The sequence below is a fragment of the Cupriavidus sp. 291-E7 genome (assembly GCF_057798835.1).
Window position 1 is genome coordinate 57,672 of sequence record NZ_JBYOJV010000007.1, and the last position, 57,536, is coordinate 115,207.

At 64.9% G+C, this 57,536-nt stretch carries 48 protein-coding genes and 1 tRNA gene (2 of these 49 cut by a window edge); 24 read left to right on the forward strand and 25 right to left on the reverse strand.

Annotated features, from left to right (window positions below; genetic code table 11):
* The 3 genes from AC3FLX_RS14010 to AC3FLX_RS14020 form a co-directional block, all read left to right on the forward strand.
* Window positions 1-1,202 carry the 3' portion of a carbon starvation CstA family protein gene (locus AC3FLX_RS14010; RefSeq protein WP_488697436.1) on the forward strand. 874 nt of this gene lie to the left of the window's left edge, so the window shows 1,202 of its 2,076 coding nt (coding positions 875-2,076); the start codon falls outside the window, past its left edge; the stop codon is at window positions 1,200-1,202.
* A 16-nt stretch (window positions 1,203-1,218) separates the two neighbouring features.
* The gene (locus AC3FLX_RS14015) at window positions 1,219-1,413 is read left to right on the forward strand and encodes a YbdD/YjiX family protein (RefSeq protein ID WP_488697437.1); all 195 of its coding nucleotides are present in this window, start codon (window positions 1,219-1,221) and stop codon (window positions 1,411-1,413) included.
* A gap of 226 nt (window positions 1,414-1,639) precedes the next feature.
* Window positions 1,640-2,074, forward strand: coding sequence for a hypothetical protein (locus AC3FLX_RS14020; RefSeq protein ID WP_488697439.1), 435 nt, complete (start codon window positions 1,640-1,642; stop codon window positions 2,072-2,074).
* A 207-nt stretch (window positions 2,075-2,281) separates the two neighbouring features.
* Here AC3FLX_RS14020 and AC3FLX_RS14025 read toward each other — a convergent pair whose 3' ends face one another.
* Window positions 2,282-2,530, reverse strand: a complete 249-nt coding sequence (locus tag AC3FLX_RS14025; protein ID WP_488697441.1) for a hypothetical protein — start codon at window positions 2,528-2,530, stop codon at window positions 2,282-2,284.
* Between the two features lie 189 nt (window positions 2,531-2,719).
* Between AC3FLX_RS14025 and AC3FLX_RS14030 the strand changes: the two genes are divergently transcribed.
* Complete coding sequence (locus AC3FLX_RS14030) at window positions 2,720-3,643, forward strand: LysR family transcriptional regulator (protein ID WP_488697442.1); 924 nt, start codon at window positions 2,720-2,722, stop codon at window positions 3,641-3,643.
* 59 nt (window positions 3,644-3,702) lie between these two features.
* Here AC3FLX_RS14030 and AC3FLX_RS14035 read toward each other — a convergent pair whose 3' ends face one another.
* From AC3FLX_RS14035 to AC3FLX_RS14050, 4 genes are all read right to left on the reverse strand, one after another.
* Window positions 3,703-6,408, reverse strand: coding sequence for a DNA topoisomerase III (locus AC3FLX_RS14035; RefSeq protein ID WP_488697443.1), 2,706 nt, complete (start codon window positions 6,406-6,408; stop codon window positions 3,703-3,705).
* Between the two features lie 159 nt (window positions 6,409-6,567).
* Window positions 6,568-6,975, reverse strand: a complete 408-nt coding sequence (locus AC3FLX_RS14040) for a thioredoxin family protein (RefSeq protein ID WP_488697444.1) — start codon at window positions 6,973-6,975, stop codon at window positions 6,568-6,570.
* 36 nt (window positions 6,976-7,011) lie between these two features.
* Entirely contained in the window at window positions 7,012-8,118 is a 1,107-nt protein-coding gene (dprA, locus tag AC3FLX_RS14045) for a DNA-processing protein DprA (RefSeq protein WP_488697445.1), read from the reverse strand.
* A gap of 40 nt (window positions 8,119-8,158) precedes the next feature.
* The gene (locus tag AC3FLX_RS14050) at window positions 8,159-9,334 is read right to left on the reverse strand and encodes a LysM peptidoglycan-binding domain-containing protein (protein ID WP_488697447.1); all 1,176 of its coding nucleotides are present in this window, start codon (window positions 9,332-9,334) and stop codon (window positions 8,159-8,161) included.
* Window positions 9,335-9,498: 164 nt separating this feature from the next.
* On the opposite strand from AC3FLX_RS14050, the gene def reads away from it, so the two are divergent.
* The 8 genes from def (at window position 9,499) to AC3FLX_RS14090 (ending at window position 17,903) form a co-directional block, all read left to right on the forward strand.
* Window positions 9,499-10,005, forward strand: coding sequence for a peptide deformylase (gene def, locus AC3FLX_RS14055; protein ID WP_488697449.1), 507 nt, complete (start codon window positions 9,499-9,501; stop codon window positions 10,003-10,005).
* A gap of 116 nt (window positions 10,006-10,121) precedes the next feature.
* Window positions 10,122-11,126 (forward strand): methionyl-tRNA formyltransferase, encoded by a 1,005-nt coding sequence (gene fmt, locus AC3FLX_RS14060; protein ID WP_488697451.1) that lies wholly within the window; start codon window positions 10,122-10,124, stop codon window positions 11,124-11,126.
* 165 nt (window positions 11,127-11,291) lie between these two features.
* The gene (gene htpX, locus AC3FLX_RS14065) at window positions 11,292-12,152 is read left to right on the forward strand and encodes a zinc metalloprotease HtpX (RefSeq protein ID WP_488697453.1); all 861 of its coding nucleotides are present in this window, start codon (window positions 11,292-11,294) and stop codon (window positions 12,150-12,152) included.
* Between the two features lie 168 nt (window positions 12,153-12,320).
* On the forward strand, window positions 12,321-13,694 hold the full coding sequence (gene rsmB / locus AC3FLX_RS14070; RefSeq protein ID WP_488697454.1) for a 16S rRNA (cytosine(967)-C(5))-methyltransferase RsmB: 1,374 nt from the start codon (window positions 12,321-12,323) through the stop codon (window positions 13,692-13,694).
* A gap of 11 nt (window positions 13,695-13,705) precedes the next feature.
* The gene (locus AC3FLX_RS14075; protein WP_488697456.1) at window positions 13,706-14,533 is read left to right on the forward strand and encodes a DUF4390 domain-containing protein; all 828 of its coding nucleotides are present in this window, start codon (window positions 13,706-13,708) and stop codon (window positions 14,531-14,533) included.
* Window positions 14,530-16,995 (forward strand): ATP-binding protein, encoded by a 2,466-nt coding sequence (locus AC3FLX_RS14080; RefSeq protein WP_488697457.1) that lies wholly within the window; start codon window positions 14,530-14,532, stop codon window positions 16,993-16,995. Before AC3FLX_RS14075 ends, AC3FLX_RS14080 begins: the two co-directional genes overlap by 4 nt.
* 56 nt (window positions 16,996-17,051) lie before the next feature.
* Complete coding sequence (locus AC3FLX_RS14085; protein ID WP_488697459.1) at window positions 17,052-17,768, forward strand: response regulator; 717 nt, start codon at window positions 17,052-17,054, stop codon at window positions 17,766-17,768.
* A 59-nt stretch (window positions 17,769-17,827) separates the two neighbouring features.
* Window positions 17,828-17,903: transfer RNA gene (locus AC3FLX_RS14090), tRNA-Phe, on the forward strand.
* 95 nt (window positions 17,904-17,998) lie between these two features.
* On the opposite strand, the gene AC3FLX_RS14095 is transcribed toward AC3FLX_RS14090, so the two are convergent.
* The 6 genes from AC3FLX_RS14095 to AC3FLX_RS14120 all read right to left on the reverse strand — a co-directional run bounded on the left by AC3FLX_RS14095 (window position 17,999) and on the right by AC3FLX_RS14120 (window position 24,271).
* The gene (locus AC3FLX_RS14095; RefSeq protein ID WP_488697461.1) at window positions 17,999-19,480 is read right to left on the reverse strand and encodes a dihydrolipoyl dehydrogenase family protein; all 1,482 of its coding nucleotides are present in this window, start codon (window positions 19,478-19,480) and stop codon (window positions 17,999-18,001) included.
* A 79-nt stretch (window positions 19,481-19,559) separates the two neighbouring features.
* A complete protein-coding gene (locus tag AC3FLX_RS14100) occupies window positions 19,560-20,453 on the reverse strand; it encodes a patatin-like phospholipase family protein (protein WP_488697463.1) in 894 nt (297 codons plus the stop codon).
* A gap of 14 nt (window positions 20,454-20,467) precedes the next feature.
* Window positions 20,468-20,881: a PaaI family thioesterase gene (locus AC3FLX_RS14105; protein ID WP_488697464.1), complete on the reverse strand. Its 414-nt coding sequence runs from the start codon at window positions 20,879-20,881 to the stop codon at window positions 20,468-20,470.
* 208 nt (window positions 20,882-21,089) lie between these two features.
* Window positions 21,090-22,604 (reverse strand): tripartite tricarboxylate transporter permease, encoded by a 1,515-nt coding sequence (locus AC3FLX_RS14110; RefSeq protein ID WP_488697465.1) that lies wholly within the window; start codon window positions 22,602-22,604, stop codon window positions 21,090-21,092.
* A 34-nt stretch (window positions 22,605-22,638) separates the two neighbouring features.
* A complete protein-coding gene (locus tag AC3FLX_RS14115) occupies window positions 22,639-23,112 on the reverse strand; it encodes a tripartite tricarboxylate transporter TctB family protein (protein ID WP_488697466.1) in 474 nt (157 codons plus the stop codon).
* Between the two features lie 190 nt (window positions 23,113-23,302).
* Complete coding sequence (locus tag AC3FLX_RS14120) at window positions 23,303-24,271, reverse strand: Bug family tripartite tricarboxylate transporter substrate binding protein (protein WP_488697468.1); 969 nt, start codon at window positions 24,269-24,271, stop codon at window positions 23,303-23,305.
* A 436-nt stretch (window positions 24,272-24,707) separates the two neighbouring features.
* Between AC3FLX_RS14120 and AC3FLX_RS14125 the strand changes: the two genes are divergently transcribed.
* Window positions 24,708-25,202, forward strand: a complete 495-nt coding sequence (locus tag AC3FLX_RS14125; protein ID WP_488697470.1) for a hypothetical protein — start codon at window positions 24,708-24,710, stop codon at window positions 25,200-25,202.
* Window positions 25,203-25,232: 30 nt separating this feature from the next.
* Here AC3FLX_RS14125 and AC3FLX_RS14130 read toward each other — a convergent pair whose 3' ends face one another.
* Entirely contained in the window at window positions 25,233-26,987 is a 1,755-nt protein-coding gene (locus AC3FLX_RS14130) for a diguanylate cyclase (RefSeq protein ID WP_488697472.1), read from the reverse strand.
* 184 nt (window positions 26,988-27,171) lie between these two features.
* Between AC3FLX_RS14130 and AC3FLX_RS14135 the strand changes: the two genes are divergently transcribed.
* Window positions 27,172-27,864 carry an aspartate/glutamate racemase family protein gene (locus tag AC3FLX_RS14135; RefSeq protein WP_488697474.1) on the forward strand — a complete coding sequence of 231 codons (693 nt, stop codon included), beginning with the start codon at window positions 27,172-27,174 and terminating at the stop codon, window positions 27,862-27,864.
* 60 nt (window positions 27,865-27,924) lie between these two features.
* Here AC3FLX_RS14135 and AC3FLX_RS14140 read toward each other — a convergent pair whose 3' ends face one another.
* The 4 genes from AC3FLX_RS14140 to AC3FLX_RS14155 all read right to left on the reverse strand — a co-directional run bounded on the left by AC3FLX_RS14140 (window position 27,925) and on the right by AC3FLX_RS14155 (window position 32,693).
* Window positions 27,925-29,118 carry an MFS transporter gene (locus AC3FLX_RS14140; RefSeq protein WP_488697476.1) on the reverse strand — a complete coding sequence of 398 codons (1,194 nt, stop codon included), beginning with the start codon at window positions 29,116-29,118 and terminating at the stop codon, window positions 27,925-27,927.
* 120 nt (window positions 29,119-29,238) lie between these two features.
* Complete coding sequence (dinB, locus tag AC3FLX_RS14145; RefSeq protein WP_488697478.1) at window positions 29,239-30,411, reverse strand: DNA polymerase IV; 1,173 nt, start codon at window positions 30,409-30,411, stop codon at window positions 29,239-29,241.
* A 114-nt stretch (window positions 30,412-30,525) separates the two neighbouring features.
* Window positions 30,526-31,431 carry an EamA family transporter RarD gene (gene rarD / locus AC3FLX_RS14150; RefSeq protein ID WP_488697480.1) on the reverse strand — a complete coding sequence of 302 codons (906 nt, stop codon included), beginning with the start codon at window positions 31,429-31,431 and terminating at the stop codon, window positions 30,526-30,528.
* A gap of 125 nt (window positions 31,432-31,556) precedes the next feature.
* Window positions 31,557-32,693, reverse strand: coding sequence for a TRAP transporter substrate-binding protein (locus tag AC3FLX_RS14155; protein ID WP_488697482.1), 1,137 nt, complete (start codon window positions 32,691-32,693; stop codon window positions 31,557-31,559).
* 358 nt (window positions 32,694-33,051) lie between these two features.
* Here AC3FLX_RS14155 and AC3FLX_RS14160 point away from each other — a divergent pair, with 358 nt between their 5' ends.
* Entirely contained in the window at window positions 33,052-34,734 is a 1,683-nt protein-coding gene (locus AC3FLX_RS14160) for a carbohydrate porin (RefSeq protein ID WP_488697484.1), read from the forward strand.
* Here AC3FLX_RS14160 and AC3FLX_RS14165 read toward each other — a convergent pair.
* The 3 genes from AC3FLX_RS14165 to AC3FLX_RS14175 form a co-directional block, all read right to left on the reverse strand.
* Window positions 34,718-35,497, reverse strand: coding sequence for an aquaporin (locus AC3FLX_RS14165; RefSeq protein WP_488697486.1), 780 nt, complete (start codon window positions 35,495-35,497; stop codon window positions 34,718-34,720). The two genes, AC3FLX_RS14160 and AC3FLX_RS14165, sit on opposite strands and share 17 nt — an antisense overlap.
* A gap of 104 nt (window positions 35,498-35,601) precedes the next feature.
* On the reverse strand, window positions 35,602-36,498 hold the full coding sequence (locus AC3FLX_RS14170) for a DUF2272 domain-containing protein (protein WP_488697488.1): 897 nt from the start codon (window positions 36,496-36,498) through the stop codon (window positions 35,602-35,604).
* Between the two features lie 329 nt (window positions 36,499-36,827).
* Window positions 36,828-37,106 carry an HU family DNA-binding protein gene (locus AC3FLX_RS14175; RefSeq protein ID WP_488697490.1) on the reverse strand — a complete coding sequence of 93 codons (279 nt, stop codon included), beginning with the start codon at window positions 37,104-37,106 and terminating at the stop codon, window positions 36,828-36,830.
* A gap of 883 nt (window positions 37,107-37,989) precedes the next feature.
* Between AC3FLX_RS14175 and AC3FLX_RS14180 the strand changes: the two genes are divergently transcribed.
* Window positions 37,990-38,502: an SET domain-containing protein gene (locus AC3FLX_RS14180; RefSeq protein WP_488697492.1), complete on the forward strand. Its 513-nt coding sequence runs from the start codon at window positions 37,990-37,992 to the stop codon at window positions 38,500-38,502.
* A 22-nt stretch (window positions 38,503-38,524) separates the two neighbouring features.
* On the opposite strand, the gene AC3FLX_RS14185 is transcribed toward AC3FLX_RS14180, so the two are convergent.
* The 4 genes from AC3FLX_RS14185 to phhA form a co-directional block, all read right to left on the reverse strand.
* A complete protein-coding gene (locus tag AC3FLX_RS14185; protein ID WP_488697493.1) occupies window positions 38,525-40,207 on the reverse strand; it encodes a sensor histidine kinase in 1,683 nt (560 codons plus the stop codon).
* Window positions 40,208-40,265: 58 nt separating this feature from the next.
* Window positions 40,266-40,970: a response regulator transcription factor gene (locus AC3FLX_RS14190; protein ID WP_066737789.1), complete on the reverse strand. Its 705-nt coding sequence runs from the start codon at window positions 40,968-40,970 to the stop codon at window positions 40,266-40,268.
* A gap of 92 nt (window positions 40,971-41,062) precedes the next feature.
* Window positions 41,063-41,374: a 4a-hydroxytetrahydrobiopterin dehydratase gene (locus tag AC3FLX_RS14195; protein WP_488697858.1), complete on the reverse strand. Its 312-nt coding sequence runs from the start codon at window positions 41,372-41,374 to the stop codon at window positions 41,063-41,065.
* Between the two features lie 125 nt (window positions 41,375-41,499).
* Entirely contained in the window at window positions 41,500-42,429 is a 930-nt protein-coding gene (phhA, locus tag AC3FLX_RS14200; protein WP_488697496.1) for a phenylalanine 4-monooxygenase, read from the reverse strand.
* A gap of 166 nt (window positions 42,430-42,595) precedes the next feature.
* Here phhA and AC3FLX_RS14205 point away from each other — a divergent pair, with 166 nt between their 5' ends.
* From AC3FLX_RS14205 to pbpC, 4 genes are all read left to right on the forward strand, one after another.
* Window positions 42,596-43,075, forward strand: coding sequence for an Lrp/AsnC family transcriptional regulator (locus AC3FLX_RS14205; RefSeq protein WP_488697498.1), 480 nt, complete (start codon window positions 42,596-42,598; stop codon window positions 43,073-43,075).
* A 94-nt stretch (window positions 43,076-43,169) separates the two neighbouring features.
* Complete coding sequence (locus AC3FLX_RS14210) at window positions 43,170-49,145, forward strand: alpha-2-macroglobulin family protein (protein WP_488697499.1); 5,976 nt, start codon at window positions 43,170-43,172, stop codon at window positions 49,143-49,145.
* Window positions 49,146-49,156: 11 nt separating this feature from the next.
* Window positions 49,157-49,843, forward strand: coding sequence for a lysoplasmalogenase (locus AC3FLX_RS14215; RefSeq protein ID WP_488697501.1), 687 nt, complete (start codon window positions 49,157-49,159; stop codon window positions 49,841-49,843).
* An 18-nt stretch (window positions 49,844-49,861) separates the two neighbouring features.
* Window positions 49,862-52,069, forward strand: a complete 2,208-nt coding sequence (pbpC, locus tag AC3FLX_RS14220; RefSeq protein WP_488697503.1) for a penicillin-binding protein 1C — start codon at window positions 49,862-49,864, stop codon at window positions 52,067-52,069.
* On the opposite strand, the gene AC3FLX_RS14225 is transcribed toward pbpC, so the two are convergent.
* Complete coding sequence (locus AC3FLX_RS14225; RefSeq protein WP_488697505.1) at window positions 52,058-52,990, reverse strand: LysR family transcriptional regulator; 933 nt, start codon at window positions 52,988-52,990, stop codon at window positions 52,058-52,060. The genes pbpC and AC3FLX_RS14225 overlap by 12 nt on opposite strands.
* 105 nt (window positions 52,991-53,095) lie before the next feature.
* Here AC3FLX_RS14225 and AC3FLX_RS14230 point away from each other — a divergent pair, with 105 nt between their 5' ends.
* From AC3FLX_RS14230 to AC3FLX_RS14240, 3 genes are all read left to right on the forward strand, one after another.
* Entirely contained in the window at window positions 53,096-54,091 is a 996-nt protein-coding gene (locus AC3FLX_RS14230; RefSeq protein ID WP_488697506.1) for an aldo/keto reductase, read from the forward strand.
* Window positions 54,092-54,170: 79 nt separating this feature from the next.
* Window positions 54,171-55,118, forward strand: a complete 948-nt coding sequence (locus AC3FLX_RS14235) for a delta(1)-pyrroline-2-carboxylate reductase family protein (RefSeq protein WP_488697508.1) — start codon at window positions 54,171-54,173, stop codon at window positions 55,116-55,118.
* A gap of 294 nt (window positions 55,119-55,412) precedes the next feature.
* Window positions 55,413-56,138, forward strand: a complete 726-nt coding sequence (locus AC3FLX_RS14240) for an OmpW/AlkL family protein (RefSeq protein ID WP_488697510.1) — start codon at window positions 55,413-55,415, stop codon at window positions 56,136-56,138.
* Between the two features lie 66 nt (window positions 56,139-56,204).
* Here AC3FLX_RS14240 and AC3FLX_RS14245 read toward each other — a convergent pair whose 3' ends face one another.
* Window positions 56,205-56,405: a heavy-metal-associated domain-containing protein gene (locus AC3FLX_RS14245; RefSeq protein ID WP_488697511.1), complete on the reverse strand. Its 201-nt coding sequence runs from the start codon at window positions 56,403-56,405 to the stop codon at window positions 56,205-56,207.
* Window positions 56,406-56,578: 173 nt separating this feature from the next.
* Here AC3FLX_RS14245 and AC3FLX_RS14250 point away from each other — a divergent pair, with 173 nt between their 5' ends.
* On the forward strand, window positions 56,579-57,536 hold the beginning of the coding sequence (locus AC3FLX_RS14250; RefSeq protein ID WP_488697513.1) for a heavy metal translocating P-type ATPase. The gene runs 1,484 nt beyond the window's last position; only the first 958 of its 2,442 coding nucleotides appear in the window; it begins with the start codon at window positions 56,579-56,581; its stop codon lies off the right edge, out of view.

Below are 57,536 nucleotides of genomic sequence, written 5' to 3' on the forward strand. Positions count from 1 at the left end.
TCGCGCTGGCCATCGGCATCCTGATCGTCGCGCCGGAACTGAAGATGCCGGCCTTCACGCAGTTTGCGCAGGGCAACGGTCCGGTGTGGTCGGGCAACCTGTTCCCGTTCCTCTTCATCACCATCGCCTGCGGTGCGGTGTCGGGTTTCCACGCGCTGATCTCGTCGGGCACCACGCCGAAGCTGCTGGAAAATGAAACGCACGCGCGCTTCATCGGCTATGGCGCCATGCTGGCCGAGTCGTTCGTCGCCATCATGGCCCTGGTGGCCGCGTCGGTGATCGAGCCGGGTGTGTACTTCGCCATGAACAGCCCGGCAGCCGTGATCGGCACCACGCCGGAAGCCGTGGCGCAAGCGGTGTCGAGCTGGGGCTTCGTCATCACCCCTGACGTGCTGATCCAGACCGCCAAGGACGTTGGCGAAAACACGATCATTTCGCGTGCCGGTGGCGCGCCGACGCTGGCCGTTGGCATCGCGCACATCCTGCACCAGGTGGTGGGTGGCCAGGCCATGATGGCGTTCTGGTACCACTTCGCAATCCTGTTCGAAGCGCTGTTCATCCTGACCGCGGTCGACGCCGGCACGCGCGCTGGCCGCTTCATGCTGCAAGACCTGCTGGGCAGCTTCGTCCCGGCCCTGAAGCGTACCGAATCGCTGCCCGCCAACCTGATCGCCACGGCGCTGACCGTCGCGGCCTGGGGTTACTTCCTGTACCAGGGCGTGGTCGATCCGCTGGGCGGCATCAATACGCTGTGGCCGCTGTTCGGTATCTCGAACCAGATGCTGGCCGCCGTGGCGCTGGTGCTGGGCACCTGCGTGCTGGTCAAGATGAAGCGCGGGCAATACGCCTGGGTGACGCTGCTGCCCACCTGCTGGCTGCTGATCTGCACGCTGACCGCCGGCTGGCAGAAGCTGTTCCACGCCGACCCGAAGGTGAGCTTCCTGACGCACGCGGCCAAGTTCAGTGCCGCGATTGCCGAAGGCAAGGTGCTGGCACCGGCCAAGTCGATGGAGCAGATGCACCGCATCGTGTTCAACGACTACCTGGACGCGGGCCTTTGCGCGCTGTTCATGTTCGTGGTGCTGTCGATCGTGTTCTACGGCTTCAAGACGGCCATGTCGGCCCGCACGGCGGCCCGCCGCACGGACAGCGAAACGCCGTTCGAACCGCTGCCGGCCCAGGCATCGGCCGCCGCGAACTGACCGGAAGGAGCCACACATGCTGGAACAGATCGGAAGCATGGGGCGTTACCTGGGCCAATCGCTGCGGCTGATGGTCGGCCTGCCCGACTACCAGACCTATGTGGCCCATATGGAAAGCACGCACCCGGACCGCGAGCCGATGACGTACGAGGAATTCTTCCGCGAGCGTCAGGAAGCCCGATACGGCGGCGGGCAGGGGAAGTGCTGCTGACCCGGCAGTGCTCCCCAGAAAAATGGAAAGGCGGCCTCGCGGGGCCGCCTTTTTCGTTGGGGAGTTTTGTGACGTACCATCGCGCGCTGTTGCGCCGGAACATCGTTTTTTAACGGTTCGATACCGTTTCTGCAGCGGGTTACAGGGCCTCACAACTAGTTACAGCAAGGGCAGGGCTGCTTCTCTACACTCCGCTACCAGATACACACCACATAAGGAAAATACGATGTCTCGCCATCCTCTCCGCAATTTGACTCTGGCTCTTGCCCTCTCGGCGGCTACGCTGCCGGCGTTTGCAGGGGGTGATCTGAACAACGCACTCGGCGGCGGCCTGGGCGGCGTTGCAGGCGCCGCTGTGGGCGGCGCGCTGGGCGGCAGCACCGGCGCCGTGATCGGTGGTGCCGTAGGCGGTGGTGCCGGCGGCGCCATCACGTCGAATCGCCGCGAGCGCACCGGCGCCATCATCGGCGGCGCCCTGGGCGGCGGCGCGGGTACCGCGGCCGGTAACGCCGTGGGCGGCCGTACCGGCGGCCTGGTTGGTGCAGGCCTGGGCGGTGCCGCGGGCGCGGCGCTGGGCGGCAACGTGTCGCGCAGCAATTCGTACGACGACGACCGTCGCTACTACAAGCGCGGCAAGCATCGTCACCATCACCACGATTGATGAAGAAAACGGGCCCTGCGGGGCCCGTTTCTATTTCAGGCTTGGGGATGAAGATCGCGCGGCCGTCCGGATGCGCGCACCGGCTAGCCGCAGGTGCGCAAGTCAGCGCCTATCGGCCAACCATCCGTGTCGTCCGATTCAAGCAGTCCCAGAAAGTAAAAAGCCCGTACCAACTGGTACGGGCTTTTTGCGGAATGCCTTGGAAAATCAGAGCTTGGCGCCATCCGAGTAGACGTCGAAAGACTTGGCGCCGTCGGTGAACGAATCAAACTTGCCCGACTTTGCACCGTCCGTGAAGGTGTCGAACTTGCCAGCCTTCGCGCCATCGGTGTACGGATCAAACTTCGTAGCCTTGGCACCGTCGCTGTACGGGTCGAAGTTGCCGATCTTTGCAAACGCGGGAGCGGCGGACAGGGCGATGGTCAGTGCGGCGATCAGGGTGATTTGGCGCTTCATGGCGAATCCTTCACTTTATTCTGGGTTGCCCGACGAATCAGATATTGCTGCGTCGCGGCATCGGATATGGGGATATTAGGCATTCCCCTGATATGAATAAATATGCGCCTACACAATGATTGATTGTGGTTTCAACAATAAATAGCCCGTACCGTGTAAAAATTCACGGCTGAGGCGGGGGACTATGTCATGGATCGGCTCCAATCGATGCGCGTTTTCGCCAAGGTGGTCGAACTTGGCAGCTTCGCCCGTGCGGCGCAGCAACTCGAAATGTCCAATGCCGTGGTGACGCGGTATGTCGCCGATCTGGAGAGTCACCTTGGTACGCGGCTGCTGAACCGCACCACGCGCAGCCTGTCGCTTACCGATGCTGGCGAGACCTACCTGCAGCGCTGCGCGCAGATCCTGGAGGACGTGGAGGAGGCGGAATCGATAGTCACCGCCCGCAGCCAGTCGCTATCGGGCACGCTGCGGCTGGTGGCACCGGTGATGTTCGGCCTGCATCTGCTGCCGCAGACACTGGAGCGTTTTCACCAGCTCTATCCCGATGTCGTCTTCGATGTGCAGTTGTCCGACCGCGTGATCGATATCGTCGAGGAAGGCCGCGATGTCGGCGTGGTGCTTTCCGATCTGGGCCTCGGATCGCACCTGGTGGCCCGGCCGCTGATTTCCGCCGAGATCATCCTTTGTGCTTCGCCTGGTTATCTGCGCGAGCACCCGCCGCTGCGCACCGCGCACGACCTGACCAACCATCGCGCCATCGCCATGCGCCTGCCCACGGCAGAGCATGAATGGACGCTGTCCGGGCCGGAAGGGGAGGTCACCGTGCCGATTCGCCCCGGTCTGCTGTGCAGCAACGCGGAGCTGGCCCACCAGGCGGCGCTGGCCAATATGGGGATCGCGATGCTGTCGTCATACCTGGCCCGGCCCAATATCGAAGCGGGCCGCCTGATGCATATCCTGCCGCAATACCAATTGCCGCGCCGCGACGTGAGCGTGGTCTACCCGAGCCGCAAATTCCTGCCCACCAAGGTGCGCGCCTTTATCGACTTCCTGCTCGAAGAGGGCAAGCAGCGGGCAGGCGAGACGGTTGGCAAGGTCGTCAACAGATAAGAAAACGGCGAGGTATCAACCTCGCCGTTTTGCTAACCACCACTACCGGTTGTAAGCGATTACTCTTCCGCCTCGGCAGTCTGCTTGGGCGTCGCACGCGTCTTCTTGGCCGCGGAGGTCTTGCCGGCCGCGGTCTTCGTGGCAGCCTTCTTGGCCGGGGCCTTCTTTGCCGGCGCCTTCTTGGCCGCCGGAGTCTTGGCCGCGGTCTTCACCGGAGCGGCTTCGCCATCGCCAGCCTTGTCACCCTTGGCGGCGGTCTTCGCCGCAGCGGATTTGGCTGCCGGCTTGGCGCCTGCCTTTGGCTCGCGTGCCTCGAACTCGAAGCCGATCTTGCCGTCCGGCTGCTTGACCAGGAACGCCTTGAAGTTGCGGCCCGTACGCGACGACTTGAAGCCGGTCAGCAGATCCGTCTTGCCGCCGGTCAGCAGCTTGCCGATCTGCTCGCGGGAGATTTCCTGCTGCAGGATGATCTTGCCCGTGGTGAAGTCGCAGGTCTTTTCGCTGCCGACCGCGTTCTCGCACACGTACTTCATGCCGTGCTCGTAGACCGAGCCATTGCATTTCGGGCAGTGACCCACCGGCGTCTGCTCGCTGAAATCCACCGGTTCGTCGTCTTCCTCGTCGTTCTGACCGAAGTCGAACTCCATCTTCCAGTGGCCTTCGTCGTCCTTGGCCAGCTTCAGGATGGCCGCAAACGGACGGCCCATCTTGCTACGGAAGCCCTGCAGCGGACCGATTTCCTTCTTCAGCAGCAGTTCCTCGACCTCGTCGATCTCGAACTGTCGTCCGCCCGGAATCTTGCTGATCGAGAACTCGCACGCGGTGCAGGCAAAGCGACGATAGTTCTCCTTGACCTGCCCGCCGCACTGCGGGCACGGCGTGTCCAGCGTGGCGTAGTCGCCCGGGATCGTGTCGCTGTCGTACTCCTTGGCGCGCTTGACGATCTGCTGCGTCATCTGCGCGATCTCGCGCATGAATTCGTCACGCTTCAGGCGGCCGCGCTCGATCTGCGACAGCTTGTGTTCCCATTCGCCGGTCAGCTCGGCTTGCGTCAGTTCCAGGACACCCAGGCCGCGCAGCAGCGTCATCAGCTGGAACGCCTTGGCCGTCGGGATCAGCTCGCGGCCTTCGCGCACCAGATATTTCTCGGTCAGCAGACCTTCGATGATCGCAGCGCGCGTTGCCGGCGTGCCCAGGCCCTTGCCGGCCATCGCCTCGCGCAATGCGTCGTCGTCCACGAGCTTGCCCGCGCCTTCCATTGCCGACAGCAGCGTGGCTTCGTTGTAGCGCGCCGGCGGCCGCGTAGACAGGCCGACGGACTCGACCTTGTCGGTCTTGACCTTTTCGTCCTTCTGCACCGGCACCAGGTTGGCGTCCTTGTCGTCCTTGCCCTGGGCCTCGCGGCCGTAGATCACGAGCCAGCCCGGATTGACCAGTATCTTGCCTTCCGTCTTGAAGTGATGGCCCGACACCTCGGTAATGCGCGTGGTCACCTGGAACTCGGCGGCCGGGAAGAACACGGCCAGGAAGCGGCGCACGACCAGGTCGTACAGCTTCTGCTCCGGCTCGGACAGGTTCTTCGGCGCCTGCAGCGTCGGGATGATGGCGAAGTGGTCGCTGATCTTGCTGTTGTCGAAGATCTTCTTGTTCGGCTTCACCCAGCCTTGCGACAGAATCTTCTTGGCATGCGGCAGGTAGTTCGGCGAGCTGTCGGCCAGCATGTCCATCGTCTGCTTGACCGTGTCCATGTAGTCCTCGGGCAGCGCGCGCGCGTCGGTACGCGGGTACGTCAGCACCTTGTGCTTTTCATACAGCGCCTGCGCCAGACCCAGCGTGTTCTTGGCCGAGAAGCCGAAGCGCGAGTTGGCCTCACGCTGCAACGTGGTCAGGTCGAACAGTGCCGGCGACTGCTGCGTCGACGGCTTGGACTCCTCCGTGACCGTGCCCGGCTTGTCGCGGCAGGCGGCCACGATGCTCTTGGCTTCGGCCTCGCTCCACAGGCGCGACTCGCGGGCCTCCGGGTCGAACTCGTTCTTCTTGAACTTCGGGTCGAACCAGCGGCCTTCGTACAGGCCGGCGGCAGCGATGAACTCGGCGCGCACTTCCCAGTAATCGCGCGGCACGAAGTGTTTGATCTTCTCTTCGCGCTCCACCACGATCGACAGCGTCGGGGTCTGCACCCGGCCCACCGTGGTCAGGAAGAAGCCACCGCCCTTGCTGTTGAACGCCGTCATCGCGCGCGTGCCGTTGATGCCCACCAGCCAGTCGGCTTCGGAGCGGCAACGGGCGGCATCGGCCAGCGGCAGCATGTCCTCGTCCTCGCGCAGCGCGGCAAACCCATCGCGGATGGCCTGCGGCGTCATCGACTGCAGCCACAGCCGGCGTACCGGCTGCTTGGCCTTGGCCTGCTGGGCAATCAGCCGGAAAATCAGTTCGCCTTCCCGCCCCGCGTCACATGCGTTGATCAGCGCGGTGACATCCTTGCGCTTGATCAGACGATTGAGCACCTTCAGGCGAGATTCGGTCTTGGCGATCGGTCGCAGGTCGAAATGCGGAGGAATCACCGGCAGGTTGGTGAAGCTCCACTTGCCTCGCTTGACCTCGTATTCGTCTGGCGCGGCAATTTCCACCAGGTGGCCAACGGCCGAGGACAGCACGTAGTCGTCGCTCTCGAAATACTCGTCGTGCTTGGTAAAGCCCCCGAGGGCGCGCGCAATGTCGGCGGCGACCGATGGCTTTTCCGCGATGATGAGGGCTTTAGACATTAAACGGGTCCTTGTGGCGCCACTGCCTTAAAGAGCAGTTCACGCCTCTTGAAATTCACAGCAAACTATGTAAACACCACGCCGGGGCTTTGAGGCGCCAATAATAAGCGCGGTTTCGACGGGCGTGCAAGCAAACGCCGCCGCACGGCCTGACGGCGCTCAACCGCCGCCGGCCCCCCCTTCAAGCAACCAGGGCAGCACTTCGGGAATCTCCGATGCGGTTGCAGCCATTGCTTCACTGCGCGCCAGCATCCTGTCCAGCACATCGAGATGCGGCAGCACGGTTCCATAAAACTGCGGCGCGCCTCCAGCAATGGGCTGAATCAATACAGTAGGAAAGTTTTCGATGTCGATGTCCTCGCCCAGATAGTCAGAGTGGGTTTCGACGTCGATCCAGACAAAACAATCGTCCTGATAACGTGCTGCCAGCGCCGCAAAGCCCGGCAGATATTCCTTGCAGGTGCCGCACCATTCGGCGCAAAGGCACGCCACCAGCCGCCCCTGCGGGCGTGCAAGTAGGGCGTGGCGCACTGCTGCGGCATCCTGCTCGGGAAAGTAAACGGCCATTGGAGTCGAAATGTGAAGCGAGGGAGATACCGCCAATCATGCCAGACGACGAAAGCGGTTGCCCGGCAGGCGCTCGGCCGCACCGGACAGCTCCATCTGCAGGAGCGCTGCTGACACGGCTTCCGCCGCCATGCCGGTGCGCTCGCACAATACATCAAGCGTGACAGGATCATAGGCGAGTGCCGCCGCGAATGCGTCGCCGGGAACGGGCGGTGGTGCAACGCCCGGGGCCGGCATGGCGAGCGGCAGATCCGCGAATTCCTCGAACACATCGGCGGCCGACTCCACCAGCTTGGCGCCCTGGCGGATCAGCTTGTGGCAGCCACGCGAAAGCTCGGCGTGGATCGACCCAGGGATCGCGAAGACCTCTCGTCCGATCTCCGATGCCAACCGCGCGGTAATCAACGATCCGGAACGCTCGGCCGCCTCAACGACCAGCACGCCGCGCGCCAGCGCCGCGATGATGCGGTTGCGGCGCGGAAAGTGGTTCGGCAGGCCGGGCGTCCCCAACGGGAATTCGCTGACAATCGCGCCGCCGGCATCGACGATCTGGTGCGCCAGCTTGTGGTGCCGCGCCGGGTAGACGATATCGACGCCGGTGCCAATCACCGCCACGGTGCCGCCTGGCCCTGGCAACGCGGCCGAGTGTGCCGCGGCGTCGATGCCGAGTGCCAGCCCTGACACCACGGTCAGCCCTGCTTCAGAAAACGCTGAAGCAAACACTTGCGCGTTGCGCAGCCCCTGCGCCGTGGCATGGCGCGCGCCGACGATGCCCAGCGACTGGCCACCCAGTTTCGCGGCATCGCCATTCACATAGAGCACCAAAGGCGGATCGGCGAGGTCGAGCAACCGCGCCGGATAGGCGGCGTCCGCCATCGTCACCAGACGATGGTTCGCTGCCTCGAGCCATTCGAGCGTGTGGGCGATCCGCGCGGACATCGCGGCGTCTGGCGGCGCCGCCAGAGCGCGCGCCACGCCAGGCTCCGCGGCATCGCGCAGGCGTGCGGCGTCAAGGGCCAGCACCGCTTGCGGCAGCCCAAAGGCAGCCAGCAGGCGGCGTCCGGCCTGTGCTGAAACACCTGGTGTTGCCGTCAGGCGCACCCAGGCAGCCACTTCGGCTGGGTCGCGTGTCGATTCGGTCATCGGAAACGCGGCAGCGCGTGCTCTCGCACGCGCCCGCCGGTTACTGCGGCGTGGTGGCCAGGTCGCCCACCTTCATCACGTTGCTGGCATCGGTCACCAGCGCGTAGGCAATGCCCGGGAACACGCGGTAGACATAGGCCAGGCCGTAGCGGTCGTCCGGCAGCGTGATGGTGCGGTTGTTGTCGGTGGGGTCCTTGACCACGCCGCCCACGCGCGACAGCGCCAGCACGTGACCCGGCTCCAGGCCGGCATTGGCGCCCACATTCAGCACCACCACCTGCTTGGCGCCGCCGTACTGCACCCCGCCGTAGACGGCTGCGATATGCGCCTGAACATTGTTGTCCGGTGCATGCGGGACGTAGCGCACCAGTTCGCGCGCCGGTTGCGGCAGCAGCAGCGAACCCGCACCCATTTCCTGCGGAGACTGGGTTGCCTCGACCGTGGTGACGGAATCCGGGCCTTCCGGCCCACGCATCACACGCACGCTGCCCTGGTACTGGGCTTCATAGCCAATCACGCTCTGCGTGACGGGGTCGCGCACCGCCTGTGCAGGCGTAAAGGCCTGCCAGTCGCTGCCGATCGTCGCATCGGTCGGCGCAATGCCGCGCACGAAGCCGGTATCGCCGCGCCCCATGTAGACGCGGGCATCGGGCAACGCCACGATGCGCGCCGAGGTGTCGACGGTACCCTTGTCGACCACCAGCGGCCGGCGCAGGAACGGTTCGATATCGGATGCCGGAATCGTCAGGATCGCCTCGCCATCGGCGCCGTCACCGCGCACGCGGGGAGACATCCGGGAGTCCCCGCTGGCGCCGCCCGGGCCGGTGGTCGACAGATAGGCGCGGCCATCGCGCTGGATCAGGTACAGAATCTGCCCAGGGTAGATCAGGTGTGGATTGCGGACCTGCTGGCGGTTCATGCCCCACAGCGCTGGCCAGCGCCACGGCTGGCGCAGATACTGGCCCGAGATTCCCCACAGCGTATCGCCCGTGCGCACCGTGTACTGGCTGGGTGCATTGGGAGCGAGTTCGGAAACGGGGATACCCTGCTGGGCCGTCACATCGGCCTGGGCGAGTTGCGCCGGTGAGACGCTCAGCTCGGCGGCCTGAACGGCCACGCCAGCCCCGGCAGTGATGCCGGCGACACATAGCATGCTGAGGGTGAACGCGTGCAGCCTGCGGCCCGACGCCGCCTGTTCTTTGGTAAGATCGCGCATTTTCCTGAACCGGTCGGGAGAACGACCGGATTGACCCTAGGTAGAGCGTGCCTGCTGCGGCGCGCCTTGAATTTTTGTACTAGCGCCCCGATTCTGCATGGAAACCCTGCACGCCGCAACGGCGGGCGGGCAGTGGACGGCAACCGGCGTTGCGCCCGAGCATCATGGCCAAACTCGACATCCTCACCTACCCCGATCCTCGCCTCCATACCGTGGCCAAGCCCGTGGCGGTGGTGGACGACCGTATCCGCCAGCTGGCTAGCGACATGGCGGAAACCATGTACGACGCGCCCGGCATCGGCCTGGCCGCCACGCAGGTGGACGTGCACGAACGTGTGATCACGATCGACATATCCGAGTCGCGCGACCAGCTGATGGTGTTCATCAACCCGGAAATCATCTGGGCCAGCGACAACCGCAAAGTCTGGGAAGAGGGCTGCCTCTCGGTGCCGGAGGTCTACGACCGCGTGGAGCGTCCGGACCGCGTCAAGGTACGCGCGCTCAATGAGAAGGGCGAAACCTTCGAGCTCGATGCCGACGACCTGCTCGCTGTATGTATACAGCACGAGATCGACCACCTGAACGGCAAGGTATTCGTGGAATACCTGTCCCCGCTCAAGCTGAACCGCATCAAGAGCAAGCTTCAGAAGCGAGTGCGCGCTCGCATGTAAGGATGTAACAGTAGCGCGCCACGGAAATGGCGTCTGCTATCGTTACAGCTTCTGAAGACACATCACGTACCGGCCGCTATGCGGCCGGTGTCGTTTCTACTCGCGGATTTCCTGCCATGACTCAAGCCCAGCCACTGCGCGTCGCGTTTGCCGGCACTCCCGAATTTGCGCGCGTTGCCCTTGAGGCCATCCACGCCGCCGGCTTCCCGGTGGTGGCCGTCCTGACCCAGCCCGACCGTCCCGCTGGCCGTGGCATGCAGCTGCAGGCCAGCCCGGTCAAGCAGTTTGCCCTGGAAGCGGGGCTTGGCCCCGTGCTGCAGCCGCGCTCGCTGCGTCGCACCGGCAAGTACCCCGAGGAAGCCGCGGCGGCCGTCGACGCGCTGGCCCAGATCGCCCCGGATGTGATGGTGGTGGCGGCATATGGCCTGATCCTGCCGGCCGAGGTCCTGGAATTGCCGCGCTTTGGGTGCCTGAACATCCATGCCTCGCTGCTGCCGCGCTGGCGCGGCGCCGCGCCGATTCACCGGGCGATCGAGGCGGGCGATCGTGAAACCGGCATCACACTGATGCAGATGGACGAAGGACTCGATACCGGCGCCATGTTGTCGCGCGAGTCGGTCCGGATCGGCCCGCTGGATAGCACCGGCGGCCTGCATGACACGCTGGCGGCGCTCGGCGGCCGCATGATCGTCGATGCGCTGCGCCAACTGGCTGCCGGGCAGCCGCTGGCCGCCACACCGCAACCGGAAGACGGCGTGACCTACGCCGAGAAAATCGCCAAGGACGAGGCCCCGCTCAACCTGACCCGCCCGGCCGCCGAGCTAGCCAACCAGGTGCGGGCGTTCAACCCGTTTCCCGGCGCCACGATCCAGGTAGGCGACACCGTCATCAAGTGCTGGCAGGCGCTGCCGCTGGCCGCCAGCACGAGCCTGCCGCATCCGCCGGGGACTGTGCTGGCGTCGGACACGTCCGGCGTGATCATCGCCTGCGGCGACGGTAGTGCCCTGCAGGTGACAGAGCTGCAGAAGCCTGGCGGCCGCCGTCAGCCGGCCCAGCAGTTCCTGCAGGCCATGCCGCTGCCCCCTGGCACACGGTGCCTGGTGCCCGATACGGCGGCATAAGCGGTTTATCGATCACCCACAACCCGGCGGCGTTGGTGCCACCGGTGCGATAAAACCCTGCCATCAGCATTGAATTTCCACGGTCCCGGCCCTATCTAACCGTCATCGCGTCCCGCAGGGGCGGGTACGCGCCCTGATCGATTCGATCGTTTTGGAGACCAAGCCATGTTCAACTGGGTCAAGACCTTCATGCTGATGGCGGCCATCACGGCGCTGTTCATCGTCATCGGCGGCATGATCGGCGGACGCAGCGGCATGATGTTCGCGCTGCTGATCGCGCTCGGCATGAACTTCTTCTCCTACTGGTTCTCGGACAAGATGGTCCTGCGCATGTACAACGCGCAGGAAGTGGATGCCAGCACCGCGCCGCAGTTCTACAACATGGTGCAGGAACTGGCACAGCGCGCGCAGCTGCCCATGCCGCGCGTGTACCTGATCAACGAGGATGCGCCGAACGCCTTTGCCACGGGCCGCAATCCCGAGCACGCGGCGGTGGCGGCCACGACGGGCATCCTGCGCGTGCTGTCCGACCGCGAGCTGCGCGGCGTGATGGCGCACGAACTGGCGCACGTGAAGCACCGCGACATCCTGACGTCGACCATCGCCGCCACGATGGCCGGTGCCATCTCGGCGCTGGCAAACATGGCGATGTTCTTCGGCGGCCGCGACGAAAACGGCAACCGCAGCAACCCGATTGCCTCGATCGCAGTGGCCATTCTGGCCCCGCTGGCCGCGTCGCTGATCCAGATGGCGATTTCGCGCGCCCGTGAATTCGAGGCGGACCGCGGGGGTGCCGAAATCAGCGGTGATCCGCAGGCGCTGGCCAGTGCGCTGGACAAGATCCACCGCTATGCGCAGGGCATTCCGTTCCAGGCGGCCGAAGAACATCCGGCCACCGCGCAGATGATGATCATGAATCCGCTGTCGGGCGGCGGCATTGCCAACCTGTTCTCGACGCACCCGGCCACCGAGGAGCGGATCGCGCGCCTGATGCACATGGCACAGACCGGCAGCTATCCCGCCTGATGCCGGATCTGGCTCGATTTGCCCCGTTTCACTGGTTGACCCGCGACAACGGGTAAACTGCCCGCTGTGTTCCTTTTGGGACCGGCGGGCATTTTTATGCCCCCGCGTCCCGACGCCACGGCGTCGCCGTTCCGATTTTCCGTTGATCTTGCCTGTCTGATTTTCCGTATGCGCCTGCCTCACGAATCCCTTGCCTTCCAGATGCTCGGTGCTGCCGCGGCTGTTCGCGGCGTGCACGAAGGCACGGCCCTGCCGCAGGCCATCGAAGATGTTGCCACGCATCTGCGGCTCGACCGCGTGCGCGACGCCGCCACGCGCGGTGCCATCCAGGATCTGGCCTACCGTTCGGTGCGCCTGTTCGGCACCACGCGCGCGCTGGTCACCCAACTGGTGACGCGGCCGCCCGGCGCACTCGTTGACTCGCTGCTTGCCGTGGCGCTTGCCTTGCTGATCGAAGGCGAGGACGGCGATGGCAGCAAAGTGGGGCGGGGCGGGTATTCCACGTTCACGGTCGTCGACCAGGCGGTCAGCGCCGCGGCATCGGAGCCGAAGACCGCGCACGCGCGCGGCCTGGTCAATGCCGTCCTACGCCGCTTCCTGCGTGAGAGCAAGGCACTGATGCCCAAGATCATGCAGGACGAGGAGGCACGCTGGAACCTGCCGTCGTGGTGGCTCGCCGAGTTGCGCCGCGCGTATCCGGAGCAATGGATGGCATTGGCCGAAAGCGTCAACGAACGGCCGCCGATGACACTGCGCGTCAATCCGAAACGCATTTCCGTGCCCGAATACCTGCAGGAGCTTGCCAATGCCGGCCTGGCCGGTGTGGCTGTGGGCGAGCAGGCAGTGCGGCTGGTGCGCGCGTTTCCGGTGACGCAGATTCCGGGCTTTTCCGAAGGCGACGTGTCCGTGCAGGACGCCGGCGCGCAACTGGCCGCCCCGCTGTGCGAGGTTTCCGACGGCATGCGAGTGCTCGACGCCTGCGCGGCGCCTGGCGGCAAGACCGGCCATTTGCTGGAGCTGGCCGACATCCACGTCACGGCGGTGGAAAGCGATGCGCAACGCGCCGCACGCATCCACGACAACCTGGCCCGGCTGGGACAGCGCGCCGACGTGATCGTTGGCGATGCGAGCCGTCCCAAGGACTGGTGGGACGGCCAGCAGTTCGACCGCATTCTCGCGGACGTGCCGTGCTCCGCCTCGGGCATCGTGCGGCGTCATCCCGATATCCGCTGGCTGCGGCGCGAATCGGATGTCACGAAGCTGATGACCGAGCAGCGCCGCATTGTTTCGCAGCTCTGGCCGCTGCTGAAACCGGGCGGCATCCTGGTCTATGTGACCTGTTCTATTTTCCCAACGGAAGGTGAGGAGCAGGCGCTCTGGTTTGGTGCGCAGCTTCCAGATGCGATACGATTGCAGGCGCCGGGGCAACTGCTGCCCGGCATCACGGCGCCTGAGACGTCCGGCAGCGGGATTGCCGGCAAGGCAAGCCTGCCATCGGACCACGATGGCTTCTACTACGCCCGCTTCCAGAAACGCGCCTGAACCATCCACCAATGCCCAGCCTGCTGCGCCTGTTCGTCCTACGTGCCCCCGGCCGCGCGGTGCGCGGATGGCCGGTAGCATCGCTGGCCGGCGCGTGGCGCCTCTGGCGCGCGTGGTACGCGGCTGCCCTGTTGCTGCTGGCATTGGTGGTGTACGTGCCCCATGCCGGCGCACAGCTGATTGAAACCACCGAGGCGCGCATCGACTACCAGGACGGTGGTTTCGAACTCGGTGCATCGTTCGATTTCGACTTGCCGCCCGCGCTGGAAGACGCGCTGCACAAAGGCATCTCGCTCTATTTCGTCGTCGACTTCCAGCTGTCGCGCGCGCGCTGGTACTGGTTCGACGAAAAGCCCGTGAACACCTCGCGTTCGGTGCGCTTGTCCTACCAGCCGCTGACACGCCAATACCGGGTATCCACCGGCGGCCTGCAGCTGCCGTTCAACCGCCTGAAGGGCGCGTTGCAGTTCATCCAGCAGGTACGTGGATGGCGGGTCTTCGAGCGCAGGGATGTCAAAGCCGGCGAGACCTATCACGCCGAGACGCGCATGCGCCTGGACCTGTCGCAATTGCCCAAGCCGTTTCAGATCAACGCCGTGAACACGCGCGAGTGGAACCTGTCGTCTGACTGGAAGCGCTTCAACTACACGGTGCCGACCAATCTCGATGCACCGCCGCCAGCGCCGCCGCCCGTGGCACCGCCCGCACCGCCGGCCATGCCGGGGTCCGCACCGCCCGCTGCTTCGGCGCCTTCGGCCGAGGTGCGCATGCCGTTCGCGCAAACTGTGTCGAACGTGCTGTCGCCCAACCAACTGGTCCAGCCGGTCAGCCAGCCATGAACGGCAATCCGTGGGATAGCAGATTCCGCCGCGTACTCTATCGCGTGGTGGTGGGGATCATCGTCTTCCTGGCGTTGGTGCTGGTTGGCCTGCTGGCGGGTGCGTCGGCCAATACCGAGTTCTTCGACCGGTATTTCACGCTGCTCTTCAAGGTCAACCTGGTTGTCGGTGTCCTGCTAGTGCTGACAGTGGGCGCGCTCGCGCTCACGCTCTGGATCCGATATCGCCGCGGCAAGTTTGGCACGCGGCTGATGAGCAAGCTGGCTGTGTTCTTCGGTGTGGTGGGCGTGTTGCCCGGCGTGCTGATCTATCTGGTGTCGCTGCAGTTCGTGTCGCGCAGTATCGAATCGTGGTTCGACGTGCGCGTGGAGAATGCGCTGGAAGCCGGCCTGAACCTGGGCCGCTCCACCATCGACAGCCAACTGGCGGACCTTCAGGGCAAGGCTCGCCTGATGGCCGACCAGCTCACGGGATCGTCGGGCGTGGCCACCTCGCTGCAACTGAATCGATTGCGCGAGCAGTACGGCATTCAGGAAGCGGCGATCTTCACCGGCAGCGGCCGCGTGCTGGCTACGGCATCGAGCAGTTACGCGGCACTGGTGCCGGACATTCCCTCTGGCGTACTGGCGGAACAGGCCCGCATGGCCGGTGGCTACGCGGCCGTGGAGGGCGGTACCGATCCCACCGGCGGCGACAACACCCCGGTCAACATCGACAGCAGCCGCCTGTACCGTATCCGGGTCATCATTCCGCTCGGTCCCGCTCCGACCGCGACGTCGCCCGATGAAGCGGCGCAGGCCACGGCTAACGCGGCCGCCGCCGCGGCGCGGTCGCGCAGCCGGCTGGTGCCGCCAGGCAATCGCTGGGCGGGCTCCGGCCTGTCCATCGAACGCCGCCCCGAGGACGCCCCGGCAACCGGCTTTGGCCTGGTGGGCGATACCGTCCGCGAGGAACGCTACCTGCAGGTCCTGCATCCGGTGCCGGCGGTGCTGGCTCGCAATGCCGACGAAGTCCAGCGCGCGTACCAGGAGTATCAGGAAAAGGCGCTCGGTCGTACTGGCCTGCGCAAGATGTACATCGGCACGCTGACGCTGACGCTGTTCCTGGCGGTTTTCATCGCCGTGATGCTTGCACTGTTACTGGGCGGGCAGTTGGCACGGCCGCTGCTGATGCTGCTGCAGGGGACCAAGGAAGTCGCCGAAGGCGACCTTTCGCCCAAGCGCGAACTGAAGAGCCGCGACGAGCTGGGCCAGCTGACGCAGCAATTCAACCAGATGACACGCCAGTTGTCCGAGGCCCGCATCGCGGTGGAAGACAATCGCGTGGCGCTGGAGCAATCGAAGGCGTATCTGGAAAGTGTGCTGCAGAATCTGACGGCGGGTGTGCTGGTGTTCGACCGCCGCTTCACGCTGATCACGGCCAATCCGGGCGCCGAGCGCATCTTCCGCCAGCCGTTCGCGGGCGTGCTGAGCCAGCCGGTGGAGCAGATCCCCGGGATGGGTGACTTTGCCGATATCGTGCGCCAGGCGTTCTCCGAGCAGACCACGCGCGAGGTGCTGGGCGGCGCGCAGCACTGGCAGAAGCAGATCGAACTGCCCCAGGGCGACGAGGAACAGCCGCTCACCTTGCTGGTGCGTGGTGCCCACCTGCCTGGCGGCAGCCGCGACGAACCGGGCTACGTGGTGGTGTTCGACGATATTTCGGATGTGATCTCGGCCCAGCGCTCGGTGGCTTGGGGCGAGGTGGCGCGCCGGCTCGCACATGAAATCAAGAACCCGCTGACGCCGATCCAGCTTTCGGCCGAGCGGCTGCAGATGAAGCTGTCGCCGAAACTGGAGCATGCCGACGCCGAAGTGCTAAAGCGCGGGGCCACAACGATCGTTAACCAGGTGGCGGCAATGAAACGCATGGTGGACGACTTCCGTGACTACGCGCGAACACCGCCGGCGGTGATGCAGTCGCTGCCGTTGAATGGTCTGGTGGCAGAAGTCTTGCATCTGTACGGCATCGATGATCCCGCCGTGCACGAGCATCCGGTGATTCATGCGGCGCTGGGCCCGAATCTCCCTGAAATCAAGGGCGATCCAACGCAATTGCGCCAGGTGATCCACAACCTGCTGCAGAATGCGCAGGATGCGGCGGCGGACAACGTGGCGGCCGGTAGGGCGGCGCCCCATATCACTCTGCACACCGAGACTGTAGAATACAAAGATTCTGCCGGCGAAGACCGGCAAGCCGTCAAGTTGTCCATTACGGACAATGGTCCCGGATTCGCACCACGCATCCTGAGCCGTGCGTTCGAACCGTATGTGACCACGAAAGCCAAGGGTACGGGTCTCGGGCTTGCGATGGTGAAGAAGATCATTGACGAACATGGCGCGCGCATCGAACTGCGCAATCGCATGAACGGTAGCGAGATCACGGGAGCCCAGATCTCGATCCTGTTCGTTAAACTGGCTTAGTCAATCTTGCGCGCCGGCGCCTCCGGTTGCGCTGCGGTGGGGTTAAGAGGGGAAGTATGGCAACCATCCTCGTAGTCGATGACGAAATGGGAATCCGGGAACTGCTCTCGGAAATCCTCAGTGACGAAGGACATGTGGTCGAGCTCGCGGAAAACGCCCAGAAGGCGAGGGATTTCCGTGCGCAGGCCACGCCTGACCTGGTGCTGCTCGATATCTGGATGCCGGATACCGACGGCGTCACGCTGCTCAAGGAGTGGTCGGCGCAAGGCTATCTGACGATGCCTGTGATCATGATGTCGGGCCACGCCACGATCGATACGGCCGTGGAAGCGACGAAGATCGGCGCGCTGAATTTCCTTGAGAAGCCGATTGCGCTGCAGAAGCTGCTGTCGGCTGTCGAAGCCGGCCTGGCTCGTGGTATCGAACGCCCGCGCACCGCACCGGTGACGGCCGCGCCGCTGACCACCTCCGGTGCCCCGGAAGCCGCCGCGGCTGCCGCCGCGCCGGCCGAGGCACCTTCCGAGATTGCAGCCAACGGCAATCCGTCGCGTGGCGTGCCCGAGGGCGAAATGCAGTTCTCGTTCGACATGCCGCTGCGCGAGGCGCGCGACCTGTTCGAACGCGCGTATTTCGAGTATCACCTCGTGCGCGAACACGGCAGCATGACGCGTGTGGCCGAAAAGACGGGCCTGGAGCGTACCCACCTGTATCGCAAGCTCAAGCAGCTGGGCGTGGAGCTGGGCCGCAACAAACCCGAGCCGACCGAGCAGTAGGAATCCAGCCAGAAAACGCTTGACGCGTCCAGATCTGCCCGTTATAGTTTCGCTTCTTTGGCCCGGTAGCTCAGTCGGTAGAGCAGAGGATTGAAAATCCTTGTGTCGGCGGTTCGATTCCGTCCCAGGCCACCAGATTCAAAAAAACGGACGCTTCGGCGTCCGTTTTTGTTTTGGCGGCGTCTAGCTTTCGGCCTTCGCCTGCCCTCTGGTGCCGGCTCGCGCACCAATCACCCGAACAATTCCTCGGCCACGGTCGGATGCAGCGGCATCGTCGTCTTCAGGTGCGATGCCTTCACACCCAGCCGCAGCGCCAATGCAAGCGTCTGGACGATCTCCGGGGCGGCGCCATCCATCAGGTGCACCCCGAGCACACGGCCACTGCGCGCGTTGTACACGAGCTTGAATACCGAAGGCGTCGGCACCCCGCCAAAGCGGTTTTCGAGCGACACGAACCGTTTGATCTCGGTGCGCACGCGATCAGCCTTGCCGCCGGCTGCCTCGATGGCTTGCGCCTCCGTCAGTCCTACCGCGCCAATGGCCGGTTCGCAGAACACCGCCGTCGGCACGAACTCGAAATCGACCATGTCTCCGCGTTTGCCGAACAGCCGATCGGCAAGCCAGCGCCCCTGTGCCACGGCGACTGGCGTGAGGTGCACGTTGTTGGCCATGCAATCGCCGATCGCATGAATCGATCGGACGCTGCTGCGGAACTGGCGATCCACCGTGATGCCACCCTTGTCGTCGAGCTGCACGCCCAGCGCTTCAAGACCCAGCCCCGATACGTTCGGTTTGCGGCCGATTGCGGCAAGCGCGGCCTGCGCGCGCACGGTCTGCGTGCGGCCAGGATTGTCACCCTGCGTGTAGCACACCTCGAACGCGCCGTTCGACTGCGACACCATCGTGACTGCCGCGCGGAAATGAATGCGTATGCCCTTGGCTGTCAGCGCCTCGGCCAGCGCGGCGGCAATGTCGTGATCGAATTTCGGCAGCAGGCGGTCTTCGCGCACCAGCAGGTCCACCTTCACGCCGTAGCGCGACAGGATCGACGCCATTTCCACGGCGATATATCCGCCGCCGATCACGATGATCGAACCCGGTACCGTCTGCCAGGTGAAAAGATCGTCCGATGAACTGACCAGCTCGCCACCTGGCACCGGCAGATCGATCGGACTGGCGCCGGTGGCGACCAGTACCTTTCCCGCGTGCACAACTTCGTTGCCGACGACGATGTCGCCGCGTTCGTTGAACTCGGCCGCGCCGTTCCAGATCTCCACGCCGGATTCATTAAGCCGCTGCTTGTACGATGTATTGAGTCGCGCCACCTCGGCATTCACGCGCACGATGGCGTCGCGCCAGTCTTCCTTGCCGCCAGTGTGCGAGAGACAAGTGGAGAGAATCGACGCCCATCCGGCACCATAGGACAGCATCTTCTTTGGCACGCAACCGCGATTGACGCAGGTGCCGCCAATCGCATCGCGCTCCACCAGAATCACGCGCGCACCGTGCGATGCCGCGCGCCGTGCCGCGGCCACGCCGCCGGAGCCGGCACCGATCACAACGAAGTCGGTCTGGCGTGCCTTGGGGCGCGCATCGCGCTTGCGGGGTACGCGCTCGACGATGGGTTCCGCGCTGGCCTCGCTGGCGCGACGCCGCGCTTTCGCGGTCGTTGCCCGGGTGGCGGTTTCGGTTGATGCCTGACGTTTTGCCATTCAATCCTCCTTGCCTGCGCGGCCTACCGTGGGTATCGCCGCATGCCAATCCACCAGCGCCACACGTGGCGGAACCTCCCTATGACGCCGGAAAAAGATCCTGCTGAATGTCGGGCCATTCGCGCAGAAACACTTCCGCGTCTCGCCGGCCCAGGTCGTACGCATGCGTCATCGCCTCGGGCTTGGTGTAGTCCCAGCTCGAAATCGGCACACGTTGTGACGGTTGCAGATACAGGCGGCGCTGGCCGCCCGTTTCGATGACAAAGCGGCGCGGGCGCGGATAGAGCCGCGTCACAAGCACCAGCACATTGCCCGGCGTCTCATCGAGGGCGTCGACGGGCACGTTGTCGACCAGGCCGCCATCGAGCACCGCTCGTCCATTCCGGCGCAGTACCGGCGTGAACGGCGGTGTCGATGCCGACTGCAGCAGCAGGTCCGCCAGATCCTCGGGCGAACGGCAGTCCTGCGCCAGCACGAACTCCGGATGAAAACCGAGCTTGCGGCCCAGCCTCGGGTGCAGCGTCTTCAGCAGATGCTTGTCGATGTTGTAGGCGAGCAGCCCCGCGGCCACGGCCAGGCGCGGCCCGGTCCAACGCGGAATGTGCGCCACGCCGATGCGAATCTCGGGCGCTTGCTGCAAGCGGTCCAGGCGGTTGTCGCCAAACAGCGAAAGCAGGGCGTTGCGATAAATGCCGTAGTGCGGAAACACGCGCTCGCGCCGTAGCAGGTTGCCCCAGTACGCATTGCGCGAATTGTTGGCCAGCACATCGCGGTAGTAAGCCATCGTCTGATGCGAGTCGTGCGCATAGACCATGCACGCCGTGGCAGCCCCCGCTGAAATGCCGGCTATCACGCGCGGACGCAGCCGCAGTTCCGGCGCCACGGTGTCCCACCATCCGGCCTGCCACCAGCAGCGGTTGCCGCCTCCGGCAAAGACGATTTGATCGAACGGCTGAGGGATGGAAGCTGACATCGCGTTCGCGGGATTCAAAGCAGCGCGTAAGTCGTGGTGGCCTGCACCGCGAGCTTGCCGTCCTGCCCGGTCAATTCGATCTCGCCGAACACCACGGTCTTGCCCAGGCGCAGCACGTTGGCGCGCACCAGTACGTCGCCATCGATCACCGGACGCATGAAGTTGGTGGTCAGCGTGACGGTGGTCATCGGCCGGAATTCGCCCAGCGCGGCGGAGACGGCGACGATCATCGCGGTATCGGCCGCCGACATCAGCACCTGGCCGCACACCACGCCGCCGGCATGGCGAAAGCTTTCCTGGAAGGGCAATCGAAGCGTCACGCCGTCAGCGTTCACGGCTTCGGCACGCAGGCCGAGCTGACGCACCCAGGGGGCCAGCACGCGTTCAAGCGTGGCGTCGATATCGGCGATGGTGAATGTGGCAGGCACGTCCCGGTCTCCTCGGCGCGCGGATGTTGTTTGCGCCAATGATACAGGGGGTCGGGGGATGTGGCTCCTCTCTCCCATCAAGCAGGAGAAGGGCCATGAGAGTGGGTGATGCGGCGCTGGCTTGCCGAACGCGGCATCCCGAATCGCGGGGCGCTTCCCCGGCCCCTTTCCCGCCAGGCGGGAGAGGGGGGGAAAGCCAACAGCGACTTTATGCCGCGTTGTCCGCCTCGGCGCGCGCGGTCGAGCGGTTGGCATGCCAGCGCAGCAGGCGCGGGATCACGACGACGCCCACCGTCATGGCCAGGATCGTGGCCGAGATCGGCTGCTTGATGAACAGGCTCCAGTCGCCCTGGCCAATCGACAGCGCGTTGCGCAGCTGCTTCTCGGCCATCGGCCCCAGGATCAGGCCGACGATCACTGGCGCGGTCGGGAAGTCGAAGCGACGCATCGCCATGCCCAGCAGGCCGATCACGAACAGCAGCAGCAGGTCGAACCACGACTGGCGGATGCCATAGGCGCCCAGGCCGGCAAAGATCAGGATGCCGCCATACAGCAGCGGGGTCGGCACGCGCAGCATGCGCACCCACAGTCCGATGGCCGGCAGGTTCAGCACCAGCAGCATCACATTGCCGATGTAGAGCGATGCCAGCAGGCCCCACACGAGGTCGCCCGAAGTCTGGAACAGCATCGGACCCGGCTGCAGGTTGTAGTTCTGGAACGCCGCCAGCAGGATGGCCGTGGTGTTCGATGTCGGAATGCCCAGCGTCAGCAGCGGTGCCAGCGTGGCGGTCACTGCCGCGTTGTTGGCGGCCTCGGGGCCAGCCACGCCTTCGATGGCGCCAACCTTGCCGAATTCCTCCTTGTGGTTCGACAGCTTCTTCTCGGTCGCGTACGACAGGAAGGTCGGAATCTCGGCGCCGCCGGCAGGGATCAGGCCGAACGGGAAGCCGATGAACGTGCCGCGGATCCACGCCGGAATCGATCGCTTCCAGTCGGACTTGTTCATGTGCACCGAGCTGAGCTTGTTGAACGTGCCGTCCGGTTGCGGGAAGAACGCATTGAACAGTGCCTCGCCCACGGCGAACAGGCCCACGGCTACCACGACGATGTCCACGCCGTCATACAGCTCCTGGACGTTCATCGAATAGCGCGTCTGGCCCGACAGCGAATCCATGCCGATCAGGCCGATGCCCAGGCCCAGGAACAGACTGGTCATGCCACGCAGCAGCGACGAACCGAGCACGGCCGACACGGTCGTGAAGGCGAGCATCATGATCATGAAGTACTCGCCCGGGCCGAACTGCAGTGCCACATCGGCGGCAACCGGCGCGAACATCGACAGCAGCACCGTGGCGATGGTGCCGGCCACGAACGACCCGATCGCGGCCGTGGCCAGCGCGGGGCCGGCACGGCCGTTCTTGGCCATCAGGTTGCCTTCCATCGCGGTGACCATCGTCGACGACTCGCCGGGCGTGTTCATCAGGATGGACGTGGTCGAGCCGCCGTACATCGCACCGTAGTAGATGCCGGCGAACATGATCAGCGCGGCGGTGGGTTCCACCTTTGCCGTCAGCGGCAGCAGCATCGCCACGGTCAGGGCCGGGCCGATGCCGGGCAGCACGCCGATGGCGGTGCCCAGGAAACAGCCCACCAGGGCCCACATCAGGTTGATTGGCGTAATGGCCACGGCAAAGCCGTGCATCAACTGGTTCAAGGTATCCATGTCAGGTTCCTCCCGTTGGCGTAGGGGTAGGGGCTCAGAAGCCCGCTACCGGCAGCAGCGGCAGGTTGATGCCGAGCAGGAAATCGAAAAGTGCCCACATCGGCAGCGTCAGCATCAGGCCGATCAGCGCATCGCGCACGATGCGGCGGCTGCCGTAGCCACGCGCCACGCATACCATCATCAGCGTGGACGAGAACACGAAGCCCAGCGTGCCGATCAGTGCCATGTTGGCAACCAGCCCCGCGGACACCCACAGGAAGCCTTTGAAATTGTGCGGCGCCGACGGCAGCTCGGCATCTTCCTCGGGCATGTTCCGAAAGCCACCGCGCAGGCCCTGCCACAGCAGCAGCGCACCGCAGACGGCCAGGCCGATGGCCACCAGCGTGGGCACGAAGCGTGGCGACAGGCCGGCATAGCCCTCGTCACCCGAGATGCCCGGTAAGCCGGCAAAGAAGAACACGGACAACGCCAGGATGGCGACGCCGATGGAGACGTGGGATGGTTTCATGGTGGGGCTCTCGGATGGTCCTGCCACCCGCGCGGTCACGGGGCCCGGTGACATATCGGTATGGTTTTCGGTGTTGCGCAGGTGGCGGCACCGGTGCCCCGTGCCGTCCTCCGTGCTGCCGATCAGACATCGGCAGCCGGGCGGGAACGACAGGTTGAAACGGACTTGCGGTAAAGCTTCGGGGCAGGCCTTACTTGGCCACGCCCAGTTCGCGCAGCGTGGCGCCCAGGCGGGTGGATTCGGCCTCGACGAACTTGCCGAACTCGTCGCCGGTCAGCAGGAACGGCGTCCAGTCGTTCTTCTGCAGCGCTTCCTTCCACACCTTGTTCTCGGTGCCCTTCACCACGGCGTCGATCAGTGCCTTGCGTTGATCGGCGGTGATGCCGGGCGCGCCGTACACGCCGCGCCAGTTGTAAATCTCCACGTTGACGCCCTGTTCCTTCAGCGTCGGGATATCGGCGGTACGGTCCTTCGACGTCACGGCCAGCGCGCGCATCTTGCCGGTCTTGATGAACGGCAGGAATTCGGAAACACCAGCGATACCGACGGTCACGTGACCGCCCAGAATCGACGCCGATGCCTCACCACCGCCCTGGAACGGCACGTAGTTGATCTTCTTCGGATCCACGCCGATATCCTTGGCGATCAGGCCGGCCAGGATGTGGTCGATGGAACCCTTCGAACCGCCGCCCCAGCTTACGCTGCCGGGGTTGGCCTTGAGTTGCGTGGTCAGGTCCTTCATCGACTTGATCGGCGAGTTGGCCGATACCGTGATGACCATCGTATCGGCGAACAGGCGTGCGATCGGCGTGGCGTTCTTGAGCGTGACCGGGGGATTGTTGGTTTCGATGGCACCGACCATCACCGCGCCCGTCACGACCAGCGCATTCGGGTTGCCCTTGTCGGTGTTCACGAATTGCGTGAGGCCGATGGTGCCGCCGGCGCCGCCCTTGTTGTCATAGGACGCGCTCTTGGCCGTGCCTGCCGCAACCATTGCCGCGCCGATCGAGCGGCCGGTCTGGTCGTAGCCGCCGCCGGGGTTGGCGCCGATCATGACCTTGAGGTTGTCGACGGCATAGGCCGGTGCGGCAACGACGGCGGCAGCCAGCGCGGCCGAAGCGGCGAAGACATGCGTAAAGCGGGCAAGCGTGCGAGGCATCGCGGTCTCCTGTCTTTATTGGAATGTTGGTTGTGCTGTTGATTCGTCTGGCGATTCACCGCGTGGATACAGCGGTAGCCATGACCCGGATTCTAGAAGCGCGAAACTGTCAAAACCCTGTCAAAACAGTCGTCTCAAGCTCGGGGTTTACGTGGGGTTGTCTGCTTTGTCTACGCCGGGCACGGACGGCCGCTTGTCGTTTTTTGGCATCGTTGCGCCAACCAAGTCAGATCTGCACATCTTTGACTTGGCGCGCGTCTGACATCTCACTACGATTGGTCTCAGTTGCCTGCCGCACCGACTCACCGGCCGGACAGCGCGACGAAAATAAATGACAAGGACCATCGCACAACGAGGCGATGGCCGGTTCGGGATTTTCCGGGTTCGCCGGTTTTCGGGTGACGTAAAAACAAGAAGTTTCTGGGGTCAATCAATCATGGATACAACGATCAAGGCGTCGGACGGCTGGCCGCCCGAGCTCGACGCGGGGGCCGACCGCGGCCTGTGGAAAAGCACGATGGCCGCCGCCAGCCAGGCGCTGGAAGCCGCCAAGGGCATGCAGGCAGCCGTCGGGCAGACGCTCAAGCTGCAGCACAAGATCATGGCGTTGCGCGACGAGCTGCATCGTGCCGAAGCCGAGCGCGATCTCTACCGCGACCTGCATGCGCGCACCGTCGACGAACTCAATCACACACTCGACCTGAGTCCCCCCGAATGGCAGCGCCTGCGCGCCGATAACGAGACGCTGCAGATCCGCCATCGCGCCTACAAACTGCTGGTGCAGCACTACGCCCGCAGTGGCACGCCAATCGATCCAGCCACATTCTCCGAGCAGCGCAGCCGCGTGCAGCAGCACATCCTGTTCCAGCGTCGCAAAGGCATTCCCGTGTCGGTCATCACGGCCGACGACATTGCATTCCTGTTGCGCTGAAGCTTGCCGAAGGAGCTGTCATGAACTGCCTTATCCCTGGACAGGCGGCACCCCTGCATTGCCGGCCGGCACATCAGCCGCGCACACCTGGTTGCGGCCCCCTTGCTTGGCGGCATATAGACGGCGGTCGGCCGTTGCCAGCATGGCATCGAGTGTCTGGCACGCGTCGATCCCGGCTTCTGCGACACCAATCGACACAGTGAAACGGATGCGCCCGTCGCCCGAGTCGGACGGCGGCGCATCGGGGGCTGGGTCCACCACGGTGGCCTGCACCGCAAGCCGCAGACGCTCGGCGGTATGCGTGGCTTCCGCCAACGTGGTACCGGGCAGCAATACCGCAAACTCCTCGCCGCCGATCCGCGCCGGCAAGTCTATTTCGCGCAGGTTGCCGCGCAACACGCCGGCCAGCGCGACCAACACATGGTCGCCGCTGGCGTGGCCCCAGCGATCATTCACGCGTTTGAAAAAATCGATGTCGAGCATCAGCATGGACAGCGGCGAGCCATCGCGTCGCTGCCGTGCGGACTCCTTGCCGAACTCCGCGCCGTAGTGCCTGCGGTTGGCCAGTTGCGTAAGCGGATCGGTTTCCGCCAGGCGCTGCATCTTCTCGCCAGCAGCCAGGTAGTGATTGAACAGCAGCGTCACCACACGCAGCGTGACAAACATCAGCAGCGGCAGCGCGAGCCAGATCGCAAGCAGCGGCGTACTGGTACGTTGCAGGACGGCGCGCCATAGGTCGGCATCGCTGAAGGTTTCAACAAGCAGCCAGTTGTCGCGATAACCGACTCGCTGAAAGAACAGATACTGACCGTTCACGTGGCGCTGGCCGGAACCTTCTTTAAAGAGCTGCTGTAGCGATACCTTGTTCCAGGCTGGATCGACATCGTCAGGCCACTGCATGTCGATCCTGACGGTGTGCTCGCTCGAAGCGATGATGGCGCCGTGATAGTCCAACAGGAAACGCGTGGCATCCGCCTGGTCGGGCAGTCCGATCAGCTGACGCAGGCGCGGCAGGTCGACATCGACGGCCACCACACCGCGAAAGCGGTTGGACACATAGACCGGAATGCTCAGCGTCGTGCGTAGCTGCGTGCTTTCGAATTGCGTATAGACGCGCGTCCAGCGAATGTCATGCGAGGTGTCCCGATCGGGCAGCATGTCGCGGTAATACGAAATGTTGCTGAAGCGGCGGAACAGCGCGGGCGCTTTATCCACGGCCAGCGCGGGATAGGTGACGTAAAGCCCGTTGCTGGAGATAAACGTCAGCGTGCTCCTGGCATCGTCGCCGTCAAGCAGGCTGAGTCCGAGCACATGGCTCAGTTGCCGCGCCGCATACAGGTCGGCGCGCAGATCGGCATCGCGGCGCTCGAAGCCTTCCAGCTCATCGAGCTTTGCCTGCGACGTGCCCACCACCGGCGAATCGCCAAGCGGCACCTCCATCTGCCAGATCGGCAGGTTGCGCATCTGGAAGGCGCGCTCCACGGCGGGGTCGGTCTCGGCGGCGCCGCTGTCATAAATCGAAATCAACTGCTGTGCGTAGTCACGCACGAAGGTCAGCTTGGACCGCTCGGATGCGAACACGGCTTCCATGCCAAGCGAACGCAGCGTCAGGTCGTGCTGTCGTGACGAGAGGACGCGCTCGCGCAGCAGATACAGGTCTCGTATGGCAACGATCGCCATCAGCAGCATGGCAAGCGTAAAGCCGACGATCACCACGCGCTGCGGATGCATCAGTGCCGCGCGTGGCAGCCAGCGCGGCCGCGGCAGCAATTTGCGCCATGACATCGGAGGTCTCCCCGGCAGGGCCCGCCGCGCGGCGGGCATTGAAACGACTGTGCGACCAATCCCAGCTATGCCAACTGCGGTGCGGCTTGCGGCGTTTCGTCGCGGTATGCGGCCGGCACAGTGTAGTGCAGCGTCGCCGCACATGCCATCATGCGGACCACACACCGATCAAAGGAGACGTGACATGCCGCAGCATATCGGCATCGTGGCCTGTTCCGCCGAGGGGGCGGCGCTGTGTTATCGCACGATCTGCATGGAGGGCGCCCAATATCTCGGGCCGCACGGACATCCGGAAATTACGATGCATACGCCATCGCTGGCCGCCTATATCGCTTGCCTGGAGCAGGGTGACCGGCAGGGCGTGGCGGACCTGATGCTGCGTTCCGCACACAGACTGGCCGCGGCGGGCGCCGATTTTCTGATTTGTCCCGACAACACGATTCACGCTGTCATGGACCTCGTACTGCCTGGATCGCCGCTGCCGTGGCTGCACATTGCCGAAGTGGTTGCCGATGCCGCCACGGCACGCGGCTTTCGACAACTCGGCATTACCGGTACGCGCTGGCTGGTGGATAGCGAGGTCTATCCGGCCACGCTGGGGTCGCGGGGGCTCGGCTTTGCACGGCCGCCGGCGGCGGACCGCGACGCCATCGACCGCGTGATCATGGATGAACTGGTGCCCGGCGTTCCTACGCCGGACGGCGTCGCCACGTTCCAGCGTGTCATTGGTGACTTGCGTGACGCCGGTTGCGATGCAGTGGTACTGGGATGCACTGAAATTCCGCTGATCATCGACGATGACAATTCGCCGTTGCCGACGCTCGATTCCACCCGCCTGCTGGCACGCGCGGCACTGCGCCGCGCGGTACAGGGCTAGCGCGGCGACGAGTTCGGCGAGTCCGACAAGTTCGACGGATGCGTCAGATCAGCTACGCAATCAGCGGCGTTCGGTGCGGAAGTAGAGCAGGGCCAGCGCGGGCATGGCAAAACCGATCCAGCTTGCCAGCGGCCAACCCGCGCGCGCATACGCCCACGCGCCGACCGATGAGCCGATCGCGCCGCCCACGAAGAAGATGGCCATGTACAGGCCATTGAGACGGCTGCGATGCTCGTCGGACAGCGAAAAAATCGCACGCTGGCCGATCACGAGATTGGTCGATACCGCGAAGTCGAGCAGGACGGCGGCCACGGTCAGCGACAGCAACGACAGCAGCGATCCCTCGGTGCCCACGCGGCTCAACACGAACGATCCCGCACCGAGCGCAAGGGCCAGCGCCGTCATCTGCCGGCTGTGGCCGCGATCGGCATAACGGCCTGCCATCGGCGCGGCAATCGCACCCGCCACGCCGACCAGCGCGAAGATCGCAATACCGGTCTGCGACATATGAAAGGCCGGCCCGGCCAGATACAGCGGCGTGGTGGTCCAGAACAGGCTGAACACACCGAACATGCTGGCCTGGTAGGCCGCGCGGCGGCGCAGTACCGGCTGGGTACGCAGCAGATGTCCCATCGAACCGATCATCTGGGCGTAGCTCACGCCAGGCGCCGGCTGGCGCTGCGGCAGCTTGCGCGCGAGTACGACGCCGAGCAGCACCATCGCTACCGCCGACGCCGCGAAAATGGCATGCCAGCCGAACACGTCGGACACCACGCTCGACACAGGGCGCGCCAGCATGATGCCCATCAGCAGGCCACTGGTGACGTTGCCGACGGCCCGGCCGCGCGCATGCTCGGGTGCCAGGTGCGCCGCGAAAGGTACCAGCACCTGCACGGCCACCGAACACAGCCCGATGGCGCAGCCTGCGACCAGGAACACAGCGGCGTGCGTGGCCAGGGATGCAGCCAGCAAAGCGACGGCGCAACCGCCGACCAGCGTCAGCACTAGCTTGCGGTTTTCGACGATATCGCCGAGCGGTACCAGCAGCAGCAGGCCCACGCAGTATCCGATCTGGATCAGCGTCACGATCAGTCCCGCGATTTCCGGCGACAGGTGCAGTGCGTGGGCGATCGGCCCCACCAGCGGCTGGGCGTAGTAGAGGTTGGCGACGATCATGCCGCAGGCCACGGCCAGCAATGGCGTGATCCAGGCGGCGGGGGCGGCGGTACGTTGGGCGGCGGCGGTAGCGGTCATGAGGGCGCGGGATGGCTGGCGAAAGGCGTTCCCGGGTGACACTTGTCGAAGCCGCCGATTCTACCGGGAGATAGATAGAGCCGTATGACGTGGGGACTTTGGCGTGATGAAGCCCGCCGCTCAGATTTCCGTGGTGTCGTCGAAGCGGAATTCCTCCTGCACCGGCGCGGGGTCGTCCCCCTGCTCAGCCGCCGGCAGCAGGGCGCTGACCCGTACGCCCAACAGGCGGATGCGCCGCTCCAACGGAATCCGCTTGAGGCACTCGGTGGCGCCGCGCCGGATCATCGCCCCGTCGGCGGTATGCGCGGTCATCGTCAGGTCGCGCGTTACGGTGTGGAAGTCGTCGAAGCGCAGCTTGATGCCCACCGTGCGGCCGACATAGCCTTTGCGCCGAAGATCATCGGCCACGCGCATGCAAAGCTTGGTGAACTGTTCCGACAGTACCGGACGGTCGGAACGCGGATGGAGGTCGCGCTCGAACGTGGTTTCCCGGCTCATCGACTTTGGCTCGGAGCTGACCACCACCTGGCGCTCGTCGCGGCCGTGGGCCACCTCCACGAGCCAGCTGGCGTAGTTGCGTCCGAAATGAGCCTGCAGCAATCCCAGGTCGGCTTCGGCCAGATCGCCGACGGTATCGATGCCGATGGCCTGCAGCTTCTCGGCGGCCTTGGGGCCGATGCCGTTCACCTTGCGTGCCGGCAGCGGCCAGATCCGCGTGGGGATGTCCGCCGGCGTAAGGATGGTCAGCCCGTCCGGCTTGTCCAGTTCGGAACCGATCTTGGCCAGCAGCTTGTTTGGCGCCACGCAGATCGAGCAGGTCAGCCCGGTAGCCTCGTTGACAGCGGCCTTGATGCGGCCGGCCACCTCGTGCGGTTCGCCTTCAATATCACTCAGATCAATATAAATCTCATCGATACCACGATCTTCTATTTGTCCTGTGAATGATCTGACGGCGGCCTTGAACAAACCCGAGTAGCGGCGATAGGCATCGAAGTCCGTAGGCAACAGGATGGCATCGGGCGCCAGTTTGGCCGCCTTCATCATGCCCATTGCCGAAAACACGCCCAGCGCGCGTGCCTCGTAGGTGGAAGTGGTCACCACGCCCCGGCCCACATAGTCCCGCAGCCGTGCGTAGCGGCGCGAGCCGTCGGCCATGATTTCGGGCACCGCATTGCGGCCGCCCCCGATCACCACAGCCTGGCCGCGCAGATCGGGATAACGCAGCAACTCCACCGACGCATAGAACGCGTCCATGTCGAGATGGGCAATTCGCCGGGCGACGGTGGGGGGCATGGATAAGGGGCGATGCTACACTGTATAAACGTACAGTATAGTGCGGCACCTGCGATTGCGAAACAGCCCCGTTGCTGGCTTTATATTCACAGTAGAAATTGTGATGTTATTTTTCTACGCGAGTTTATTCTTGGAACCGATATCTCGCTTCTGCATCAATCTGCTGACGAGCAAGCCCTCGACGGCGTAGACGGCCAGCGATATCCAGATCAGCGCATAGCCAATCTGCTTTTGCGCCGGAAACGGTTCGTGATAAAGCCAGATGCCGAGCAGCAACTGGATCGTTGGGCCCGCGTATTGCAGCAGGCCCAGCAGCGACAGCGGAATCCGGCGCGCGCCAGCCGCGAAGAACAGCAATGGCACGGCGGTGATCGGTCCTGCCAGCAGCAGCAGGATCTGCGTACCCGTTGCAGCGGCGCGCGTGGTGTCCTGCCCGGTCAGGAACAGGAATGCCAGTGCGGCGGCCGCCACCGGGAACAGGATCAGCGTCTCAAGCGACAGGCCTTCCAGCGCGCCCAGCGCACCTGTCTTGCGCAGCAGGCCATATCCGCCGAACGAGGCCGCCAGGCCCAGTGCGATCCACGGCAGTTGCCCCGCCGTCCATGTCAGCCAGAGCACGCCGGCAGCGGCAATTGCGATCGACACCCACTGGATCGGGCGCAGCCGCTCATGCAGCAGCAGCACGCCAAGCAGCACGCTGAACAGTGGATTGATGAAGTAGCCAAGGCTGGCATCGACCACGCGATCGGCCGACACGGCCCAGATATAGAGGAACCAGTTGCAGCACAGCAGCCCAGCACTGGCCGCGAAGTTCAGGATCAGGCGCGGATTGGCGGCCACCTCGCGCAACCAGCCGAAGTGACGGCGCCAGAGCAGGATCGCGCCCAGGAATACCAGCGACCACACCATGCGGTGCAGCAGGATTTCCAGCGGCGCCACGCCGTGCAGGGATTTGATGTAGAGGGGCAGCAGCCCCCAGATGATGTACGCCAGCAGGGCGTAGAAGATGCCGAGTTGCATGGGAATGTCCCGGGTAGATGTCCGGTTGTGGGGCGGATTCTACCGGGCCGCGGCCCATCGCGTGATGCAATGAAAAACCCGGCCGAAGCCGGGCTTTCCTTGCAGGTACGGCCAGCGGCAGCCGCTTACAGCTTGCGCGCGTAGCTGAACTGCGCGAACGCCTGCTCGGCCACGTTGAACCAGGCGGCTTCGTTGTTGCGGAACACGCGCCAGTCGTCGTAGATCTTCTTGAACGACGGGTTCTTGGCGCATTCATCGGCATACGCTTCCTGCGTGGCCTTGAAGCAGGCCTCCATGATCTCCTTGGAGAACGGACGCAGCTTCACGCCGTTTTCCAGCAGACGAGCCAGCGCCTGCGGGTTCACGGTGTCGTACTTGGCCATCATGTTGGTATGGGCCTCGATGGTGGCCGTCTCCAGCGCACGCTTGTACAGCGCCGGCAGCTTGTCGTACTCCGGTTGGGACGCGTAGAACGACAGCTGCGCGCTGCCTTCCCACCAGCCCGGGTAGTAGTAGTACGGCGCCACCTTGTAGAAGCCGAGCTTTTCGTCGTCGTACGGGCCCACCCATTCGGCGGCGTCGATCGTGCCTTTTTCCAGCGCGGGGTAGATGTCGCCACCGGCAATCTGCTGCGGCACCACGCCCAGGCGCGACAGCACCACGCCCGCAAACCCGGCCACGCGGTACTTCAGGCCCTGCAGGTCGGCTACCGTCTTGATTTCCTTGCGGAACCAGCCGCCCATCTGCGCGTTGGTGTTGCCACCCATGAAGTTGATGACGTTGTATTCCTTGAAGAATTCGCGCATCAGCTTCATGCCGTTGCCCTGCATCATCCAGGCGTTCTGCTGGCGTGCCGTCAGGCCGAACGGAATCGTCGTGTCGAAGCACAACGTCGGGTTCTTGCCGAAGTAGTAGTAGCCGGCGGTGTGGCCGATCTGCACGGTCTGGTTCTGCACGGCGTCCAGCACTTGCAGGCCAGGCACCACTTCACCGGCGGCAAATACCTTGATGTTGAACTTGCCGTCGGTCAGCTCTTTCACACGCTGGCTCAGCAGTTCCGCCGCGCCATAAATCGTGTCGAGCGATTTCGGAAAGCTCGACGCCAGGCGCCATTCCACGGCCGGATTGCTGCCGACCACGGCAGGTGCCGCCGGGCCGGACGACGCGGCCGGGGCCGCGGGCTTATCTTCCTTGCCACAGGCAGCCAGCGCACCCGTAGCGGCGACGGCCGAGGCCTTCAACAGGAAGGAACGACGTTCCATGGACATCTCCTCTTTTATAGATATGTATGCAGGGCTGCCTTGCGCCAATCGCTAATGTGTTGCCGGAAAGACAGGTCGGACGATTATAGCGGTGGCGTTTTGAGCACGGAGGCCCTTCAGGATGGGGGTTTTCGCTAGGAATTCAGCACTTCCACAACGGTTTTAACGGCCCGGCACCACACGCCCGGAAAAGGCACCCCGACGGTTTCGCAATGTGGGAATTCCAACGCTTTTCCAACGCTTTGTGACGAGGGCGCGGGATTTTGTAACCCGGCTTGCTGTCAAAAAATTCGCCTGATAAAAAATGAGCCCTCCGCCGGCAATTGCATGTGCCGGCCCCGTTGAATTTGTTGTTTCGATGCTGCAAGCCGTACCGCCTCCCTATCGTCAATTTGCCCGCCGCCGACTCGCGTGCGCCGTCCTGGCCGCGTGGGGCGTTGGCGCCTGCGCGCAGACCGGCGGCACTGTGACTCCACCGCTTTCGCCGCCGCCCCTTATCGCGGAACACACCACGCCGCCGGTTGCCTCGGCAGTCGCGGCCGGTGCCGTACCCACGCCTGCGACGGCGGACCCGCTGGGAGACCTGATCCAGTCGGCCAATGCGACGGACGCGGCTGCGACTGAGGCGCCAGGCGCACCCAACGCACCGGCCGCCGGCACGGTGGCCGAGGCATCGGCGTCAACGCCCGATGCCAACCCTGACTTCGTCGGCCCGCCGGACTCGCTGGCGCCCCCACCTCCACCGCCGCCCCCGCTGGTACTGTTTCCGCACAGGCTGGGCGAATTCCTCGCGCAGGGCGGCGAGACACGGCCGGCCGCTCGCAACGCGGAAGATGCCGATATCGCCCCGGAAACGCCGTCTGATGCACCGCCGGTGCTGCGATCCCAGTTGCCGGCCGACGATCCCGCGGGCGACTCGGTCTGGCGGCTCGGCTATAGCGGTCGTGCCGCGGTGGAAGACCGCTCCGGTACGCAGCGCGCCTGTCCGGGCGGTGGTACGCCGTCGGCCGGGTTTGGGCAGGGGCTGGCGTGCACCAGCTCGGGCGAGGTCAAGATCCGCGAATCGGTGGCCGATATCGGCGGCGGCGCGCAGGTCCAGCTCGTGGCGCAGGCCAAGGGCACCAACGCCACATCGGTAAATGGCAACGCCGCCGCCGTGGATCCTTACGCGCTGGTGCCAAATTTCTATACGTCGGTGAGTGGCCTGTCAGGCCTGTCCGTGCTCGATGGCGCCAGCGTCTGGGCTGGCCGGCGCGACAGCAGCCCATTCCTGATGTCGTCGGGGCTGTTGCCGCCGAATTCCTCGTCGATGCGCTTTGGCATCGACAACGCCAAACTTGGCGAGTTTGGCGTGAGTTATCAATACACCGCGCGTAACGACCTAAATGGGGCCAAGCTTCCCAGCTATCACTCGGTGCTGAGCGCGCCGATCGGCACCAATGACAAGGGTTCCGTGCGGCTAGGCTTCACTCGCGTAGAGCCGCTGTCGCAAATCGAGGATACCGGCAGCGCGTGGTGGGCTTCGGCCATGCATGAGCAGAAGGGCGTGCTGTATGGCACCAACCGCCTGGGCTTTCAGTATGGCCAGGGTTCGCGCACAGCCATGACCGGCTTTTCGGGCATGGGCAACGCGCTGTCGCGCGTGCGGGTTTCGGAATCGATGGAGTGGAAGGGCAGGTCGGGCCTGGCGGGGTCCGTGGAATCGAGCCTGCAGCTCGACCGTTCCGGCATCGGCACGCTGCAATGGGCAGCCACCCGCGTGCGTCCTGCCTTTGTGGCCAATGACCAGTTCAAGCTCTCCTTTGAGGTGGCGCACGACCAGATCTCGTCCGGGTTTGGCGTCGGCGGGCAACGCACGGCCTTCACCGTGGCGCCAACACTGACGCTCGGCAAGTCCACGGGCAACGCAAACCTGCGGGCGTTCTACACGTATAGCCGCGCCAACGACGTGGACGGCATCACATTCGCCGCGCCTACCGATGCCTGGGCATCGCAGGCCACCGGCTCGATTTTCGGCGTCCAGCTCAATCGGCGCTGGTAAGCCCGGCGCGACGTTTCCAGATGCGGGAGGGCGTGGCGCTCCCCGCGTTCGTCGCATCCGGCACCGGTCGGCACAGCCAGTGAAATAGCAGCGTTGCATTCACCGAACCAAATATCTGAGCGAGAATAAACGCAGGAATATCGATAGCACGAATACCTGTGAATGAATCGGTCAAAGCGCAAGCCACGGTCAGTGCGGGATTGGCGAACGATGTCGACGACGTAAACCAGTAGCCGGCCGTGATATAGCCTGCGACCACAAAGGGCACCAGCCCTGGCCGGGAGCGCCCGGTGGCGATGGCCAGCCCGATCAGGCCGAACGACGCAAGACACTCGCTCCACCACATCGGGGCGCCGGTACGCGCCTGCGTCGACATCGACAGCAGTGGCAGGCCGAACATGGCATGAGCGGCCATCACGCCCAGCACCGCACCCGTCAGTTGCATCAGCACATAACCGGCGGCATCGCGCACCGACATCCGGCCCTGCACCAGGTTCGACAGACTGACCACGGGGTTGAAGTGTCCGCCCGATACCGGACCGAGCGACACCAGCAAGGCCACCAGGCCGGCCCCCGTCGCCAGGGCATTGCAGAGCAGCGCCAGCGCGGTATCGCCGGCGGCAAGCCGCTCCGCGCGGATGCCCGAGCCCACCACGATGGCTACCAGCAGCGCCGTACCCAGCGCTTCGGCAACCAGCCGGCGGGCAATATTCGGAACAGGAGTCGGAACGGTTGTGGCGAGGGAGGACGCTGCGATGGACATGCGGGAGATCGGCAAAATACGATCGCGCAGTGTTTCGCGGCAGGCACAGCCCCGTCAATGCAACGGGGCGATGTTGAGAAGCTACCTTCGGTATCGAATGCGGGTTACTGGAGATCGCTGCGCATGATCAGCAGCCACGGCATGTGCGAATTCGTGAAACCATCCAGCTGGCCAGCTTCGTTGAGGTCGATCACATCCATCGATACCGATTGCTGGACGTTGCCGCCGATGGCCTTGACCACGCGCGCCGCGCGGTCCACTTCCACCACGATGTCGCAGTGCATAGGCGTTGTGCCAAAGCCAATCTCGCTGAGATCCGTGAGGTACTTGTCGCGCCCGCGACCCGCGCAGATCATGTCGCCGGGACGTGGCAATCCCGGCACGGGTTCGACGTGAAAGGCCGGCCGAGGCAGGATGCCGTCGCGCGCGTCCACCACGTACATCGAATGTGACTGGCCGGTCAGGAACTGGTCGGTGTCGAGTCCGGCCTTGCGCATGACCCAGGAAATGAACACGGCCGACCATGCCCACGCGCCCTGCGTGACCTGGCGGCAGTCCGGCGCTTCGCCCACGATGCCCCAGTAGCGCTGGGCCATCCGGCAGCCCTTCGGCGTGGCCTCCATGCCTGTGCCATCGGGAAAGCGCAGGCAACTGGCGTCGCCATCCTCTTCCATATCGACGTCAGCGGACGGGTGGGCGGCAGCGCCATTGGCGCCCATGCCATTCGGCGGCATGGCGGGCGCCGGTGCGGTAAGCGGACTCTGCGTCACGCATGCGGAATCGTCGCGGCCGATGTGCACCACCTGGCTACCCCATTTGCGCCATTCCTGCAGGGCGATGTCGACAATCCTCTCGCGCGCCGTGGCGCCGGGCGGCGTGGCCACGCGCTCATAGTCGGGCAGGGGCACTGCCTGCGGACGTGCCGTACGCGGCGGTGCGGTGCTGCAGCCACAGAGCACGGCAAGCGCCACGACTCCGGTCAGCCTCTGCCAGGTACGCATGCGCGCCTGTGGAGAATGCTGTGGAAGTTTGTGTGGAAAGCGCTGTGAATAAGGCTGTGGAAATCTGCGCGGGCGCAAGCGGAACGACATATCAGCCCCGTAAATCCTGATATCGCGCAAAGCCTTGATCAGCCAAGCGTGAATGACATTTTCGCGCCGCGGCCGGCCCCCTGTGAAGTGGTGCTGCCGGCTGTGCGATTCTCCACGCGGAGCTGCGGGAAAAAAGGTGTGGATAACGTCCCCGCGCGCTGCGCACCTGTGCCGCTATAGGGCTCGGGCGGCGGCACGGCGGGGTCATGCGAACCGGGCGAACAGCTGGCCCGTCGGCATTACTGGTTGACTGCGTCCTTGAACTTCTGGCCAGCCTTGAACTTCACGGTCTTCGCAGCTTCCACCTTGATCTCTTCGCCGGTACGCGGGTTGCGCGCCATGCGCTCGCCACGTTCGCCCTTGCTGAAGGTACCAAAGCCGATCAGGCTCAGGGTTTCGCCCTTGGCCACGGCATCCATGATGGCGCTCAGGGTCACGTTCAGGGCCTGCTCGGCCTTGGCCTTGGTCAGACCGTCCACGCCTGCTGCGATCGCGTCGATCAGTTCAGTTTTCGTCATGCTTCACTCCGTATCGAGTTGAAAAAACACTGACGTCCAGACCGGGGGCTCCCGCTGGAAGCCGCCCCGGCAAAGACGCCGCGGGCCACATCATACCGTGTCGGACACGCCTCACCGGGAACAGTTTGTTACGGGTACCTGCCGCGAAGCCGCTTCAGCCATAGCTTGGCGGGGATTTGCCCGATCTTGGCCGGGGTGTCGCAAGGTATACGTGGCGACAGGGCCGATGGGGTTTCAAGCGGCCCGAACGTCATGGAAGCGCGTATACGGCCCTGGAAGCCTCTGGAAGCGTTTGCTGGGGTCACGGCAGTGACCGGGCGCCGCGGAGCGTGCAGGGCGCGTATACGTTCCTGGAAAGGGGACTGGCAATCTCCAGGAAGGTTTACGTCGGGACGGTATACCCCGACGCATGCACCAGGCCCGTTGCACATTTTTTCATCTCGACCGAATTCGCATGGCAAATCCCCGGGGCTGCGTATACGTCCTCGACGGACGTCCTCATGCGTATGGTTTACATCTTTCTTTTATGTATACGAATAGTAGTGATAGATAAGGCACGGCCGTTTCTGTGGATAACCACGTATACGTCAACAGGATCAAGCGTTTACGTATACCGAAAGCACGGGGAAGAGATGTTGGTCCGCCGGGATGACTCATCCTTCTGGACGGGATGAGGGACGTATACCCGCCGACTTGTTCGTATACGTTCCCCATGCCAGCCCCAGGCAACCCACACCAAAACCGCCCGCTTATCCACAAAAACAGGCCCGGTTATCCACATCGGTATACGTGACCCGCGCGTATACCTGACACGGATGCGCGGGTATCATCCGGTTCGCGCCGGACTGGACCGGCCAACAACCGCACACGGGAACATCAATACATGTCGGACAAGGCCACGGACGCCCGGGAAATCAAGGCAGGCAAGAAGAAGACCGCCAGTGATCGCATCGAGGTGCGCCAGTCAGGTGTGCACGGAAAGGGCGTTTACGCGATTGGCGCGATTGCCGAAGGTGAGCGCGTGATCGAATACAAGGGCGAGCACATTTCCTGGAAGGAAGCGCTGAAGCGCCATCCGCACGACCCGGCCGACCCCAATCACACGTTCTATTTCAGCCTGGACGACGGCAATGTGATCGATGCCAAGTTCGGCGGCAATCGTGCGCGGTGGATCAACCATGCCTGCGATCCGAACTGCGAGGCGCGCGAGAAGAAGGGCCGCGTCTACATCCACGCGCTGCGCGATATCGCGGAGGGCGAAGAGTTGTTCTATGACTACGGCCTGGTCATTGACGCACGCTATACAAAGAAGCTGAAGAAGGAATACGAGTGCCGCTGCGGCAGCCCGAAGTGCCGGGGCACGATGCTCGCGCCGAAGGAAAAGAAGGGTAAGTAAGCCGGATAAGTAAGCCGGGGTCCTAGCCCGCGGCCACGCCCGGCGCCTCGCAGGGGATCCGGATCACGAAGCGCATCGACGGACGCCGGGCCTGCGCTTCCGGCCCCGCAGCATCGTCGGGACCCGCCGCCAGGGCCATCGGTGCCGACGACGGCGCGGCCGCCGGAACATCCTCGATCCGGATCGTGCCCTGATGCAGCGTCACGATCTCATGCACGATGGCCAGCCCCAGTCCGGCGCCGCCGGGGGCCGCCTGCAGGGTGGGTGCGCCGGGGGTGTGATCGCCACGGAAAAACCGCTTGAAGACTTCCTCGCGGCGCGCGGCCGGAATGCCCGGACCGTTATCTTCGATCATCACCACGGCCATGCCACGGTGACCCATCGCTTCGCCGCCGGCCCGCACCGTAATGCGCCCGCCGGCCGGCACGTACTTCACCGCGTTATCGATCAGGTTGGACAGCGCCTCGCGCATCAGCAGGCGGTTGCCGCGCACCAGCGCCGGCGAGCTGCCCGTGAACGTGGGACCGGGCAGCACTTCGAAGCCCAGATCCACACGGCGCGCCAGCGCCTGCGGCACCCATTCCGCGCCAATTTCGAAAGCCAGTTCCGCCAGGTCGAAATGTTCGACCGGACCAAGCCGTTCCAGGGACAACCCCGGCTCCGCCCTGGCCAGCGACAGCAACTGGTTCGACAGCCGGACGGCGCGGTCGGCGGCGGTCTGCACCTCGCGCAGGGCATGACGGGCAACGTCGAGCGAATCGGCTTCGACGGCGCGATCCGCATGGAGCTTTACCGCGGTCAGCGGCGTGCGTAGCTGGTGCGCGGCGTCCGCGATGAACTTGCGCTGGGCATCGAGTGCGTCACGCAGGCGGGATAACAATGCATTGAGCGCGCGGATCAGCGGCTCCACTTCGGCCGGCACCTGGGTCTCGTCGAGCGCGGCCAGCGATCGCGCGGTCTGGCGGTTCAGCTTGTCGGTCAGGATCTGCAGTGGAACCAGTTCCTCCTTGAGCACGTGCGACAGGATCAGGCTACCCACCAGCAGCAGCAGGATCAACGGCACCGACACCGACAGCAGGATCTCGTTGGCCGCCGTTTCGCGGCGGTCCAGCAATTCGGCCACTTCGACCACGATCGGCCCGCGCGGGATCTGCGCCTCGCTTGGCGTCGTACCCAGTTCATCGGACGCCGGGCTGGGCAGGTTCACCGGCAGGCGCACGGCGCGCACCTGTCGGCCGCTGAACCATGCATAGAACAGCCGCGCGTCGTGCAACGTGGTCTGGCCCGTGCCGTAGCCGAGCCAGGTATCCATGCCGCCGATCAGCCCGTCGGGGCCGTGGATGCGCCAGTAAATGCGGTCGGAGCCTTCGGCTTCCACCAGCGTCTGGGCGATGACCGGAATGTCCTGCTCCAGCCGGGGGCCGGCAATGCGGATCTGCTGGGCGATGTTGTTGGCCACGCCATAGAGCGCGCGGTCGAACACCTGCGTGGTGTAGTGGGCCGCCAGCCAGTACGACAACGATCCGCTGGTCAGCACCAGGGCAAACAGCGGCGTGGCCAGCGCGCGCAGCAGGTGAATGCGCAGGCTCGGGTTCGATGCTCCGCGCTGCGTGGCGCCACTACGGCCGCGGCCGCCGCGCGCACGCTTGCCCGTGGCGCTCGCATCGCCAGGCTGGGCAGAAGAGGATTGCGAACGCGGCCACATGGCGATTCAGGACGTCAATGAAAGGCGGCCGCGCAGAAAGCGGCCGCGCGGGGCAGGCTCAGTGGCCAGCCCGGATTTGCAGTAGATAGCCGAAACCCCGGACGGTAACGATCTCGACGTCGGCATCCTCAAGCTTCTTGCGCACGCGGTGCACATAGACTTCGATCGCGGTATCCCCGACGGTATCGCCGCCTTCGCCTGCCGGATGCGCGAACGTGGCCAGGTGGTCCTGCAGCTGCGCCTTGCTGACCACGCGGCCCTGGCGCTGCAGCAGCAGTTCCAGCACGGCGAATTCGCGCGGCGACAGTTCCAGCGGGCGGCCATCGACAAACATGCGGCGGTCGTTGCCGGACAGGCGCAGTCGGCCCAGCCGCACATCGCGTTCGGGCGCGGCCTCGCCATGCTGGCTGCGGCGCAGCAGCACGCGCACACGGGCTTCCAGTTCGGGGAGGGCGAAAGGCTTGACCAGGTAGTCGTCGGCGCCGGCATTCAGGCCCGACAGTTTGTCTTCGAGCTCGTCGCGCGCGGTCAGGATCAGCACGGGCGTGGTGCGATTGCGGGCGCGGTAGCGCGCCAGCAGCGTCATGCCGTCGATGCCGGGCAGACCCAGGTCCAGGATGACCAGGTCGTGCTGCTCCTTGAGCAGGTGGTCGGTGGCATAGACGCCGTCATGGACCACGCGTACCTGGTGGCCGGCGCGGGACAACCCGGCCTCCACGCCGCTGGCGATTTGACGGTCGTCCTCGATCAGCAGGATACGCATGGCGATACCGGTGACATAGAAATGAAAACAATGTCGCCGATTGTACAGGGCAGGCCCGTGGCCTGCCTTTCAGTTGGCCTACAGCGCCAGTCTTAGCGCGCCAGTCCGGCGGCGGCCTGCTCGATGAAGCCGGCCAGGTCGATATCGCGCTGGGTCAGGCCATTGGCATCGTGGGTGGACAGAGTGATGTCCACGCGGTTGTACACGTTGAACCACTCGGGGTGGTGATCCACCTTGTCGGCATGCAGGGCCACGCGCGTCATGAAGCCGAACGCGGCGTTGAAGTCGGCGAACTTGAACGATTTCTGGATGGCATCGCGGTCCTGGACGGGCGTCCAGCCGGGCAGCGCCGCCAGCAGGGGCTTGCGGGCGTCTTGCGAAAGAGGCGTCATGAAGGGCTCGATCTGAAGGGTTGTCTGTTGCAGCACTAGGAACACGACAAATGCCGGCCCGCCCCGGCGCACCGGATGGACCGGCCGCCGGGGCATTCCGGCATTGTTTCACAAAGCGGGAAAGCGGGCGGGGCGCGTCAGATATCGTCGCTGTCGGCCCAGCCTTCGCGGCTGCCGGTGTTGATGACCTGGTCGCCGTCGATGATGTCACCGGCGCCCAGTGTCGGCAGCGCGCGCAGTTCCGGGTACAGCGCCGTGAAATCGGGGCGCGTGGCATCGAACAGCTGTTCGAAACTGTCGATCACGAAGTACGTTTTCTGGAACGTGTCGATGCGGTAGCGGGTGCGCATGATACGGCGCAGGTCGAAGCCGATGCGGTTCGGGCTGGCCGAATCCAGGCTGTAGATCGACTCGCCCTGGCTCGACAAGATGCCGGCGCCAAAAATGCGCAGTCCTTTCGGCGTGCGGATCAGGCCGAACTCCACCGTGTACCAGTACAGGCGTGCCAGCATGTCCAGCGCGCCCAGCCGGGCGGCCTTCAGTCCGCCCTTGCCGTAGGCTTCCATGTAGTCGGCAAAGATCGGGTTGATCAGCAGTGGCACATGGCCGAACACATCGTGGAAGCAGTCCGGCTCCTGCAGGTAGTCGAGCTGCTCCGGCTTGCGCATCCACCAGCTGGCCGGAAAGCGGCGATTGGCCAGGTGGTCGAAGAACACTTCGTCCGGCACCAGGCCCGGCACGGCCACTACCTGCCAGCCCGTGGCCCGCATCAGCATCTCGTTGAGCTGGTCGAACTCGGGCACGCGGTCGCGCTCCATGCCAAGCGTGGTCAGGCCCTGCAGGAATTCGTCGCACACCCGGCCCTGCAGCATCGACGCCTGGCGGTCATACAGCTTGCGCCAGATCGCATGGTCGGTCTCCGTATAGCGGTGCACCGGCTGAGCGATGGTGAAGTCCGGGCGCAGTTCCTGGCCCGAAAGCAGGCCCGCGTCGAACTGTTCCTTGAGCTTGGCGGTGAGCGTGCCGGCAAAGTTGCCGGTGTCGAGGGTGGCGGCCGAGGGCGTCATGCGTTTGCGTCTCCAACTTCTATTTGATGGGATATCCGATCGATGCGGAATTTATGCATAGTCTAGCGATCGGTCGCCGCATAAAGGCCGCAAGTTTGGCGATATCTCGGAACGCAGTGCATATAATCCGCATATCTTTAATGGAACATGCGGGATATCTGCGCAAATGAACAACGCTGATCTCGATCCCTATGACCTGGCCCTTCTGGCGGCCCTGCAGGCCGACGGCCGGTCCACCCATCAGCAACTGGCGGAGCGGGTGCACCTGTCGCCCAGCCAGGTGGGCCGGCGACTGGCCAGGCTGGAAGCGGACGGCGTGATCACCGGCTACCGGGTCAATCTCTCGCCGCAGGCGCTGGGCCTGGGCGTGCTCGTGTTCATCAGTGTGAAGCTGGCACATCACGGCGACACCAACGTCGAGCGCTTTGCCGAGGAGATCCTGCTGCTGGAAGAAGTCCAGGAGTGCTATTCGGTGGCCGGCGAGGCCGACTATCTGATCCGGGTAGTGGTCCAGGACCTGCCCACCCTGGCCGAATTCACGATGAAGCGCCTGATGCGCGTGCCGGGCGTGGAGAGTGTGCGTTCGAACATCGTGCTCACCGCACTCAAGCGCGAGGGGCCGCTTCCGTTGAGCCATTTGCGCTAAGCCATAAGACTGCTCCTTCCGAAATGTGCAGAGGCTTGCGCTTGCCATCCGCGCATGTCACGCTCGCGCGGAGCCATTTCCGAGAGAGGGAAGCATGATCGGGAGGATCGCCACGGCAGCCACGGCTGTCGCCGCAGGTCTAGTATTCAGCGCGTTGACATGGGCACCGGCCGCCACGGCCGCGCAGATCACGCGCTTTTCACCCGAAGGGGTGAATCCACAGGTTCGCCAGGTGGCGATTCGATTCGACGAGCCGATGGTGCCGATGGGCGACCTCAAGGCTCAGGCGCCGGCCACGGTGTCGTGCACCGGCGGTGGCGTCGGCGGCAGCGGCCGCTGGGTCAATGCCACCAACTGGGTCTACGACTTCGAGCGCGATCTGCCGCCCGGCGTGCGCTGCGCGGTACAGATATTCCCCGGACTCAAGAGCGTGGCCGGCAAGGCCTACGCGGGCAAGAACGAGTACCGGTTCGAAACAGGCGGGCCGATCGTCATCTCGGCGCGCCCGTCCGGCGGCGAAATCGAGGAAGACCAGGTCTTTGCGCTGCGTTTCAATGGCGCGGCAACAGCCGGATCGATCCGCGCCCATTCATGGTGTCAGGCCGAGGGACTGGGCGAGCGCATTCCGGTGCGCCTGCTCACGGGCAAGGAGCGCGACGGCGTCATCGAGGCGCTGCACTGGAAGGAAGTGGTCAAGCGCGACGCCGACGCCGTGCACCTGCTGGCCTGCCAGCAGCGCCTGCCTGCCGGAGCGCGCATGCAACTGGTGCTGGACGCCGGCATTGCAACGCCCACGGGCCTGGCCACGACGGCGGCACGCCGTTTCGACTTCCAGGTGCGCGAACCGTTTGCCGCCGGCTTCACGTGCGAGCGCGAGCGGGCGGAGGCGCCGTGCACGCCGCTGCGTCCGATGACCGTCACGTTCACCGCGCCAATCGCGCGCAAGGCGGCCGCGCAGATCGTGCTGAAAACGCCGACCGGCAAACAGTCACCGGCTTTCGATCCCGACGACGCCGCCGACGCACCGGTGTCGAGCGTCACGTTCAAGGGTCCGTTCCCCGAAAAAGCGAGCCTGACGATCGAGGCACCGAAGGACCTCAAGGACGAAAGCGGCCGCGCTCTCAGCAATGCCGACCTGTTTCCGATCAAGCTGACCACTGCATCGCTACCGCCGCTGGCCAAGTTCGCCGCCGCGCCGTTTGGCGTGGTCGAGCGCTTTGCCGACGTGCCGCGTGGAAAGTCGCCGAACGACTATCCGCCGCTGCTGCCCGTGACGCTGCGCAACGTGGAAGCCGACCTGCCGGCGCTGGCCGTGCGTGCCGAGGCAGGCACCGTGGCGCGACTCAAGGTTGATGACGACGGCGCGATTCTGCGCTGGTTCGGCATGATCAAGCGCATGCACGAAAACTCGTGGACCAGGGAGCAGATCGCCGCGATCCGTGCTGGCCAGGCGCCCTACAGCGTGCAAAGCCCGCGCAACGCGCCATCCATCGAAACGCGGTCGGTATCGCTGCTCAACGGTGTGACGGGTGCGAGCAAGCTTGCCATCCCCAAGTCTTCCGACACCACGCCGCGTCCCTTCGAAGTGGTCGGCATTCCGCTGCCCGAGCCGGGCTTCCACGTGGTGGAGATCGCCTCGCCAATGCTCGGTGAAGCGCTGCTGGGCAAGAAGGCGCCGATGTATGTGCGTACCGCGGCGTTGGTGACCAACCTCGGCGTGCATTTCAAGCTCGCGCGTGGCGAGGCCGACGGCGACATGAGTGGCCTGGCCTGGGTGACCACGCTCGATGACGGCAAGCCCGTGGCCAACGCCAAGGTGGCCGTGCGTAGCTGCGAAGGTGAATTGCTGGGGCAGGGCACCACCGATGCCACTGGCGTGGTGCGCTTTGCGAAGCTGCCCGACCGCCGCTACAAGGACTGCGCGAACGGCATGGACGGCTACTTCGTGTCGGCCCGTATCGCAGCGGAGCATCCGCAGGCGCGTGGCAAGGCCGACATGGCCTTTGTGATGTCGGACTGGAATCGCGGCATCGAGACGTGGCGCTTCAACGTCCCCACGGATCTGAGTCCCACGCAGACCGTGCGCGCGCATACCGTGTTCGATCGCACGCTGCTGCGCGCTGGCGAAACGGTGTCGATGAAGCATCTGATCCGCAATGAGACCGCGCTGGGCTTTGCCTTGCCGCAGGCCATGCCGGCGAAGCTGCTTATCACTCACGAGGGCAGCGGTCAGAAGTACGAATTGCCGCTCGCGTGGCGTAGCACGGCCACAGGCGGACGCAGTGCGGAAAACGTGTTCCAGGTGCCGCCTTCGGCCAAGCTCGGTGTCTATGACGTCGCACTGGTCTATGACAACGACCGCACGCTCGATAGCGGCAGCTTCCGGGTCGAAGCGTTCCGGCTACCCGTGCTGTCTGGGACGTTGTCAGTCGCCAAGGATCCCAAGGCCAAGGGCAATGCGCTGGTAGCGCCGGCGGAAGTGCCGGTCGGTGTGGAGATCCACTACCTCAACGGTGGTGGTGCCGCGGGCCTGCCAGTGCGGTTGTCGGCGCTGATGCGTAACAAGTACGTGAACTTTGCGGACTACGATGAGTTCTCGTTCAATCCGCCGCGTGCGCAGCAGCAAAGCAGCAGCGGTGGAGACGAGGAGGAAGATCAGGAAAGCTCGCGCGACGAATCCGAAAAACTCGTCGCGGACAAGCTGCCGCTCACGCTGGACAAGGATGGCAACGGCAAGCTGACGGTGAAGAACCTGCCGAAGGTCGACGCGCCGCGTGACCTGGTGCTGGAAGCAGGCTTTGCCGACCCGAATGGCGAAATCCAGACACTGCGTCAGACCGTGCCGCTGTGGCCATCGGCCGTGGTCGTCGGCATTCGTGCCGCCAACTGGGTATCGGTGAGCCAGAAGCTTGCGGTGCAAGCCATCGTGCTCGACACACAGGGCAAGCCGGTGGCGGAATCGCCGGTGCAGATCAAGGCGCGGGCGCGCATCACTACGTCGGCGCGCAAGCGCGTGGTGGGTGGCTTCTATCGCTATGACAACCGCAGCGAAACGAAAGACCTGGGCGTGGTGTGCGATGCGCGCACCGATGCGCAGGGCCGCGCGCGTTGCGAGGTGGAACTGACGCAAGCCGGTGAAGTGGAACTGGTGGCCAATGCGCGCGATGCCGATGGCCGTGTGGCGCAGGCCGCCACCACGGTGTGGGTGACGCGTCAGGGCGAGCTGTGGTTCGGTGGCGAGAATCACGACCGCATGGACGTGCTCCCCGAAAAGAAGGCGTATGCGGCCGGCGATACCGCTGTGTTCCAGGTGCGCATGCCATTCCGCCGCGCCACGGCGCTGGTGTCCGTGGAACGTGAAGGCATTCTCGATACGCAGGTCATCGAGCTCAACGGCAGCGATCCGACGATCAAGCTCAAGATCAAGCCCGAATGGGGGCCGAACGTCTACGTATCGGTGCTGAGCGTGCGGGGACGCTTGCGCGAGGTGCCGTGGTACTCGTTCTTCCAGTGGGGCTGGCGCCAGCCGCTGGACTGGTGGCACGCGTTCCGCAGCGAGGGCCGCGAATACGTGGCGCCGTCGCCGCTGGTGGACCTGTCCAAGCCGGCATTCCGTCTGGGCCTGGCGCAGATCCGCGTGGGCAACGACGCCTACAAGCTCGACGTTTCCGTGACTCCCGACAAGGCCACCTACACGGTACGCGGCAAGGCGCGCGTGACGGTGCAGGTGAAGCTGCCCGATGGCAAGCCCGCGGCCAATGGCGAGGTGGCGCTGGCTGCCGTCGACCAGGCATTGCTGGAGCTGATGCCGAACACGAGCTGGAACCTGCTCGATGCGATGGTGCGGCAGCGCAGCTATGGCGTGGAGACATCGACAGCGCAGATGGAAATCATCGGACGCCGCCACTATGGCCGCAAGGCCGTACCGGCGGGCGGTGGCGGCGGCAAGAGTCCCACCCGTGAACTGTTCGATACGTTGCTGCTGTGGAACCCGCGTGTGCAGCTCGATGGCGAAGGCAAGGCCACGCTCGACGTGCCGCTCAACGATTCGCTGACGAGCTTCCGCATCGTCGCCGTGGCGGACCTTGGCGTGAACCGCTTTGGCAGTGGCAGCGCCACGATCGCGGCAACGCAGGACCTGCAGATGATCTCGGGCCTGCCGCTGCTGGTGCGCGAGGACGACAAGTACCGCGCGATGTTCACGCTGCGCAATACCACACAGCGCGCGATGACCGTGGAAGCCACGGCGCGCGCGACACTGGTCGATGCGCAGACGCTGCCCGCGCAGACCGTCCAGATTCCCGCGGGCGAGGCGCGCGAGATCGGCTGGGACATCACCGCGCCCGCGCTGCTGGCATACAGCCGTAGCGGCACCGTGATGTGGGAAGTTGGCGCGGCGGAAAAGGGTACGGGTGGTGCCAGCGACAAGTTGAAGGTATCGCAGCAGATCGTGCCGGCCGTGCCCGTGACCGTGCAGCAGGCCATGCTTGCGCAACTGACGCCGAATATGTCGGTGCCGGTGCAGGCGCCCGCCGGTGCGTTGGCCGACCCTTCGGGCAAGCTGCGCGGCGGCATGCAGGTATCGCTGCAATCGTCGCTTGCCGGCGGCATGCCTGGCGTGCGCGAGTGGTTCCGCAACTATCCGTTCAGCTGTCTTGAGCAGCGCTCGTCGAAATCGCTCGGCCTGGGCGATGCCGCTGCATGGGATGCGCTGATGGCGCAGCTACCGTCGTACCTCGATACGAACGGGCTGGCCTCGTACTTCCCGTTGCGCAGCGACAGTCAGAGCGGCAGTGAGGTACTTACGGCCTATCTGCTGGCGATTTCGGATGAAGCGTCGCGCGCGGGCCTGCCGATGCGCATTCCCGACGCGCAACGCGAGCAGATGGAGCGTGGGCTGATTGCGTTCGTCGAAGGCCGCATCTCGCCGCCGCGCTGGGCGCCGTCGTCGGCGACGATGGATCTCGATGTCCGCAAGCTGGCGGCCATCGAGGCGCTGTCTCGCGCCGGAAAGGCCCAGTCACGCATGCTGGGTTCGATCCAGATCCTGCCCGATCAGTGGCCGACGTCCGCGCTGATCGACTGGCTGGGCATCCTGTCTCGCGTGCAGGACGTTCCCGAGCGCGACAAGCGCATCGCCGATGCCACGCAACTGTTGCGCAGCCGTCTGACCGTGCAGGGCACGCGCCTGGTGTTCTCCACCGAGCGCGCCGACAACTGGTGGTGGTTGATGTCCGGTGGCGACGTCAATGCGGCGAAGCTGCTGTCGCTCGCATCGCAATTGCCTGCGTGGAAGGAAGACGTGCCGCAACTCGTGACCGGCCTGCTTGGCCGTCAGACGCGCGGCGCATGGTCGACGACCACGGCCAACGCCTGGGGCGTGATGGCGATTCGCCGCTATGCGCAGGTCTACGAGAAGACGCCTGTCGCGGGCACGGCCCGTGCATCGCTGGGCGACGTGTCGCGCGCGTTCGACTGGTCGAAGGCCACGCAGAAGGATGGCGTGGCAAGCGGCATGGTGGACCTGCCGTGGCCCGCGTCGTCGGCCAGTGCACCGGCCACGCTGCAGGTGGACCAAGCTGGCACGGGCCGCCCCTGGGCGACGGTACGCGCGCTGGCTGCGGTGCCGCTGCGCGAACCGGTGGCCGCGGGGTATCGCATCCGCCGTACCGTGATACCCGTGGAGCAGGCAGTGGCGGGCAAGTGGTCGCGCGGCGACACCTATCGCGTGAAGCTCGACATCGATGCGCAGGCCGACATGACGTGGGTTGTGGTCAGCGATCCGGTGCCGACCGGCGCGACGATCCTGGGCAGTGGCCTGGGCCGTGATTCGGTGATCGCCACGCGGGATCAGAAGTCGGCGTGGTCCGATTTCGTCGAGCGCACCCCTGAGGCGTACCGTGAGTACTTCGGCTATGTGCCCAAGGGCAGCCTGGCGGTGGAGTACACCGTGCGCCTGAATAACGCCGGCGAATTCGCATTGCCGCCGACGCGCGTCGAGGCGATGTACGCCCCGGATGTGTTCGGCGAGGTGCCCAATGCCAAGCTCGCAGTGGGGGCCGCCAAGTGAAATGGATTGGCATGCGGATGCCCCCACGCGTGCGTGAATGGTGGTTTGCCGGTGCATTGGCCGGCGTCACCTATGGTGTGCTGCTATTGCAGGTGTCGCTGGAGGTGCCGGCCGGCACGCCGCTGACTGGTCAGATCGCGTACCAGCCGGTCTGGAAGACGGCGATGGCGTTGCTGCTGGCGCGGGCCGCGTGGTTCCATCGTCCGAAGAGTGAAAGACGCTGGCTCGTGACCGCATTGGTGTTCTCGGGCCTCGGTGATTTTCTGCTGGCGATGCCTGGCCTGAAGATATCGTTCATCGGCGGGCTTGGCGCGTTCCTGATGGCACACCTGGCCTACCTTCGGCTGTTCGTGCCGCTGGGTGGCGACATACGTGCCCACCGGCTGGTTGGATGCGGGCTAGTGCTCGGCGCGGCGGGTGCGTTGCTGGGACGATTCTGGCCGAATCTCGGGCAGTTGATGTGGCCCGTCACGGCCTACATCGGCGTGCTGGCGGCAATGGCCTGCGCGGCGTTGCTGGCGCGGCTGCCTACGCCGCTGGCGGCGGTTGGCGCGCTGTGCTTTGTGATGTCCGATGCGATGATCGGCATGGCGAGATTCCTGTCGCCGTTCGATACGTATCAGCTCGGCATCTGGTGGACATACGCGATTGCGCAGGTGCTGCTGGTGGGCGGCGTGGTGGCGGGACGCGGCGAGTGACGCAGGGCGGAGTGTGAGATGAAGCGAAGTGCATGGGCGTTGGCAAGCGTGCTGCTGCTGTCCGCGGCGGTGGCGCAGGCTGTGCCCGCATTCCGGGAAGTCCGCGACAACTGGCGCAGTGCCGATATCGTCGTGACGGATCGGCACGGCCAGACCGTGGCGCGCGTGCGTGATGATTTTCAGGCGCGGCGCGGAGACTGGGTGACGCTGGCCGACACGTCACCCGCGCTGCGCACCGCCATCGTGCTGTCCGAGGACAAACGCTTCTATGCGCACAGCGGTGTGGATTGGCAGGGTGTGGCGGCGGCAGCCTGGGCCAATCTCTGGAATACGCGCACGCGCGGCGCATCCACCTTGACGATGCAACTGGCGGGCCTGCTCGACGATGATCTGCGCGCGAACCGTGGCCGCAGTTTCGGACAGAAAGTGGGACAGGTGGTCAGTGCATCCTCGCTGGAACGCGGCTGGAGCAAGGAGCAGATACTCGAAGCGTATCTGAACCTCGTGCCATATCGTGGCGAGCTGGTCGGTTTGTCGGCGATGTCGCAGACGCTGTTCGGTAAGGTGCCGAGCGGTCTCGATGCGCGCGAGTCGGCGGTGGCCGTGGCACTGGTGCGTAGTCCCAATGCCGCACCGATGCAGGTGTCCCGCCGCGCGTGCGGCATCCTGCGCGAGATGAAGCAACCGCGTGAATGCGACGGACTCGACGGCTTCACGACGCTGGTGCTGGCAAAGTCTTCGACGGCGGCTGGCGATAGCATGAACGCGCGCCGCGACGCGAACCTCGCACCGCACCTGGCACGCTTGCTGGTATCGCAGGCGCGTGCCACGACGCCCGCGGGCAAGGTGCTGCCGGCGCGTATCGAGTCGACGCTCGATGCCGAGCTGCAGCGCGTGGCTGCCGACAGTCTCGATCGCCATCTGCGCGAGTTGTCCGGCCGCAATGTCGAGGATGGCGCCGTAGTGGTCATCGACAACGTTACGGGCGACGTGCTGGCCTATGTCGGCTCGTCGGGTGCGCTGTCATCGGCGGCACAGGTCGATCACGCGGCGGCGCTGCGCCAGGCTGGATCGACGTTGAAACCGTTCCTCTATGCACAGGCGATCGAGGAACGGCGGCTGACCGCCGCTTCGCTGTTAGACGACCGCCCCGTGAACCTGCCGACCGGTGGCGGTCTCTACATTCCGCAGAATTACGATCATCGCTATGCAGGCTGGGTCAGCCTGCGCGCTGCGTTGGGATCGTCGCTGAACGTGCCTGCCGTGCGTACGCTGGTGATGGTGACGCCGCACCGGTTTCATCGGCGCCTCGTGTCGCTGGGACTGCCGTTGACGCAATCGGGCGACTACTACGGGTACAGCCTCGCGCTGGGCAGTGCCGATGTGTCGCTGCTGTCTCTGACCAACGCTTATCGCAGTTTTGCCAATGCGGGCGCCTATGCGCCGCCGCGCATGACGATGGGTGCTCCGGCACCGGCATCGCGCGCCGTGATGTCGACGCCAGCCACGTACGTGATCGGCGATGTGCTGTCGGATCGCCACGCGCGCGCCCGCACCTTCGGTCTCGATAGCCCTCTGACCACCCGCTTCTGGACGGCGGTGAAGACCGGCACCAGCAAGGACATGCGTGACAACTGGTGCGTGGGCTGGTCGGAGCGCTACACGGTTGGCGTGTGGGTCGGTAACGCCAGCGGCGCGAGCATGCACGACGTGTCGGGTGTATCGGGCGCGGCGCCCGTGTGGCACGAGGTCATGGAAGCCTTGCATCGCGGCACGCCGAGCCGTGTGCCCTCGGCGCCGGCAGGTGTCACGCGCGTGGCACTCACGTTCGAGGATGACCTTGAGCCAGCGCGGGAAGAAGTGTTTCTTTCGGGCACGGCCATGCAGCGCGTCGGCGTTGGCAAGCCGGGCAAGACGCAGGGCACGCCGGCGATCGCCAGTCCGGCCGATGGCACGATCTTCGCACTCGACCCCGACATTCCGCCAGCGGCGCAGCGCGTCTGGTTTCACGCCGATGGCTTGACGGGGCAGACGGCCAGCGCCGTGAGCTGGCGCATGGACGGCAAGCCGCTGGGCCGTGGTGGTCAGGTGGGCTGGCTGCCGTGGCCTGGGCGCCATCGCGTGCAGCTTGTGGATGCCGGCGGCAAGGTCGTGCACGAGATCGGCATCGAGGTGCGCGGCGCCACGCTGCGCGAAGCGCGGACGCAGAAGGTGTCAGCGCGGTGACCGTGGCAGCTCGCGCGCCTTCAGGAAGTCGACAAATACGCGCAGCTTCGGCGGCATCAGGGCGCGGCTTGGATAGTAGAGATAGAAGCCCGAGAACGGCGGCGTCCATTCGTCGAGCACGGTGACCAGCGCGCCCGAGGCCAGCGCTTCGGCAATATGGTGCGGAAATTCGTAGACCAGGCCCAGGCCGGCCAGTGCTGCCTGATGCAGCATGGTCTTGTCGTTGGCAATCAGCGCCGCGTGAGTATCGACGGTGAACGGCCGGCCTTCCGCGTGCGCGAATTCCCAGCGGTACACTGAACCCATCGGCCCGAAACGATATTGCAGACAGGCGTGGCGATGCAGGTCGTGCGGCGTCTGTGGCGTGCCATGCGACGCGAGATAGTCAGGCGACGCGGCCACCACCAGGCGCAGCGGGCCGGTCACCGGGATGGCGACCATGTCCTGCTGCAACGCTTCGCCCAGGCGCAGGCCGGCATCGAAACCTTCGGCGATCAGGTCGATGAAGCGGTCATCGGTAACCAGGTCCACGCAGATCGACGGGTACGCCCGCATGAAGTCCGTCAGGATCGGCCGCAACGCGATGACCACGGCCGAGTGCGAACTGGTGAGTCGCAGCGTCCCGACCGGGACGTCGCGCTGCTGGCGCACGTCGTCGGTCGCGGCGTGGATTTCCGCGAACGCCGGCGCAACCCGTGCCAGCAGGGCGGCGCCCGCTTCCGTCAGTCCGACACGCCGCGTGGTGCGTTGCAGCAGCCGCACGCCAAGCCGGTCTTCGAGATGGCGCACCGTTTGCGAGATGGCTGACGGGCTGACGCCCAGTGCGGAAGCGGCAGCGGTAAATCCACCCAGTTGCGCCACGCGCGTGAACGCCGCCAAGGCGGGCAGCGAATCGGGATCGATTGTGAAGTCGGGCTTCATGATGCGTGCAGCGTAGCACGCTGTTTCTTGCCGCGTGAGATCGGGATACTGGCGCACATCCGGTCGGGCCGCCGACCGTGTTGTGAACCTACAAGGAGTGTCCCGATGACGGTAATGCGCAAGCTGGGCCAGGTTGGCCCTGAAGTGTTTCCCCTGGGCCTGGGCTGCATGGGCATGAGCGAGTTCTACGGTGCCCATGACGATGCCGAATCTATTCGTACTATTCATCACGCGATCGATAAAGGCATTAACTTTATCGATACGGCAGATATGTATGGGCCGCACACCAACGAGGAACTGGTGGGCCGCGCGTTGGCGGGCCGGCGTGACAAAGTTGTGCTGGCCACCAAGTTCGGCATGGTGCGCGACCCGTCGAATGCCAAGGCGCGCGGCACCAATGGCCGGCCGGAGTATGTGCGCGCCGCCTGCGATGCCAGCCTGAAGCGGCTGGGCGTGGACCATATCGACCTGTACTACCAGCACCGCGTGGACCCCGACACGCCGATCGAGGAAACCGTGGGTGCCATGTCCGAGCTGGTCAAGGCCGGCAAAGTGCGCTGGATCGGGCTGTCCGAGGCGGGCATTGGCACGATCGAACGGGCGCATGCCGTCCACCCGGTTACGGCGTTGCAGACCGAGTATTCGCTTTGGACGCGCGATGTGGACGAAAACGGCATCCTGGCGACCTGCGAGCGCCTGGGAATCGGCTTTGTGCCATACAGTCCGCTGGGGCGAGGCTTTCTGACCGGCGCCATCCGCACGCCGGACGATTTCGAGGCCGACGACTATCGCCGCTCGAATCCACGTTTTCAGGGCGAGAACTTCGCACGCAACCTGGAACTGGTGGATGCCGTGCGTGACCTGGCCACGGCCAAGGGCTGCACGCCGGCGCAATTGGCACTGGCGTGGGTTCTGGCGCGCGGGGAACACGTGGTGCCGATTCCGGGTACGCGGCGCATCGCAAACCTCGACGACAACCTTGGCGCGCTATCGGTTGCGCTCTCGACGAGGGACCTGGCCGATATCGATGCCGTGTTCCCGCTTGGCGCAGCAGCGGGTACGCGCTATGCCGAGCCGATGATGCAACTGGTGTCGCGCTGATCGGAATTCGAGGCAAGGCGCGGGCTGGGCGACAATGGCGCCTTTGATCCGCGCACGCCCGACCCCGATGACCGCTCCGATGCTTGCCCTCGACGCTGCCGCCACGGCGGCCCGCCTGCCTTACCCCGAACTCGCCCAGGCCATTGCGTCGATGCTGGGCGAACTGCGCGACGGCACCGCGCTGGCGCCGCCGCGTATCGCTTTGCCGGTAGGCGACGCCGCGCGGGGGCAGGGCACACTGCTGGTCATGCCGGCCTGCAACCGCGACGTGGTGATGACCAAGAACATCACGGTGCATCCGGACAATCCGCAGCGCGGCCTGCCCAATATCCTTGGCGAAGTACTGGTGGCCGATGCGCACACCGGCGAGCGGGTTGCCATGCTCGACGGCCCGACCGTCACCGGACGCCGCACCGCGGCGGTGTCGTTGCTGGCGGCGCAATCATTCGCACCGGTGATTGACGGGGAATTGCTGATCGTCGGCGCCGGCGTGCAGGCGCAAACCCATCTGGACGCATTCGTCGCCGGCCTGCCGGTACGCAAGGTCTGGCTGCAGTCGCGCACGCGGGACAAGGCCGAGGCCCTGGCAGTTCATGCGCGTGGCCTGGGCGTGGAGGCCGAGGTTATCGACGACGTGGCCGCCGTGCTGCCGCGCGTGTCAATGGTCGTCACCGTGACGTCGAGCCGGGCGCCGGTACTGCCCGATCTCGACAGCGGTCTCTGGACTGACCGGCACTTCGTGGCCGCCGTGGGCGCCTTCCGCCCGGACATGTGCGAACTGCCGCCACGGCTCTGCCAGGTGGCGTCGGCACAGGGCCGGCTGCTGGCGGACACGCTGTTCGGCATCGAGGACGAAGCGGGAGACCTGCTGCAGGCCGGCATCGACTGGAACACGGTGCAACCGTTCCAGACAGCGATCCTTCAGGCCGATGCACTGCGCACGCGCACGGGCAGCCCGCTCGTGTTCAAGAGCGTGGGATACGCGCTGTGGGATCTTGCCGCATGCATCCTGGCCAGCCGCAAGTGACGCGGGAACGGCCTCCCGGCGGTTTCCGAACACTTGTTTGACCCTCGCCTATGGAGCGATAAAACCACTCACTACGAGTGGTTTTTCATTAGTGAAACCGAACCGTTGCGCTGGCGCGTCGGTTTGCATGCAAAAACGGCTAAATAAGTGTCCGTCTTTTGGGTTAACCCTGTCTTTAGGGCATTTCTTCTATCATCGCGTCCCGAGTTTGAAACAGTCTGCGCAAGCCACGCAGGATAATTGCCGCCAGCAGTGGCTGTATTCAGAAGAAAAGAGGACGGAGTTAGAGGAACAATGACAAAGATCTATAAAAAGATGCTGATGGCGGGTGCCGCCTTGGCACTGGCTGGCGCCGCGCAGGCGCAGTCCGCGGGCAGCAACTTGGTGAGTCTGGGCTGGATGCGTGTGATGCCCACCGGCGATTCGCAATTCCTGACGATCGACTCGATCGCAGGCCGGCCGGCTGGCGTGCAGCGCCCGAACACTGGCGCTTCGATCGATACGGCCGACACCGCTGGCCTGACGTTCGCGCACTTCTTTACCGACAATATCTCCGCCGAATTCGTGCTGGGCATCCCGCCGAAGCACGGTGTCAGCGGCGAACGCGGCTACTCGCAGTACGGCAAGCTTGGTGAAGTGCGTCAGTGGAGCCCGGCCATCGTGGCCAAGTGGCACTTCTTCGACGCCAAGACCAAGTTCCGTCCGTACGTCGGTATCGGCGTGAACTACACCTGGTTCACCGGCGAGACCGTCACGAACCAGACGTTCGTGCAGCGCGAGTTCGGTCCGGGTTCGACCATGACCGCCACCGCAAGCTCGTCGTGGAACCCGGTGTTCAACGTTGGCGCCAACTACGCCATCACCGAAAAGTGGTTTGTCGGCTTCTCGGTGTCGTACGTGCCGATGTCCAGCACGGCGCATTTCACGACCACGCTGGCCAATGGCGCCAAGGTCGAGTCGCATACCAAGATCAAGATCGATCCGGTTGTGACCTTCCTGAACGTCGGCTACAAGTTCTGATCCCTGACCGGACCAGATGCGAAAAGGGCACCCTTGGGTGCCCTTTGTCATTGCGGCGGGTGCCAGTCAGGCTGCCGACTTCACCGGATAACCGGCGCCCTCGATCGCTTGCTGCAAGGCCTGGCGATCCGCGCCCGACTCAACCTTGACCGACTGCGCCGGCACATCCGCCGCCACCTTCGCGGCGGGGTCGACGGCCTGCACCGCGCGGGTGATCGCGCCGACACAATGGTTGCAGGACATGCCTTCGACCTGGAACTGGATCATGGTGTGACTCCTTCTGAGTGTTTGGAGAATATCGACTTCGGACTGGAGTATGAACCTTCCCACCGTGGGAAGCGCAAGCCCGTAAGGGTGACGCGGGAAAGACCTTGACCTTCCAATGATGGTAAGGTCCACAGTGCATTCATCGCGCTCCGTGCGCATTGCCGAGCCTTTCCATGTCGACCCCTGCTTCCACTTTGAATCCTGCCGCGAGCGCGGCCGAATGGCGCCTGCCCGTGGAGGGCATGACCTGCGCCTCGTGCGTGCGCCGCGTGGAAACCGCGCTGGCCAAGGTGCCCGGCGTGCACGATGTGGCCGTCAACCTTGCCACCGAGCAGGCCTCGCTCCATGCCGATAACGGCGCGGCACTGGCCGCCGCGGCCCAGGCCGTGGCCGACGCTGGCTACGATGTGCCGCGCGACGAGATCGAGCTGGATATCGCCGACATGACCTGTGCCTCGTGCGTCGGCCGGGTCGAACGCGCGCTACGTGCCGTGCCCGGCGTGCAGGAAGCCCAGGTGAATCTGGCCACCGAGCGCGCCACCGTGACCGTGCTGCGCGGCACGGCCGATGCCGCCGTCCTTGCCGAAGCCGTGACGCGCGCCGGGTATGGCGCCAGGCCGGTTATCGATGCGGTAGCCGCAGCACCGGGTACGGGCGAAGGCCGAGTGGATTTCTGGTCGGGTCCCTGGCCCGTGGTGATTTCCGCCGTGCTGTCGCTGCCGCTGGTGGCACCGATGGTGCTGCAATGGTTCGGCGTGCACCTGATGCTGCCGGGCTGGCTGCAATGGCTGCTGGCCACGCCGGTGCAGTTCGTATTTGGCTGGCGTTTCTACAAGGCCGGCTACAAGGCCGTGCGAGCGGGCGCCGGCAACATGGACCTGCTGGTGGCGCTTGGCACTTCGGCCGCCTACGCGCTGTCCGTCTGGCAACTGTTCCAGGATCACGAGGCGATGCCGCATCTCTATTTCGAGAGCGCGGCCGTCGTCATTACGCTGGTGCGACTCGGCAAATGGCTCGAAGTCCGTGCCAAGCGCCAGACCGCCGACGCGATCCGCGCACTCGCGGCGCTGCGGCCCGATACCGCGCGGGTTCGCCGCGATGGCGTGGAAGTGACCGTGGCACTGGCCGAAG

Coding starts and splice junctions, on each gene's coding strand:
- AC3FLX_RS14015 (WP_488697437.1), top strand. CDS start 1,219: ATGCTGGAACAGATCGGAAGCATGGGGCGTTACCTGGGCCAATCGCTG.
- AC3FLX_RS14020 (WP_488697439.1), top strand. CDS start 1,640: ATGTCTCGCCATCCTCTCCGCAATTTGACTCTGGCTCTTGCCCTCTCG.
- AC3FLX_RS14025 (WP_488697441.1), bottom strand. CDS start 2,530: ATGAAGCGCCAAATCACCCTGATCGCCGCACTGACCATCGCCCTGTCC.
- AC3FLX_RS14030 (WP_488697442.1), top strand. CDS start 2,720: ATGGATCGGCTCCAATCGATGCGCGTTTTCGCCAAGGTGGTCGAACTT.
- AC3FLX_RS14035 (WP_488697443.1), bottom strand. CDS start 6,408: ATGTCTAAAGCCCTCATCATCGCGGAAAAGCCATCGGTCGCCGCCGAC.
- AC3FLX_RS14040 (WP_488697444.1), bottom strand. CDS start 6,975: ATGGCCGTTTACTTTCCCGAGCAGGATGCCGCAGCAGTGCGCCACGCC.
- dprA (WP_488697445.1), bottom strand. CDS start 8,118: ATGACCGAATCGACACGCGACCCAGCCGAAGTGGCTGCCTGGGTGCGC.
- AC3FLX_RS14050 (WP_488697447.1), bottom strand. CDS start 9,334: ATGCGCGATCTTACCAAAGAACAGGCGGCGTCGGGCCGCAGGCTGCAC.
- def (WP_488697449.1), top strand. CDS start 9,499: ATGGCCAAACTCGACATCCTCACCTACCCCGATCCTCGCCTCCATACC.
- fmt (WP_488697451.1), top strand. CDS start 10,122: ATGACTCAAGCCCAGCCACTGCGCGTCGCGTTTGCCGGCACTCCCGAA.
- htpX (WP_488697453.1), top strand. CDS start 11,292: ATGTTCAACTGGGTCAAGACCTTCATGCTGATGGCGGCCATCACGGCG.
- rsmB (WP_488697454.1), top strand. CDS start 12,321: ATGCGCCTGCCTCACGAATCCCTTGCCTTCCAGATGCTCGGTGCTGCC.
- AC3FLX_RS14075 (WP_488697456.1), top strand. CDS start 13,706: ATGCCCAGCCTGCTGCGCCTGTTCGTCCTACGTGCCCCCGGCCGCGCG.
- AC3FLX_RS14080 (WP_488697457.1), top strand. CDS start 14,530: ATGAACGGCAATCCGTGGGATAGCAGATTCCGCCGCGTACTCTATCGC.
- AC3FLX_RS14085 (WP_488697459.1), top strand. CDS start 17,052: ATGGCAACCATCCTCGTAGTCGATGACGAAATGGGAATCCGGGAACTG.
- AC3FLX_RS14095 (WP_488697461.1), bottom strand. CDS start 19,480: ATGGCAAAACGTCAGGCATCAACCGAAACCGCCACCCGGGCAACGACC.
- AC3FLX_RS14100 (WP_488697463.1), bottom strand. CDS start 20,453: ATGTCAGCTTCCATCCCTCAGCCGTTCGATCAAATCGTCTTTGCCGGA.
- AC3FLX_RS14110 (WP_488697465.1), bottom strand. CDS start 22,604: ATGGATACCTTGAACCAGTTGATGCACGGCTTTGCCGTGGCCATTACG.
- AC3FLX_RS14115 (WP_488697466.1), bottom strand. CDS start 23,112: ATGAAACCATCCCACGTCTCCATCGGCGTCGCCATCCTGGCGTTGTCC.
- AC3FLX_RS14120 (WP_488697468.1), bottom strand. CDS start 24,271: ATGCCTCGCACGCTTGCCCGCTTTACGCATGTCTTCGCCGCTTCGGCC.
- AC3FLX_RS14125 (WP_488697470.1), top strand. CDS start 24,708: ATGGATACAACGATCAAGGCGTCGGACGGCTGGCCGCCCGAGCTCGAC.
- AC3FLX_RS14130 (WP_488697472.1), bottom strand. CDS start 26,987: ATGTCATGGCGCAAATTGCTGCCGCGGCCGCGCTGGCTGCCACGCGCG.
- AC3FLX_RS14135 (WP_488697474.1), top strand. CDS start 27,172: ATGCCGCAGCATATCGGCATCGTGGCCTGTTCCGCCGAGGGGGCGGCG.
- AC3FLX_RS14140 (WP_488697476.1), bottom strand. CDS start 29,118: ATGACCGCTACCGCCGCCGCCCAACGTACCGCCGCCCCCGCCGCCTGG.
- dinB (WP_488697478.1), bottom strand. CDS start 30,411: ATGCCCCCCACCGTCGCCCGGCGAATTGCCCATCTCGACATGGACGCG.
- rarD (WP_488697480.1), bottom strand. CDS start 31,431: ATGCAACTCGGCATCTTCTACGCCCTGCTGGCGTACATCATCTGGGGG.
- AC3FLX_RS14155 (WP_488697482.1), bottom strand. CDS start 32,693: ATGGAACGTCGTTCCTTCCTGTTGAAGGCCTCGGCCGTCGCCGCTACG.
- AC3FLX_RS14160 (WP_488697484.1), top strand. CDS start 33,052: ATGCTGCAAGCCGTACCGCCTCCCTATCGTCAATTTGCCCGCCGCCGA.
- AC3FLX_RS14165 (WP_488697486.1), bottom strand. CDS start 35,497: ATGTCCATCGCAGCGTCCTCCCTCGCCACAACCGTTCCGACTCCTGTT.
- AC3FLX_RS14170 (WP_488697488.1), bottom strand. CDS start 36,498: ATGCGTACCTGGCAGAGGCTGACCGGAGTCGTGGCGCTTGCCGTGCTC.
- AC3FLX_RS14175 (WP_488697490.1), bottom strand. CDS start 37,106: ATGACGAAAACTGAACTGATCGACGCGATCGCAGCAGGCGTGGACGGT.
- AC3FLX_RS14180 (WP_488697492.1), top strand. CDS start 37,990: ATGTCGGACAAGGCCACGGACGCCCGGGAAATCAAGGCAGGCAAGAAG.
- AC3FLX_RS14185 (WP_488697493.1), bottom strand. CDS start 40,207: ATGTGGCCGCGTTCGCAATCCTCTTCTGCCCAGCCTGGCGATGCGAGC.
- AC3FLX_RS14190 (WP_066737789.1), bottom strand. CDS start 40,970: ATGCGTATCCTGCTGATCGAGGACGACCGTCAAATCGCCAGCGGCGTG.
- phhA (WP_488697496.1), bottom strand. CDS start 42,429: ATGACGCCCTCGGCCGCCACCCTCGACACCGGCAACTTTGCCGGCACG.
- AC3FLX_RS14205 (WP_488697498.1), top strand. CDS start 42,596: ATGAACAACGCTGATCTCGATCCCTATGACCTGGCCCTTCTGGCGGCC.
- AC3FLX_RS14210 (WP_488697499.1), top strand. CDS start 43,170: ATGATCGGGAGGATCGCCACGGCAGCCACGGCTGTCGCCGCAGGTCTA.
- AC3FLX_RS14215 (WP_488697501.1), top strand. CDS start 49,157: ATGCGGATGCCCCCACGCGTGCGTGAATGGTGGTTTGCCGGTGCATTG.
- pbpC (WP_488697503.1), top strand. CDS start 49,862: ATGAAGCGAAGTGCATGGGCGTTGGCAAGCGTGCTGCTGCTGTCCGCG.
- AC3FLX_RS14225 (WP_488697505.1), bottom strand. CDS start 52,990: ATGAAGCCCGACTTCACAATCGATCCCGATTCGCTGCCCGCCTTGGCG.
- AC3FLX_RS14230 (WP_488697506.1), top strand. CDS start 53,096: ATGACGGTAATGCGCAAGCTGGGCCAGGTTGGCCCTGAAGTGTTTCCC.
- AC3FLX_RS14235 (WP_488697508.1), top strand. CDS start 54,171: ATGCTTGCCCTCGACGCTGCCGCCACGGCGGCCCGCCTGCCTTACCCC.
- AC3FLX_RS14240 (WP_488697510.1), top strand. CDS start 55,413: ATGACAAAGATCTATAAAAAGATGCTGATGGCGGGTGCCGCCTTGGCA.
- AC3FLX_RS14245 (WP_488697511.1), bottom strand. CDS start 56,405: ATGATCCAGTTCCAGGTCGAAGGCATGTCCTGCAACCATTGTGTCGGC.